This is a genomic window from Pedobacter sp. L105, assembly GCF_009765875.1.
Taxonomy (GTDB): domain Bacteria; phylum Bacteroidota; class Bacteroidia; order Sphingobacteriales; family Sphingobacteriaceae; genus Pedobacter.
The window spans coordinates 256,199-313,869 of sequence record NZ_LMUP01000007.1; the positions used below are offsets into that span (position 1 = coordinate 256,199).

General features: G+C 41.2%; 54 protein-coding genes and 1 other RNA gene (1 of these 55 cut by a window edge). 25 read left to right on the forward strand and 30 right to left on the reverse strand.

The window, feature by feature from the left end; all coding sequences use genetic code 11:
• A partial coding sequence (locus GSQ84_RS14715) for a dihydroneopterin aldolase (protein ID WP_174238665.1) occupies window positions 1–225 on the reverse strand: 225 nt, incomplete at its 3' end.
• A gap of 135 nt (window positions 226–360) precedes the next feature.
• Between GSQ84_RS14715 and GSQ84_RS14720 the strand changes: the two genes are divergently transcribed.
• The 4 genes from GSQ84_RS14720 to GSQ84_RS14735 are packed head-to-tail and all read left to right on the forward strand — an operon-like array spanning window position 361 to window position 2,699.
• Entirely contained in the window at window positions 361–1,551 is a 1,191-nt protein-coding gene (locus GSQ84_RS14720) for an acyl-CoA dehydrogenase family protein (protein WP_158798168.1), read from the forward strand.
• A gap of 56 nt (window positions 1,552–1,607) precedes the next feature.
• Window positions 1,608–1,991, forward strand: coding sequence for an SRPBCC domain-containing protein (locus GSQ84_RS14725; protein ID WP_158798031.1), 384 nt, complete (start codon window positions 1,608–1,610; stop codon window positions 1,989–1,991).
• An 18-nt stretch (window positions 1,992–2,009) separates the two neighbouring features.
• Window positions 2,010–2,222, forward strand: coding sequence for a hypothetical protein (locus tag GSQ84_RS14730; RefSeq protein ID WP_158798032.1), 213 nt, complete (start codon window positions 2,010–2,012; stop codon window positions 2,220–2,222).
• A gap of 51 nt (window positions 2,223–2,273) precedes the next feature.
• Window positions 2,274–2,699: a GNAT family N-acetyltransferase gene (locus GSQ84_RS14735; protein WP_158798033.1), complete on the forward strand. Its 426-nt coding sequence runs from the start codon at window positions 2,274–2,276 to the stop codon at window positions 2,697–2,699.
• Window positions 2,700–2,713: 14 nt separating this feature from the next.
• Here GSQ84_RS14735 and GSQ84_RS14740 read toward each other — a convergent pair whose 3' ends face one another.
• Both GSQ84_RS14740 and lysA read right to left on the reverse strand, forming a co-directional pair.
• Entirely contained in the window at window positions 2,714–3,301 is a 588-nt protein-coding gene (locus tag GSQ84_RS14740; RefSeq protein WP_158798034.1) for a hypothetical protein, read from the reverse strand.
• A 352-nt stretch (window positions 3,302–3,653) separates the two neighbouring features.
• The gene (gene lysA / locus GSQ84_RS14745; RefSeq protein ID WP_158798035.1) at window positions 3,654–4,805 is read right to left on the reverse strand and encodes a diaminopimelate decarboxylase; all 1,152 of its coding nucleotides are present in this window, start codon (window positions 4,803–4,805) and stop codon (window positions 3,654–3,656) included.
• Window position 4,806: 1 nt separating this feature from the next.
• Between lysA and GSQ84_RS14750 the strand changes: the two genes are divergently transcribed.
• A complete protein-coding gene (locus GSQ84_RS14750; RefSeq protein ID WP_158798036.1) occupies window positions 4,807–4,983 on the forward strand; it encodes a hypothetical protein in 177 nt (58 codons plus the stop codon).
• 8 nt (window positions 4,984–4,991) lie between these two features.
• Here GSQ84_RS14750 and GSQ84_RS14755 read toward each other — a convergent pair whose 3' ends face one another.
• Complete coding sequence (locus tag GSQ84_RS14755; protein ID WP_158798037.1) at window positions 4,992–6,305, reverse strand: aspartate kinase; 1,314 nt, start codon at window positions 6,303–6,305, stop codon at window positions 4,992–4,994.
• Window positions 6,306–6,551: 246 nt separating this feature from the next.
• Here GSQ84_RS14755 and GSQ84_RS14760 point away from each other — a divergent pair, with 246 nt between their 5' ends.
• On the forward strand, window positions 6,552–8,285 hold the full coding sequence (locus GSQ84_RS14760; RefSeq protein WP_158798038.1) for a phospho-sugar mutase: 1,734 nt from the start codon (window positions 6,552–6,554) through the stop codon (window positions 8,283–8,285).
• Between the two features lie 74 nt (window positions 8,286–8,359).
• Here GSQ84_RS14760 and GSQ84_RS14765 read toward each other — a convergent pair whose 3' ends face one another.
• Both GSQ84_RS14765 and GSQ84_RS14770 read right to left on the reverse strand, forming a co-directional pair.
• The gene (locus tag GSQ84_RS14765; protein ID WP_158798039.1) at window positions 8,360–9,373 is read right to left on the reverse strand and encodes a LacI family DNA-binding transcriptional regulator; all 1,014 of its coding nucleotides are present in this window, start codon (window positions 9,371–9,373) and stop codon (window positions 8,360–8,362) included.
• A 407-nt stretch (window positions 9,374–9,780) separates the two neighbouring features.
• Entirely contained in the window at window positions 9,781–10,539 is a 759-nt protein-coding gene (locus tag GSQ84_RS14770) for an SDR family NAD(P)-dependent oxidoreductase (protein WP_158798040.1), read from the reverse strand.
• Window positions 10,540–10,694: 155 nt separating this feature from the next.
• Between GSQ84_RS14770 and GSQ84_RS14775 the strand changes: the two genes are divergently transcribed.
• Both GSQ84_RS14775 and GSQ84_RS14780 read left to right on the forward strand, forming a co-directional pair.
• On the forward strand, window positions 10,695–11,621 hold the full coding sequence (locus GSQ84_RS14775; protein ID WP_158798041.1) for a DnaJ C-terminal domain-containing protein: 927 nt from the start codon (window positions 10,695–10,697) through the stop codon (window positions 11,619–11,621).
• A 25-nt stretch (window positions 11,622–11,646) separates the two neighbouring features.
• Window positions 11,647–11,946, forward strand: coding sequence for a chaperone modulator CbpM (locus GSQ84_RS14780; protein ID WP_158798042.1), 300 nt, complete (start codon window positions 11,647–11,649; stop codon window positions 11,944–11,946).
• A 312-nt stretch (window positions 11,947–12,258) separates the two neighbouring features.
• Here GSQ84_RS14780 and GSQ84_RS14785 read toward each other — a convergent pair whose 3' ends face one another.
• The 6 genes from GSQ84_RS14785 to GSQ84_RS14810 all read right to left on the reverse strand — a co-directional run bounded on the left by GSQ84_RS14785 (window position 12,259) and on the right by GSQ84_RS14810 (window position 17,188).
• A complete protein-coding gene (locus GSQ84_RS14785; protein WP_158798043.1) occupies window positions 12,259–13,230 on the reverse strand; it encodes a D-glycerate dehydrogenase in 972 nt (323 codons plus the stop codon).
• 3 nt (window positions 13,231–13,233) lie between these two features.
• On the reverse strand, window positions 13,234–14,958 hold the full coding sequence (gene poxB / locus GSQ84_RS14790) for a ubiquinone-dependent pyruvate dehydrogenase (protein ID WP_158798044.1): 1,725 nt from the start codon (window positions 14,956–14,958) through the stop codon (window positions 13,234–13,236).
• 55 nt (window positions 14,959–15,013) lie between these two features.
• Window positions 15,014–15,151, reverse strand: coding sequence for a hypothetical protein (locus GSQ84_RS14795; RefSeq protein WP_158798045.1), 138 nt, complete (start codon window positions 15,149–15,151; stop codon window positions 15,014–15,016).
• 107 nt (window positions 15,152–15,258) lie between these two features.
• Entirely contained in the window at window positions 15,259–15,693 is a 435-nt protein-coding gene (locus GSQ84_RS14800) for a hypothetical protein (protein WP_158798046.1), read from the reverse strand.
• 117 nt (window positions 15,694–15,810) lie between these two features.
• Window positions 15,811–16,182 carry a hypothetical protein gene (locus GSQ84_RS14805; RefSeq protein WP_158798047.1) on the reverse strand — a complete coding sequence of 124 codons (372 nt, stop codon included), beginning with the start codon at window positions 16,180–16,182 and terminating at the stop codon, window positions 15,811–15,813.
• A gap of 4 nt (window positions 16,183–16,186) precedes the next feature.
• Window positions 16,187–17,188 (reverse strand): beta-ketoacyl-ACP synthase III, encoded by a 1,002-nt coding sequence (locus GSQ84_RS14810; RefSeq protein ID WP_158798048.1) that lies wholly within the window; start codon window positions 17,186–17,188, stop codon window positions 16,187–16,189.
• Window positions 17,189–17,287: 99 nt separating this feature from the next.
• Between GSQ84_RS14810 and GSQ84_RS14815 the strand changes: the two genes are divergently transcribed.
• The 4 genes from GSQ84_RS14815 (at window position 17,288) to GSQ84_RS14830 (ending at window position 20,277) form a co-directional block, all read left to right on the forward strand.
• Entirely contained in the window at window positions 17,288–17,941 is a 654-nt protein-coding gene (locus GSQ84_RS14815) for an SCO family protein (RefSeq protein WP_158798049.1), read from the forward strand.
• Window positions 17,942–17,944: 3 nt separating this feature from the next.
• The gene (locus GSQ84_RS14820) at window positions 17,945–18,364 is read left to right on the forward strand and encodes a c-type cytochrome (RefSeq protein WP_158798050.1); all 420 of its coding nucleotides are present in this window, start codon (window positions 17,945–17,947) and stop codon (window positions 18,362–18,364) included.
• A 45-nt stretch (window positions 18,365–18,409) separates the two neighbouring features.
• Window positions 18,410–18,794, forward strand: an RNA gene (rnpB, locus tag GSQ84_RS14825) — RNase P RNA component class A.
• Between the two features lie 79 nt (window positions 18,795–18,873).
• The gene (locus GSQ84_RS14830) at window positions 18,874–20,277 is read left to right on the forward strand and encodes a sigma-54 dependent transcriptional regulator (protein ID WP_158798051.1); all 1,404 of its coding nucleotides are present in this window, start codon (window positions 18,874–18,876) and stop codon (window positions 20,275–20,277) included.
• 268 nt (window positions 20,278–20,545) lie between these two features.
• Here GSQ84_RS14830 and GSQ84_RS14835 read toward each other — a convergent pair whose 3' ends face one another.
• The 5 genes from GSQ84_RS14835 to gatB form a co-directional block, all read right to left on the reverse strand.
• Window positions 20,546–22,336: a chloride channel protein gene (locus tag GSQ84_RS14835; RefSeq protein WP_158798052.1), complete on the reverse strand. Its 1,791-nt coding sequence runs from the start codon at window positions 22,334–22,336 to the stop codon at window positions 20,546–20,548.
• 12 nt (window positions 22,337–22,348) lie between these two features.
• Window positions 22,349–23,071, reverse strand: coding sequence for an RluA family pseudouridine synthase (locus GSQ84_RS14840; protein ID WP_158798053.1), 723 nt, complete (start codon window positions 23,069–23,071; stop codon window positions 22,349–22,351).
• A gap of 28 nt (window positions 23,072–23,099) precedes the next feature.
• On the reverse strand, window positions 23,100–23,789 hold the full coding sequence (locus GSQ84_RS14845; protein ID WP_158798054.1) for a response regulator transcription factor: 690 nt from the start codon (window positions 23,787–23,789) through the stop codon (window positions 23,100–23,102).
• A 107-nt stretch (window positions 23,790–23,896) separates the two neighbouring features.
• Window positions 23,897–25,030: an AhpC/TSA family protein gene (locus GSQ84_RS14850; RefSeq protein WP_254070872.1), complete on the reverse strand. Its 1,134-nt coding sequence runs from the start codon at window positions 25,028–25,030 to the stop codon at window positions 23,897–23,899.
• A 27-nt stretch (window positions 25,031–25,057) separates the two neighbouring features.
• A complete protein-coding gene (gatB, locus tag GSQ84_RS14855; protein ID WP_158798055.1) occupies window positions 25,058–26,521 on the reverse strand; it encodes an Asp-tRNA(Asn)/Glu-tRNA(Gln) amidotransferase subunit GatB in 1,464 nt (487 codons plus the stop codon).
• A 142-nt stretch (window positions 26,522–26,663) separates the two neighbouring features.
• On the opposite strand from gatB, the gene GSQ84_RS14860 reads away from it, so the two are divergent.
• The 3 genes from GSQ84_RS14860 (at window position 26,664) to GSQ84_RS14870 (ending at window position 29,999) form a co-directional block, all read left to right on the forward strand.
• On the forward strand, window positions 26,664–27,377 hold the full coding sequence (locus tag GSQ84_RS14860) for a hypothetical protein (RefSeq protein ID WP_158798056.1): 714 nt from the start codon (window positions 26,664–26,666) through the stop codon (window positions 27,375–27,377).
• A gap of 131 nt (window positions 27,378–27,508) precedes the next feature.
• Window positions 27,509–27,925: a Fur family transcriptional regulator gene (locus GSQ84_RS14865; RefSeq protein WP_158798057.1), complete on the forward strand. Its 417-nt coding sequence runs from the start codon at window positions 27,509–27,511 to the stop codon at window positions 27,923–27,925.
• Between the two features lie 58 nt (window positions 27,926–27,983).
• The gene (locus tag GSQ84_RS14870) at window positions 27,984–29,999 is read left to right on the forward strand and encodes a heavy metal translocating P-type ATPase (protein ID WP_158798058.1); all 2,016 of its coding nucleotides are present in this window, start codon (window positions 27,984–27,986) and stop codon (window positions 29,997–29,999) included.
• Here the strand turns inward: GSQ84_RS14870 and GSQ84_RS14875 are convergent.
• The 4 genes from GSQ84_RS14875 to GSQ84_RS14890 form a co-directional block, all read right to left on the reverse strand.
• Window positions 29,996–31,543, reverse strand: coding sequence for a DHA2 family efflux MFS transporter permease subunit (locus tag GSQ84_RS14875; protein WP_158798059.1), 1,548 nt, complete (start codon window positions 31,541–31,543; stop codon window positions 29,996–29,998). The genes GSQ84_RS14870 and GSQ84_RS14875 overlap by 4 nt on opposite strands.
• Window positions 31,544–31,824: 281 nt before the next feature.
• The gene (locus tag GSQ84_RS14880; protein WP_158798060.1) at window positions 31,825–33,174 is read right to left on the reverse strand and encodes an OmpA family protein; all 1,350 of its coding nucleotides are present in this window, start codon (window positions 33,172–33,174) and stop codon (window positions 31,825–31,827) included.
• A gap of 349 nt (window positions 33,175–33,523) precedes the next feature.
• On the reverse strand, window positions 33,524–35,239 hold the full coding sequence (locus GSQ84_RS14885) for a S1C family serine protease (RefSeq protein ID WP_158798061.1): 1,716 nt from the start codon (window positions 35,237–35,239) through the stop codon (window positions 33,524–33,526).
• Between the two features lie 103 nt (window positions 35,240–35,342).
• Window positions 35,343–36,491: a TlpA disulfide reductase family protein gene (locus GSQ84_RS14890; protein ID WP_158798062.1), complete on the reverse strand. Its 1,149-nt coding sequence runs from the start codon at window positions 36,489–36,491 to the stop codon at window positions 35,343–35,345.
• A gap of 211 nt (window positions 36,492–36,702) precedes the next feature.
• Here GSQ84_RS14890 and GSQ84_RS14895 point away from each other — a divergent pair, with 211 nt between their 5' ends.
• Entirely contained in the window at window positions 36,703–37,191 is a 489-nt protein-coding gene (locus tag GSQ84_RS14895; protein WP_158798063.1) for a GNAT family N-acetyltransferase, read from the forward strand.
• A 9-nt stretch (window positions 37,192–37,200) separates the two neighbouring features.
• On the forward strand, window positions 37,201–37,680 hold the full coding sequence (locus GSQ84_RS14900; RefSeq protein WP_158798064.1) for a MarR family winged helix-turn-helix transcriptional regulator: 480 nt from the start codon (window positions 37,201–37,203) through the stop codon (window positions 37,678–37,680).
• A 19-nt stretch (window positions 37,681–37,699) separates the two neighbouring features.
• On the opposite strand, the gene GSQ84_RS14905 is transcribed toward GSQ84_RS14900, so the two are convergent.
• Window positions 37,700–38,716: a Gfo/Idh/MocA family oxidoreductase gene (locus GSQ84_RS14905; RefSeq protein WP_174238666.1), complete on the reverse strand. Its 1,017-nt coding sequence runs from the start codon at window positions 38,714–38,716 to the stop codon at window positions 37,700–37,702.
• A gap of 746 nt (window positions 38,717–39,462) precedes the next feature.
• Window positions 39,463–42,162, reverse strand: coding sequence for an alanine--tRNA ligase (gene alaS, locus GSQ84_RS14910; RefSeq protein ID WP_158798065.1), 2,700 nt, complete (start codon window positions 42,160–42,162; stop codon window positions 39,463–39,465).
• A gap of 113 nt (window positions 42,163–42,275) precedes the next feature.
• Between alaS and GSQ84_RS14915 the strand changes: the two genes are divergently transcribed.
• Genes GSQ84_RS14915 through GSQ84_RS14945 form a run of 7 tightly spaced genes read left to right on the forward strand, consistent with a single transcriptional unit; the run spans window position 42,276 to window position 52,506 of the window.
• Window positions 42,276–42,611 (forward strand): MerR family transcriptional regulator, encoded by a 336-nt coding sequence (locus GSQ84_RS14915; protein ID WP_158798066.1) that lies wholly within the window; start codon window positions 42,276–42,278, stop codon window positions 42,609–42,611.
• A gap of 45 nt (window positions 42,612–42,656) precedes the next feature.
• The gene (locus GSQ84_RS14920; RefSeq protein WP_254070873.1) at window positions 42,657–44,759 is read left to right on the forward strand and encodes a helix-hairpin-helix domain-containing protein; all 2,103 of its coding nucleotides are present in this window, start codon (window positions 42,657–42,659) and stop codon (window positions 44,757–44,759) included.
• Between the two features lie 54 nt (window positions 44,760–44,813).
• Entirely contained in the window at window positions 44,814–46,850 is a 2,037-nt protein-coding gene (locus GSQ84_RS14925; protein ID WP_254070877.1) for a ComEC/Rec2 family competence protein, read from the forward strand.
• A gap of 17 nt (window positions 46,851–46,867) precedes the next feature.
• The gene (locus GSQ84_RS14930; RefSeq protein ID WP_158798068.1) at window positions 46,868–47,650 is read left to right on the forward strand and encodes an enoyl-CoA hydratase/isomerase family protein; all 783 of its coding nucleotides are present in this window, start codon (window positions 46,868–46,870) and stop codon (window positions 47,648–47,650) included.
• A gap of 18 nt (window positions 47,651–47,668) precedes the next feature.
• Window positions 47,669–48,343: a hypothetical protein gene (locus GSQ84_RS14935; RefSeq protein ID WP_158798069.1), complete on the forward strand. Its 675-nt coding sequence runs from the start codon at window positions 47,669–47,671 to the stop codon at window positions 48,341–48,343.
• Window positions 48,344–48,402: 59 nt separating this feature from the next.
• The gene (locus GSQ84_RS14940; protein ID WP_158798070.1) at window positions 48,403–50,268 is read left to right on the forward strand and encodes an LTA synthase family protein; all 1,866 of its coding nucleotides are present in this window, start codon (window positions 48,403–48,405) and stop codon (window positions 50,266–50,268) included.
• Between the two features lie 60 nt (window positions 50,269–50,328).
• Window positions 50,329–52,506, forward strand: coding sequence for a S9 family peptidase (locus GSQ84_RS14945; RefSeq protein ID WP_158798071.1), 2,178 nt, complete (start codon window positions 50,329–50,331; stop codon window positions 52,504–52,506).
• A 113-nt stretch (window positions 52,507–52,619) separates the two neighbouring features.
• Here GSQ84_RS14945 and GSQ84_RS14950 read toward each other — a convergent pair whose 3' ends face one another.
• The 3 genes from GSQ84_RS14950 to GSQ84_RS14960 form a co-directional block, all read right to left on the reverse strand.
• The gene (locus GSQ84_RS14950) at window positions 52,620–54,434 is read right to left on the reverse strand and encodes a glycoside hydrolase family 15 protein (protein WP_158798072.1); all 1,815 of its coding nucleotides are present in this window, start codon (window positions 54,432–54,434) and stop codon (window positions 52,620–52,622) included.
• A 271-nt stretch (window positions 54,435–54,705) separates the two neighbouring features.
• Window positions 54,706–54,930 carry a hypothetical protein gene (locus GSQ84_RS14955; RefSeq protein WP_158798073.1) on the reverse strand — a complete coding sequence of 75 codons (225 nt, stop codon included), beginning with the start codon at window positions 54,928–54,930 and terminating at the stop codon, window positions 54,706–54,708.
• Window positions 54,931–54,946: 16 nt separating this feature from the next.
• On the reverse strand, window positions 54,947–55,294 hold the full coding sequence (locus GSQ84_RS14960) for a hypothetical protein (protein WP_158798074.1): 348 nt from the start codon (window positions 55,292–55,294) through the stop codon (window positions 54,947–54,949).
• 70 nt (window positions 55,295–55,364) lie between these two features.
• Here GSQ84_RS14960 and GSQ84_RS14965 point away from each other — a divergent pair, with 70 nt between their 5' ends.
• Complete coding sequence (locus tag GSQ84_RS14965) at window positions 55,365–55,754, forward strand: hypothetical protein (protein WP_158798075.1); 390 nt, start codon at window positions 55,365–55,367, stop codon at window positions 55,752–55,754.
• A gap of 2 nt (window positions 55,755–55,756) precedes the next feature.
• Here GSQ84_RS14965 and GSQ84_RS14970 read toward each other — a convergent pair whose 3' ends face one another.
• The 4 genes in view from GSQ84_RS14970 to GSQ84_RS14985 are tightly spaced (at most 56 nt apart) and all read right to left on the reverse strand, a layout consistent with a single transcriptional unit that may run on beyond the window.
• A complete protein-coding gene (locus tag GSQ84_RS14970; protein WP_158798076.1) occupies window positions 55,757–56,545 on the reverse strand; it encodes a hypothetical protein in 789 nt (262 codons plus the stop codon).
• Window positions 56,542–56,802 (reverse strand): hypothetical protein, encoded by a 261-nt coding sequence (locus tag GSQ84_RS14975; RefSeq protein WP_158798077.1) that lies wholly within the window; start codon window positions 56,800–56,802, stop codon window positions 56,542–56,544. Before GSQ84_RS14975 ends, GSQ84_RS14970 begins: the two co-directional genes overlap by 4 nt.
• 50 nt (window positions 56,803–56,852) lie before the next feature.
• Window positions 56,853–57,329 carry a M15 family metallopeptidase gene (locus GSQ84_RS14980; RefSeq protein ID WP_158798078.1) on the reverse strand — a complete coding sequence of 159 codons (477 nt, stop codon included), beginning with the start codon at window positions 57,327–57,329 and terminating at the stop codon, window positions 56,853–56,855.
• 56 nt (window positions 57,330–57,385) lie between these two features.
• On the reverse strand, window positions 57,386–57,671 hold the end of the coding sequence (locus tag GSQ84_RS14985) for a hypothetical protein (RefSeq protein ID WP_158798079.1). It continues 848 nt past the right edge of the window; only the last 286 of its 1,134 coding nucleotides appear in the window; the start codon falls outside the window, past its right edge; its stop codon occupies window positions 57,386–57,388.

The following is a 57,671-nucleotide window of genomic DNA, read 5'->3' on the forward strand; positions in this document are numbered from 1 at the left end:
AACCACAGATTCCAACATTTTCTTAGTGCTCCCCATTTCTTCCAGGATAATATTATTCAAAACTTCGTAATTCACCGTCCGCTGTAAGTCTTCTGTATCGCCCGAAGGGGTAAACGTCACTTCAACACTCACCAGGAATTCAGTTCCGGTGAGCTGCTCTTCCGGATAATACCCATGTAGTGCGAAACATCTGACATCATTTAAAGCAACGGTTTGTAAAAACATAAGATCTGATCTGTTTGACAAAATTAATTTTTTGATTGGTTTTAACCAGCCAATTACCCGAAATTATTACCTTTGAATACAAGCTCCGGCAATACTATCGGGCACGAGCTGATTCAACCAAATATAGTGTATACCATGAACAAATCCGGAAAGAAAGACCTTTACGAAGCACCTGATTATTACCTGCTCGACGAATTATTGTCGGAAGAACATAAAATGATCCGCTCTGCGGCGCGCGATTGGGTGAAAAAAGAACTGAGTCCTGTGATTGAAGATTATGCCCAAAAGGCAGAATTTCCCGCTCAACTGCTCAAAGGCTTAGGGGAGATCGGTGCTTTTGGCCCCACTATTCCTGTTGAATATGGAGGCGCAGGACTGGACTATATTGCTTATGGTATCCTGATGCAGGAACTGGAACGTGGCGACTCAGGAATCCGTTCTACCGCTTCTGTACAGGGCTCGCTGGTGATGTATCCGATCTATGCCTATGGGTCTGAAGAACAGCGCCGCAAGTATTTACCAAAACTGGCTACCGGGGAGCTCATGGGATGTTTCGGACTAACCGAACCTGACCACGGATCAAATCCAGGAGGAATGTCAACCAATATCAAAGATAATGGAGATCATTACCTGCTGAATGGTGCCAAAATGTGGATCTCCAACGCCCCCTTTGCAGATATTGCAGTGGTTTGGGCAAAGGACGAAACAGGAAAGATCAGAGGAATGGTAGTTGAACGTGGAATGGAGGGCTTTACCACGCCCGAAACACATAACAAATGGAGCCTTAGAGCTTCGGCCACGGGAGAACTGGTTTTCGACAATGTGAAGATACCTAAGGAAAACATATTCCCAAACGTATCTGGGTTAAAAGGCCCTTTGGGCTGCCTCAACCAGGCGCGTTACGGCATAGCCTGGGGTGCATTGGGTGCTGCAATGGACTGCTATGATACCGCTTTGCGTTATTCCAAAGAGCGTATCCAGTTTGGCAAACCCATTGGTGGTTTCCAGCTGCAACAGAAGAAACTTGCAGAGATGATCACGGAGATTACCAAAGGACAACTGCTGGTTTGGCGGTTAGGTGTACTGAAAAGTGAAAACAGGGCCAGCGCAGAGCAGATCTCCATGGCCAAAAGAAACAGTGTAGAGATTGCACTGGATATTGCCAGAAATGCCCGGCAGATGCTAGGCGGTATGGGCATAACAGGAGAATACTCCATTATGCGGCATATGATGAACCTGGAATCTGTGGTTACCTATGAAGGAACACATGATATCCACCTGCTGATTACCGGAATGGATGTAACCGGACTGAATGCTTTTAAATAAAAACAAGGGTACAGATTCATAACAATCGTACACACCAGATAAACAATTGATACAACATGAAGACCTTTAAAAAATATTACGCCTTACCTGCAAGTCCTGAAGAAGTGTACCTGGCCATGACCAAAGCACAAAGTATTCAACTCTGGACCGGTGCCGATGTAGAATTCACCGAAGAACCAGGTACTGAATTTTCCTTCTGGGACGGCGATATCGTAGGAAAGAACATCGAATTTGAGTTTGGCAAAAGAATTGTACAACAATGGTACTTCGGAGAAGAGAACGAACCATCTATTGTGACCATTAAACTGCATCCTGATAAAAAAGGTACTTCACTGGAATTTGTGCAGACCAACATTCCTGATGAAGACTATGATGACTTCACATCAGGAATTACAGAACACTACCTGGGTGGTTTAGGTGATTTCTTCGAGGAAGAATAAACCTCAAACAAACAAATTATGAACAAAAGTGTCGGACTCATTTTAATCGTTATAGGTGCCATCCTGCTGATCTGGACAGGCTTTACCTATAACAAAAAAGAAAAGATTATTGATGCAGGCCCTATACAGGTTTCTGCCGATAGACAAAAAACAGTAAACTGGCCACCCTATGCCGGAGGTATTGTATTGCTGGCTGGCGTTGTTATTTTCGTGAGTGCAAAAAAATCATAAGAACAATCCCTAAAAAAATTATGCAACTGAACATTTCCAACGTATTCAAAAATGGGAATCAGAAAAGCTAAAGAACAGGATGCTTCAGCAATCAGGACTTTACTGGAACAACTAGGTTATCCTACCCCGGATGGCTTAGTGGAAAGTAAACTGTCCCGAATGCTGGATCATCCTGATGAGCGTCTATTTGTATATGAAGAGGATAATGCGGTCATCGCTGTAATGTCCCTGCATTTTGTACCACAGCTAGCGCTTATAGGTGATTTTGCTACGATCAGCTATTTCGTTGTGGACGAAACAATAAGAAGCAAAGGTATTGGAAAAGCAATGGAAGAGCATTGTACCGCTCTTGCAATAGAAAGAGGCTGCGAAAAAATACAGGTGCATAGCAATATCCGCCGCACCAAAGCACACCAGTTTTATGAACGTCAGGGATTTCAGGAATCCAGTAAAGACTTTTTCAAAAAACTAAACTAACACTGTTTTCTAACTTAATTCATTAGTCCTGCTAAACTGCCCCTTAGATGAATAGTTCTTTTCTTTTGAAGGTTCTCTTCTGACTTGGTAGTAATATTAATGATAGTCATTTTCAGGGATGTATTTTTTAGAGAAGGTATGTCATCAGAAGTGATAACACTTATTCCTAAAATATAATTCTCATCAATTTTTCCAGGTTCACCTTCAATCATTTTATCATCTAACATGTATAGTGTAGCGGGATAAGGAGTTTTTACATACTTATCTTTTATCTCCTCTAAAGTCAGAAAATGGTAGGATTTAGTTTTAGAGCTAGTCAGATATATTCTATTAAAATCTGACCCCTTAATTACAAAAACATTTTTAAGATCACGAATATCAAGGATGGGTACAGTTTCCCCCACCTCAACGCTATCCATATATATCAATACTTTAAGGACTGGGTTCTTTTGATCACTCAATGGAGCACTCTTTTTATAAAAGACAGGTACTGTGGAAGGTGTTGACTGGACAGACTTAAACTGACCTGATAAATCAGTCTTAACTTGTCCAAAAGAACTTGTAGCCAGCAACCCTAATACAAGTGTAAATAACCCTTTCATATCATTAATAAATTATACCCGGTATACTTTCATAATACTGTTTCTAACAATTATGAGATTAATGAAAACACTAAACTAAATTAAGTAATTTGATATTATTTAACAAATTAAGATTTGAATCAAGGAGTATAAAAGGTTTTTAACCAAATACCTCAGTTATTCCTATATCCCCTCTTAATGGGCTTCGCATTAAATCACGGGAATAACTGAAGGTCGTATTTTTGCGAATAGTTAACCCCATCGCTACTCTAGAATTAAAATAAAAAAGGCCGCTATTTTCTGACATGCATTCCTTACTTCTAAGGAATGAGGAAGAAAATAGCAGCCTTTTTTATTTTAACCCGAGAAGAAACTACTCGCTAAAAACGAACCTTAATTCTTCCCTCAAATTGTAGTGCGAACTCATCACTTCGCCATAAGCACCAGTACTTCTCAAAGCAATCAGATCTCCCCTTTGCGTCTCCTGCAGCAAAACTTCCTTACCAAAACAATCTGTGCTCTCACAAATAGGCCCTACTACATCATACTTAACTGATGCAGCCGCATCCTGTTTCGTAATATTCTCTATCTGATGATAAGCCTGGTAAAGCGCCGGGCGCATTAACTCGGTCATACCCGCATCAAGGATGATAAAATTCTTTGTCTTTCCATTTTTCACATACAGCACCTTACTGATCAGTGAAGAACACTGACCTACCAAAGCCCTGCCCAATTCAAAATGGACCTCCTGATTATCGCGTTTCTCCAGAAAATCATTAAAAATCTTAAAATAAGCTGTAAAATCAGGGATTTGCTGCTCAGGATGATGATAATCAATTCCTAAACCGCCACCAACATTTAACACCTTTACCACAAACCCACGTTCTTCAAACCACTGCGAGAACTCATTCACGCGGATACAAAGGTTCTTGTACACATCCAGGTTGGTGATCTGTGAGCCGATATGAAAATGTATACCGATAAACTCAAGCTGTGCACATTGTTTCAACGTATCTGCACATGCTGGAAGATCCCATGAATTGATACCAAACTTATTCTCATCCAGACCAGTGGTAATATTATGGTGCGTATGCGCATCCACATTCGGATTGATCCGGATCGCCACTTTAGCTATTTTATTCTTCTTTGCTGCGAGTTCGTTGATTACTTCCAGCTCCTGGATAGACTCTACATTAAAGCAGAAAATATCCTGGTCCAGGGATTCATTGATCTCTTTATCCGACTTCCCAACCCCGGCAAAAACTACTTTACCAGCATCAAAACCCATCTCTAAAGCCTTCTTCACCTCATTGCCACTTACACAGTCAGCACCTAATCCGGCCAGTCTGATCTTTTTTAATAAAGTAGTATTAAAATTTGCTTTCATCGCATAATGCACATGAAAATCATAAACCTTTGCTGCTTCAGTACAAGAATTTAGAGTTTCCTGTAATAAATTGAGGTCATAATAATAAAAAGGTGTTTCTAAATCTGCAAATTGCGATCTATCTTTGTTGGAAAACATAATGTTTAAATATCTTATTGTATTTTGTTTAATTGGATTGTTGTTAATTTACCTGGGCAACTACTTCGATCTTCAGCGTGAAAAAATCAGCAGGAAAGAATATGACCGGAGGATCAGGTTTTTCATCCTGCTCATCTTTATCATTATAGCCGCCCTCGCCTACATGCGCAGGAGGTAACCGTTCTTCTATTCGAAGATCCGGTTATGTAAACTTCTTAATGCTTCCATTTTATCTTCAGTATTCACCAGCAGGGAAATGTTATAGTGACTTCCACCATAAGAGATCATGCGGATAGGGATATGTTTTACCGAATCCAGCACCCTTGCTGCATAACCATGTTTCTCTGCACCGAAATCACCTACCACACACACAATCGTCTGGTCCCTGTCCAGTTCTACAGAACCAAAAGCATGAAGCTCTTCTACAATCTGATCCAGGTTATCCGTAAAATCTATTGTTAATGAAACAGCAACTTCAGAAGTCGTGATCATATCAATAGGTGTTTTATAACGCTCAAAGATTTCGAATATCCTTCTCAGGAAACCATAAGCCAAAAGCATACGGCTTGACTGTATCTTAATAGCAGTAATTCCATCCTTTGCAGCGATAGACTTGATCTTTCCCTTTTCACTTTCTGAAGAGATCAGCGTGCCCGCAGCCGAAGGTTCCATGGTATTCAGCAAACGTACCGGGATCTTATACTTAGCAGCCGGAAATACCGATTGTGGATGAAGGATCTTTGCACCAAAATAAGCCAGCTCGGCAGCCTCATCAAAAGAAAGATGAGAAATCGGCTTCGTGCCCTTCACAATCCGCGGATCGTTATTGTGCATACCGTCGATATCTGTCCAGATCTGTACTTCCTCGGCCAGGATAGCTGCACCAATCAAAGAAGCCGTGTAATCACTGCCACCGCGGCGCAGGTTATCCACTTCGCCAAAACTGTTGCGACAAATGAAACCCTGGGTAATAAACAACTTGTTCCCTTTATTTTTCTCCAGTAAAGGTGTTAAATTGGCTGTGGCGAAGGGTATATCAGGTTCATTGTCTTCATCAATTTTCATGAAATCCAGTGCCGGCAGCAATACTGAAGAGATGCCAATAGATTTTAAATAGATATGATAAAGAGTGGTCGACAACAACTCGCCCATGGCCAATACCACTTTCTCTTCCGCTGGGGTGAAAATATCGTTTGCCAGGGTGGTTAAAAACTGAAAATGATAATCGGCCACTTCCTGTCCCTGCTCACGAAACTCCGCTGCAGGAAGCAGTTCAGCTACAAATTCATTATATTTTTGACATAGGGCGTTAATTAAAATTAACGCCCCCTGTTTATCTTCCTTTAAAAGTTTGCCTGAAATTTCAACTAAACTATTGGTTGTACCAGACACTGCTGATAAAACTACAATCTGTTCTTCCGCCGGATTAATAATATCCAGCAACTTCGTCATACGCTCGGGGCTTCCGACAGAAGTTCCGCCAAACTTTAATATTTTCATTTCTTTTAGTGGTTTTAATTATAAACTGAAAAATACAGCTGCTATTATTTTTTTGAGGCAGATATTTTTAATTCAATTTATTTGGTATATAATTGCATTGGGGCGTGAAATTAATAAAACGTGCTTAATAATCATGCTATAAATCAAACAAATTGGGAGAATAGTCCATTTTTATGCATTAGCAAAAACAGACTGCTTCCTTTTTTCGTTTATAGATCAAGAAGAATCTAATAATTAACTGACAATATGCAACTAGAAGCAGCTACACAGAGTACCATTAATGAATGGCTTAATGGTAATTATGACCAACAAACAAAAGAAGAAATCCAGCAACTGATCGATAAAGAAGCCTCCACAGAATTAACGGATGCTTTTTACAGGAGTCTGGAATTTGGTACTGGCGGTCTGCGTGGTATTATGGGTGCCGGATCAAACCGGATTAATAAATACACTATTGGTACAGCTACTCAGGGATTAAGCAATTACCTGCTTAAAAAATATCCCGGACAAAAAGTTAAAGTTGCGATAGCACATGACAGCAGGAACAACTCAGATTACTTTGCTAAAATAGCGGCTGACGTATTTTCAGCTAACGGTATCATTGTTTATTTCTTTTCTGCATTGCGTCCTACACCAGAACTTTCTTTTGCCATCAGGGAACTGGGCTGCCGCAGCGGAGTGATGCTTACTGCTTCACATAACCCTAAAGAATATAACGGATATAAAGCTTATGGTGCCGACGGAGGCCAGTTTACTTCTCCTGATGATACCATGGTCATGGACGAAGTTGCTGCGATCAAAAGCATTGATGAGGTTAAATTTAACCGCGACAGCAGTCATGTAGAAATCATTGGTGAAGAAATTGACAGGTTATACCTGGAGCGCATCACAGCACTTTCTGTATCTCCTGAAGCAATCTCCCGTCAGAAAGACCTGAAAATTGTTTATTCTCCTATCCATGGTACAGGTATCACTTTGGTACCTCAGGCCCTGCACAGGTTTGGTTTCAGAAACCTTACCCTGGTAGAAGAACAAAGCACACCTGATGGAAACTTTCCTACAGTAGTTTATCCTAATCCCGAAGAAAAAGAAGCCTTAACACTGGCTTTGAATAAAGCCAAAGAAATTGATGCCGACTTAGTGCTGGCTACAGATCCGGATGCGGACAGAGTAGGTATTGCCGTAAAAAATAACGATGGTGAATTCGTACTATTAAACGGTAACCAGACCGGAAGTTTACTGATCAACTACCTGCTTACTGCATGGCAGGAAAAAGGAAAACTAGACGGAGATCAGTATATCGTAAAAACGATCGTGACCACTAACCTGATCGATGCAATTGCGAAAGCTAAAAATGTAACCTGCTACAATACCTTAACAGGATTTAAATTTATTGGCCAGCTGATCACCAGCCTGCAGGGAAAGAAAACCTTTATAGGTGGTGGAGAAGAAAGTTATGGTTACCTGATCGGTGAATTGGTTAGGGATAAAGATGCTGTGATTTCTTGTGCGTTTATCGCTGAAATGACAGCTTTTTACAAAGATAAAGGCAGTAGCCTGTATGACGCTTTACTGGACATGTATGTAGAATATGGCCTGTATAAAGAAGAACTGGTGTCACTTACTAAAAAAGGAAAAACAGGTGCAGAGGAAATTAAGGCCATGATGGAAAAATTCAGAAGCAACCCTCCCCTAACCCTTGGCGGATCTAAAGTAAGCCTGTTGAAAGATTACGAGCTGGGTGTAGAAACTGATCTGGCAACCGGTGAAAAAACGAAACTGGATTTCCCTAAGTCTGATGTACTTCAATTCATCACGGCTGACGGAAGTATCATTTCTGCCCGCCCATCTGGCACAGAACCTAAAATCAAGTTCTATTGCAGTGTGAACGGCCCTTTGGCAGATAAATCTCAGTTCGCAGCAGCGGATGCAGCTTTAGGAGCTAAAATAAAATCATTAATGGACGATTTGCAGGCTTAGTTTACCCAAGCCTGATATAACAAAAAAGGAAGATCAATTGATCTTCCTTTTTTTATGTTTTGTATTCCAGAAATCTATCGCTCTATCAATCTGGAAGATAGTACTACCTTATTCAATTGCTGTTCTTCAAAAGATTCTGATATCGTTAAGCCCTTTAAGATCAATGATATCACCTGGTCGGCAATTTCTTCTGTCGGTTGTTCTACCGCACTGATGCTGGGTGAATGTAACTGGAAGATATCATGATCATCATAGGCGATTACCTTAAAGTCCTTATCAATCTTTTTATTCATCTCTTTAAAGCAGAATAACCCCCTTACCGCAAGATAGTTTGTACCGAATAGTACCGCATCGATCTGCGGATTTGCTGTAAAAAAATCAATCAGGTCGTTAGTGGTCTCTTCTGCGGTATTCGAAAAAGGAATTAATTTACAGATATTTGGATCTGCCTTAATCTTACTCGCTTTTAATGCTTTTTCATAACCAGTAAAACGATCTTTGATTTGTTTTACTTCTACATCAACGTTGACAAAGGCTATATTTTTCTTTCCCTTCTGAATAAGAAATTGGGTGGCTAAAAAGGCTCCTTCCACGTTATCAATCAAAACAGAGCTAACCTCCAGGCCTGGCAAATTACGGTCAAATACCACCACTGGTGTACGGTCTGTAAGCAGCTCCCTGATATCTTCTTCCATACCCACCATAGGTGCGATAATGTAACCGTCAACCTGTCGTGATTTAAACATTTTTATCAGGCCCCTGGCTTTGTCAAGGTTATTCTCCGTACTGGAATAAATGATCTTATATCCATGTTTGTAGGCCTTATCTTCAATTAACCTGGCTATGGATGCGAAAAAAGGATTAGAAATATCTTCTACAATCAGTCCGATGGTTTTGGTGTTTCCAGTACGCAAACTTCTTGCTACCTGGTTTGGCTTAAAGCCTAACTCCTTAATTATTTTCTCCACCTTGGCAATCATCTCCTGGCTGATCCGCATTTTCTCTGCTTTGCCATTCAAGATGAATGATACTGTGGTAATAGATACATTTGCCTTCTTGGCAATATCCTTTATGGAAAGGGGTTTCATCGCGTTATTTTGGTTAAGGTGAGCAAGCTAAAAAAATATATTCTAATTAAAAAACAGTCTCAACTGTCTCATGAAATTTTCTTTTTGCTTTTTATTAAACGGTTACATTAATGATTGAGATTGTAAAGAGTAAAATCAAAAAATAATTTAACGCGGCGAGGCCCGAACGAATGTAAAGATGGAAGATTTGACTGTAACTATTGGAGAGCATCTATTCATAAAATTAAGTAATTAGCTGTAATAAAACCTTTACTAGCAATCTATGAAAAAAAATTAACGCTGAGCCATTAAAAACACATTTTGTAACCGCAATAATACTCCTTTTAGTGCTAAAACAAAATACCCCGGCCATAAGATTACGACCGGGATGCTCTGGTATATGAATTCTTTTATGTTTTACTGATCTGCTAAACGCTTAATCCGCCATCAATCACCTGTGTGGTACCGGTAATAAACTGGCTGTTATCAGACGCCAGAAATAGAGCGAGCTGGGCAATTTCTATCGGTTTTGCATATCTTCCCAAAGGAATGGTCTGCTCTAAACCTTTTTTAGCTTCTTCACCTTTGCCGGGAGCAAAACCATCTTCCAAAGAGCGCATCATCCGGTTATCAACCGGAGAAGGGTGGATAGAGTTTACCCTGATCTTTCTTGGCGCCAGCTCTACCGTCTGGTTTCGCATTAAACCTATCACTGCGTGTTTACTAATTGTATAGGCACTTACATCCGGTGTACCGGAAATACCAGCTACAGATGAAGTGATAATTACACTTCCTCCGTCATTCATTGCAGGCACTACATATTTACAGCCTAACCACATTCCTTTTACATTTACGGCGATCACCTTATCAAAAATATCTTCAGGATATTCTGGAAGTGGTTTCACCACACCTTCAATACCAGCGTTATTAAAGAACACATCGATTTTCCCAAATTTAGCCAGCGTTTCTTCGGTGTAACGCTCCACATCAGCTGATTTGGTAACGTCTGCAACACTGAAGATCACATTATCACTGTTCAGTTCGGCTACTGCTTTTTCCAATGCCTCCTGACCCATGTCTACTAACACCACTTTTGCACCTTCTGCCAAAAATAATTTTGCAGTGGTTAAACCTATACTTCCGGCACCGCCGGTAATAATTGCGACTTTATTTTCTAAAATATTCATAGTTGTATGATTATACATGTCATAACATCTAAACATATCTAATGTTTTATTCCCGTTTCATCATTATGTCATAATTATATTCCGTTTCAATTAAAACTCCGGGAGGGATTATTAGTTATATAATCAGTAAATTTGTGTACTGATATTGAATACATATGGCATACATTGATTATTATAAAGTTCTGGGTGTAGATAAAAAAGCATCCCAGGATGATATTAAAAAAGCATACAGAAAATTAGCGCGGAAGTATCACCCGGATTTAAATCCTGATGATAAAGAGGCGAATAAAATGTTTCAGCAGATAAACGAGGCAAATGAAGTATTGAACGACGTTGAGAAGCGTAAGAAATATGATGAATACGGGGAGAACTGGAAACATGCCGATCAGTTTGACCAGTCTAAACAATCCGGAGGAGGCAATCCTTTTGGCGCCGGCGGACGTGGCGGCTTTGGAGGCGGCGGTGGTTCAGGAGGTTTTGGTGGTGGATTTGGAGGAGGCGACTTCTCAGATTTCTTTGAATCGATGTTCGGTGGTGGCGGTGCCCGATCAGAAAGAAATTCTGCTCGGTTTAAAGGTCAGGATCTGCAGGCGGAATTGAAAATCTCTTTCAGGGAAGCTTCGCAGGATCATAAACCTACGATCACCGTAAATGGTAAAAACCTAAGGATTACTATTCCTGCCGGAATTGCAAACGGACAAGTGATAAAACTGAAAGGACAAGGAAGCCCGGGTGTAAATAATGGCCCCAACGGAGATCTGTTCCTGACCATTACTGTAGCAGAAGACCCTTTGTTTAAAAGATTGAATGATGATCTTTACCTGAATAAGGAGATAGATCTTTATACCGCTATACTGGGCGGTGATGTTACTGTAGACACACTGGATGGAAAAGTAAAACTTAAAGTACCCGCAGGTACACAGAGCGACACTAAAATAAGGTTAAAAGGTAAAGGCTTCCCGCTTTACAAAAAAGCCGGCGAGTCTGGAAACCTTTTTGTAACTTATATCGTTAAAATACCTGTAAACCTGACCACAAAACAGACTGAATTATTTAAAGAATTGCAGGAGCTGTCAAAGTAAACAGCTTCATTAATTTGATTATCCTATGGAAAAAGAATTGCTAACAATAAGTGAATACTGCATCAATTATACTGTAGACCCTTCTTTTATTGATGCACTTGAAGAATCAGGATTAATTGTTCTCACCGTAATTGACGACCGCAAGTTTGTACATTTTGAGCAGCTGCAGGAACTGGACCGTTATATCCATTTCCATTATGATCTGGAGATCAATATAGAAGGTATTGATGCGATCATGAACCTGCTCCAAAAGGTTAAACATATGCAGCATGAAATTAAACTGCTCAAAAATCATATTCACCTGCATGAACCAAACAGCTTATAGTTTTTAAAAAGAAAAGGGCCGGAAAATTTTCCAGCCCTTTTCTTTTTAAGGTCTAATCTTAATGATGTCCTTTATGCGCATGATGTCCATGGTGACCATGGTGTTTAGGATGAGCATTTACCGCTGTGAAGCTGAATGTAGCCAAAGCCACAACCAATAGTACTTTTAAAGTTTTCATAATATCTTTTTATAGTTCAGCATTTGACAACCTCTGTACAGCTTAGTTTAATTGTAAAAAGTTAAAAAAACCTGGCTTTAAGTAACAAAATAAGTGATGAACTAAAGATCATCTACAGGATGAACAACCTACTTTTACTGATAAATCTCAGGATTTACCAAATGAGGAATTTTTTTACCGTTTAATCCGGCAATAATATTTTCCGCAGCCAGCTTAACCATGGCATCCCTGGTTTCTACGGTGGCAGATCCGATATGCGGCAGTACCGCCACATTGGGCAGGCGCAGCAATACGTTGTCTGCATGCATAGGTTCCGGGTTGGTTACATCTAATCCCGCTCCCCAGATGATCTTCTCCTGTAAGGCTTTAATCAGGTCCGTTTCGTTATGGATCGCCCCTCTTGCCGTATTGACAAAGATCGCCCCCGGTTTCATTTTTTTAAAAGCCTCCAGGTTAAACTTCCCTTCCGTATCTGGCGTAAGTGCAGTGTGTACGCTGATCACATCGCTTTGTTGCAGCAGTTCATCAAATGACACCAGTTTAGCTCCCAGCTCTTCCTCTGCTTCAATGTTTTTACTTCGGTTATGATAAATGATCTTCATTTTAAAAGCCGCGGCACTGCGCCTGGCCATTTCCATTCCTATCTTGCCCAAACCGAAAACACCCAGCGTATTACCAGTCAGCGCCCTGCCCAGATTAGCTGTCGGCTCATGGAAATTCCACTTTCCTTCGGTGATGGTCCGGTTTAAAAAGAATGCATTTCTGGAAGAGGCCAGCATCAGCAAAAAAGCAGTATCAGCGGTAGCTTCACTTAGCACTCCCGGGGTATTCCCTATTGGAATTTTAAGTCGTGTTGCAGTTTCTATATCTACATTATCGTATCCTACAGAATTTAGCGCTATAATTTTAAGGTGGGCGCTGGCTTCAAGAAATTCACGGTTTAGCTGTTGCCCGCTATTGAGCAGGGCATCCGCCCAACGGCATTCTTCAATCAGTTCTTCGTTGGTCAGCTTTCTTTTCTCTGTCCACTGTTTTACTTTAAAACCTGCAGCTTCTAAAAGCTGCAGGCCTGCTTCAGGAATGATCCTGGTCACAAATACGTTCATCTGTTATTTATTCAAAAAATTTGAGCTTAGGGTATCCCATACTTCTTTACCATCCCCTAAAAGGGTTTGTTTCAGCATATAAATTCCAAATCCTTTGGCTTGTTCAAAATCTATTTTGGGCGGCATAGAAAGCTCTGCCTGATTCACCACTACATCCACCAGAACAGGTCCGGGGTGTGCCAGTGCTTCAGCGATGGCAGCTTCTACATCTTCAGACTCTTCCACCCTGATTCCCTTGATGCCTATAGCTTCGGCCATTTTAGCAAAATTAGGGTTCTTCAGGTCGGTTGCATAAGGTGGCATGCCTACTACTTTCATTTCCATGGCCACAAACCCCAGTGAACTGTTGTTATAGATCACAATTTTTACTGGCAGGTCATATTGGAAAATAGTTAAAAAATCTCCCATCAACATGGCAAATCCACCATCACCTGATAAAGAAATTACCTGTCTGTCTGGATAAGCAAGTTTTGCCCCTATCGCCTGCGGCATTGCACTGGCCATAGATCCATGATTAAATGAACCTACCAGTCTTCTGCCGGCTTTCATATCGATGTAACGCGCTGCCCAAACACTTGGCGTACCCACATCAACAGTAAATATCGCGTCGGCAGCGGCCTGCTCACTGATAATTCTTGTCAGGTATTCCGGATGAATTGCTTTTCCTTTAACAGGTTTGGCATGTTCCATCAGGTTTTTTCTGTTATCTTGATAACGTTCCTGGCATTTCTCCAAAAATGAAGTATTGGTAACTTCTTCTACAAAAGGAAGTACCGCTTTAAGGGTTTCCTTCACATCACCAGTCAGCCCAAGGTCAATCCTGCATCTCCTGCCCAACCGCTCAGGACGAATGTCAAGCTGTACCACTTTGGACTTCGCTGGATAAAATTCTTTATAAGGGAAATCTGTTCCCAGCATGATCAGCAGGTCGCTTTCTTCAATGGCATGGTAACCTGAAGAGATACCAATTAATCCGGTCATCCCTACATCGTAAGGATTATCATATTGTACATGTTCTTTTCCGCGCAGGGCATGCACAATCGGCGATTTGATCTTTCCGGCAAAGGCCAGTAAAGCGTCATGTGCACCGGCACAGCCAGCACCGCACAACAAGGTTACTTTTTTTGCTTCATTGATCAGCTGTGCCAGTTTCTGCAACTCCTCATCCCCCGGACGAACCGCAGGACGGGTAGTGAAAATGGTATGTTCCAGTTCTTCATTTTCTGTCTTCAGATTCGCGATATCGCCGGATAAGCTGATCACTGCCACACCACTCTGGCCAATTGCAGTCTGCATGGCAATCTGCAATATCCGCGGCATTTGTTTTGGCGAGGCGATAGTTTCGCAATAATAACTGCATTCCCTGAATAAAGACTCGGGACGGGTTTCCTGGAAGTAGGATGTACCGATCTGCTCACTTGGAATCTGTGCTGCAATAGCCAATACCGGGGCATTACTTTTATGCGCATCATATAAACCATTGATCAGGTGCATATTTCCCGGTCCGCAGCTGCCTGCGCATACCGCCAATTTACCTGTAAGCTGTGCTTCTGCACCCGCAGCAAATGCTGCTGCCTCTTCATGGCGGTAATGTATCCACTTAATTGTTTTTGAATTTTTGATTTCGTCTACGATCCCATTCAGGGAATCGCCTACTACTCCGTGTACATGCTTAACACCAGCATGTTCTAATATTTCCACTAAGCTGGCCGCTACTGTTTTTGCCATAATTTTACTAAAAAAGGAAAGCTGCCTTTGCGGGCAGCTTTCTTATTGTTATTGATTATCTTTTGTTTGAACTTCTGCACCAGGCAGGCTGCCTGTTTTCTACCGGTATAGGAGAAACTTTTAACTGTGTTCCCAATAATGGCTTTCCTGTTAACAGGCGCAATAAGGGCAAAAAGAATTGAGCTACTTTCATAATTGAACGATTTACTTAGGGAAAACCAATATATATAGAATTTGTTTGATAAACCGTTTTTTAATGACAAATATTCTACTATTTGGCTTTAAATGACAAAAAGACCATTACTTCTTGAATTTACTGAGGTAAACATCAGAAGATTTCACTTCAATTTTATAGATGCTGTCTATCCGGCCAATTTTTACACGCTCCCCTTTAAAATACTTTACGGCATCCTCGTTGGATTTCCCTGTAACATCAGGCTCAAATTTATGCATCCAATCGTTCATCAGGTCTTCTGTATGGTTTAAACTTGTCAGCACGTTCTTTATTGCCTCTTTCTCTTTCAGCGTATCTATCGCAGGGAACTGCTGTTTTAGAACTTTCAGATGTTTGAGCATCTCATCCAGCTTAATCTGGTTATTCACCAGTTTGGTATGGTCTTCCATTACAATATCATGGAACTTCATTACTTCGTCTCTTTCAGTTTTATAATTTACCTGCTGCGTACAGGCAGTTACCCCGATAAACAGGGTAAATAGATATAATGATTTCTTCATTTGATTAAAATTTAAAGTTAAGAATCCGCCAAAAACCGGCTGCATCTAAGATACTGCATAAAAAAGCAGCTCATGGCTAAACCCGGCTATTAACAGCAACAGGTATAGAGAAAATGATCAGGCGGACTGTGGAGGTTGAAAGATAGTATTGACCTGAGCTACAGGCATTCCCGTATTATAAGGAACGCGCAGCTGTATGATCTGGATAAGATATTGTCTGAATATAAAAGGCTGCGAAACAATGGCTTGCTGCAGCTGTATTTTTTGAAATTGGTGATCTTGCTTCTGCTCTTTTTCCTGCGCCTGTCTAAGTTTCCTCATCAGGTAACAGTTACCATTACAATGGAGCTGAGGTTTATTCCTGTTTACACACAATTCCTTTGCCACATAAGTTCTGTTCATTTCAAATCCTGCGAAGACAAATAATCCCGACAGGCTCACTGAAACTGAACATAACAACAGCAAAAGGACAGTGAGACGTGTAAACATAACGTTACTTCCTTAATTTACCCCATTTCAGATAAGTAGCTCCCCAGGAGAAACCAGCACCAAAAGCGGTGAGCAGCAGGTTATCATTTTCTTTAAAATCTTCTTTAAACTCCCACATGCACAAAGGAATAGTTGCCGCAGTTGTATTACCATAACGCTGGATATTCACTTTAACCTGGTTTTCTTTCAGGCCTAATTTATCCCCTACAGCCTGAATAATCCTTAGATTAGCCTGATGCGGGATCAGCCAGTTGATATCCTGGGTGGCGAGTTCATTTCTTTCCATGATCTCTGAGCAGGTTTGACTCATACCTTCTATAGCAGCTTTGAAAACTACCCTGCCATTCTGAGAAATATAATTTAGTTTTTTATCTATGGTTTCACACGACGATGGGTTCAGTGAACCACCGGCAGTAACAATCAGATGTTCTTTACCTACACCATCAGTTTTGAAAACATTGTCTACCAACCCAACTTCTTCTTCCGTTTGCTCCAATAATACAGCGCCGGCGCCGTCACCAAAAAGAATACAGGTATTTCTATCCTCGTAATTTACAATGGTGCTATTGGCATCTGCACCGATCACAATTACATTTTTATAGCGGTTACTTTCAATTAAACTTGCACCAAGGGTCAACGCATATAAAAAACCACTGCAGGCCGCATTGGAATCAACACCCCATGCATTTTTTAACCCTGCTTTTTCACATACGATACTTGCTGTAGATACCATGATGTAATCTGGTGTTGCAGTAGCTACAATTACACATTCGATTTCATCAGGATTTATATGACTATCTTCAAGCAATCTTTTTACTGCCATAGTAGCTAAATCGGATGTAGCAAGGGAATCATCATTTAAAATTCTTCTTTCATGAATGCCTGTTCTTGAAATTATCCAGTCGCTATTTGTATCCACCATTTTTTCCAGGTCATGGTTGGTTAAAATAGTGTCCGGTACATATCCTCCCAAAGCTGTTATGGCAGCATTATATCTCTTTCTCATTAAGTATTACAATTCTTGGGGCAAAACTAATAAATATTTACAGCTACGTTACACTTTATTTTCATAGTAATGTACCTTTGGCTGCACAATCGTTATATTATGAAATTCAGACAACCATTCCTTTACACCTTCCTGCTGATATCAATATTATTTGCTTCTTCCTGCAAACCGCATAAAAGCCTTCCTATATATGGTATGAGAGATACTAAAGCAATTAAAAACAGTGATGGTTCTGCCGGTGTGGATACGGTTTATCAAACAATTCCAGCATTTAAACTCCTGAACCAGGATAGCGTATACATTACAAACGAGCATTTTAAGAATAAAATATATATTGCTGATTTCTTTTTCACTTCCTGCAATACCATTTGCCCCATCATGCACAGGAACCTTAAAAAGATCTATGGGAAATTCGCAGACAACCCTGATGTGATGTTTCTATCCCACACCATCGATTTTAAATATGACACTCCTTCCAGACTCAAAACATACGCACGCAAATTAGGAGTAGACGGCCCGAAATGGCAATTTGTTTACGGCCCTAAAGATACAGTCTATGGGCTGGCAACAAAAAGTTACCTGGTTTCTGTTGAAGCAGACAGTACCGACAAACAGGGATATGTACACCAGGGTTATCTGGTGCTGATCGATAAAGACAGAAGGATCCGCGGCGCTTATGACGGAACCAATCCGGAGCAGGTAGCTCAGCTGGAAAAAGATATTCCCGTTCTGTTAGCCGAAGACAAGAAATAGAAGATGCGAAAATTATTGATATTCAGCACCGTATTGCTTACCCTGATCAGTATGCTCTACTCCTGCCAGACTGCCGAAAAGGTAGAGCAGGACGCCTATTATGTTAACGGACGTGATATTTACATTGCCCAGTGCCAGAATTGCCATGGTGAAAAGGGCGAAGGACTGGCAGAACTCAGTCCCCCGATAACAGATACGGTATGGATGAAGAAAAACAGATCGTTATTGGCCTGTATCATTAAACATGGTTATGCTACCCCTGTCACTATTCATGGCAAAGTATATGAAGGCAAAATGCCTGATTTTAATATGGCCGATATAGACCTTACTCAGATCATTGTTTATGTGACCAATACTTTTGGCCATAAACAGGGCAAATACACTACTGAGCAGGTAGCCAAAGACCTTCAAAATTGTAAATAACAAATGGTAGCCGTATTCTTGGTCAGGTTTCCTATCTTTGCGCAAAATGCAAGCTGTTCTATCGCTGTAAGCTGCTTTGCAACTTAAAGAGGAAAGTCCGGGCAACACAGAGCATCCCGCTTCCTAACGGGAAGAGGTTTAGGAATGAATACCTGAATTATGGAAAGTGCCGCAGAAAGTATACCGCCGATGGCTTTTAAGCACAGGTAAGGTTGAAAACGTGAGGTAAGAGCTCACGAATTTTCCGGGCGACCGGAGGAGCTGGTAAACCCCGGGAGTTGAAAGACCAAATAGGCTGACGCATGTAGGGCTGCTCGTCCGATGTCAGTGGGTAGGTCGTTAGAGATAAATGGCAACATTTATAGTAGATTAATGATAGAAGCCTTAATTCATTAAGGTACAGAACCCGGCTTATAGGCTTGCATTTTTTTTATTTTATCAGTATTTATATATATTGATAATTAGTAAATATATTCGTGTCCAGTAAAAAAGAGATTTAGTTGATATCTATGGCAAAATTATTAATAATTGATGATGAACGTGCAATAAGGAGCACATTACGTGAGATCTTAGAGTATGAGAATTACGAAGTAGATGATATTGATAATGGCATTGACGGTCTGGATCTAATTAAAAAAAAGAAATACGACCTCGTTTTATGTGATATTAAAATGAATAAAATGGACGGTATGGAAGTGCTTGAACTGGCACTGGCCTATAGCCCCGACCTTCCTTTTATCATGATCTCCGGTCATGGTACCGTAGAAACTGCCATCGAAGCCAGCAAAAAAGGAGCCTTTGATTTCATCAGCAAACCACCCGATCTGAATCGTTTACTGATCACGGTAAGGAACGCGCTCGACAGAGGCAACCTCGTTACCGAGACCAAAGTATTAAAAAGAAGAGTAAGTAAAACCAGGGATATCCTCGGTAGCTCTGAAAACATCAATAAAATTAAGGAAACCATTGAACGTGTTGCCCCTACCGAAGCCCGCGTACTGATCACAGGCGCCAATGGAAGTGGAAAGGAACTCGTTGCCCGCTGGCTGCATGAAAAATCACACCGCTCAGAAAGCCCGCTCATCGAAGTAAACTGTGCGGCAATTCCATCAGAGCTAATCGAAAGTGAATTATTTGGTCATGAGAAAGGATCATTTACTTCAGCAGTAAAACAACGCATCGGTAAATTTGAACTGGCCAATGGCGGAACCCTATTCCTGGATGAAATTGGCGACATGAGCCTTTCTGCCCAGGCAAAAGTACTCCGTGCCCTGCAGGAACATAAAATTACCCGTGTAGGCGGAGAAAAAGAATTAGAGGTCAATGTACGTGTGCTTGCCGCAACAAATAAAGACCTGATGAAAGAAATTGAAGACGGTAACTTCAGGATGGATTTATACCACCGTCTAAATGTGATCAACATCCACGTACCGCACCTTACTGAACGTCGCGAAGACATTCCTGAAATCGCCATGAACTTCCTGGAAGAGATCTGTAAAGATTACGGTATGCCCGTTAAAAAGATCAGTGAAGCCGGTATGATCGCCCTCCAGAACCTACCCTGGACAGGAAACGTGCGTGAACTGCACAACATGATTGAGCGTCTGATCATCCTAAGTGACAAAGTAATCACCGACCACGATGTAACTGCTTTTGCCAATCCCGGAGGAGGAACTAACATCGGAGCAGCAGGCAGTAGCAATGGAAGCAGCAGCGCAGCTGTTCTTTCTACCAACTACGATAAATTCACCAACTTCCAGGACTATAAAGATTACGCTGAAAGGGAATTCATCAAATTCAAACTGGAAAAAAACAATTGGAACGTCTCCAAAACCGCCGATGATATCGACATTCAACGCAGTCACCTGTACAGCAAAATCGAGAAATTCGGCCTGAAAAGAGTAACGGAATAAATAAAAGTATTTAATAAAAAAAATCCCTTCAAGTATGCTGAAGGGATTTTTTTATGCCAAAATCAATCCAATAAGTCAGTTTAGGCATCAATCAATAAGTCCAGTATAAGCGTCATCAAAGTATGCTCCCTGCAGCCGGACTCCCCCCAGCGGATAGACTTGAAAAAAATAAGGGAGAGGTGTTTTACAGGCATTCGAACGTTCTTCGCGCTCGGCAGCCTGTAAAACACCTCTCCCTTATTTTTCCTTCAGGAAATCGCCCCCACCACTACTCCATGTAATCCGCCTGCCTGCTCAGCAAAGCCCTATATTTATTAAACACCGCAGTCTTGGAAACAATCCCCAAATACTCTTCCTGTTCATTAATCACCGGCAGCAGCCACGCATTCTCCTTCTCCATTTTCTGCAACACCGTTTTCAGCGAATCCGTAATAAAAACCACTTCCGGAGAATTCTGTGTCAGATCATGAACGGTTAACTCGCTACCAGAAGGGTTGTTAATCGCCTTTTTCAGCACATCCTCTGTATAAATCAATCCTTTAAAAGTTTTATCTTCAGCAATCACAGGAAACAGGTTCCTTTTAGATTGTAAAATCTCAGGCAATCGTTCCGCAATGGTTTCATCATCATGCAGGATGAGGTAATCATTTTCCACCAGGTACTTCAGTTTCATCATCTGAAGCACTGTCGAATCCTTATCTTCATAAGACATCAGGTCGCCACTTTCTGCCAGTGGTTTGGTGTAAATAGAATATTTATTCTGGCTTCGGCTGATCAGATAAGCAATAGCCGAAGTGATCATTAGAGGTACCATCAAAACGTAACCACCTGTAATTTCAGCAATCAGGAAAATCCCTGTTAGCGGGGCATGCATGATAGCACTTAATGATGCCGCCATTCCGGCCACAATAAAATTGGATACATTCAAATGGGCAATGCCCAGCGTATTAACGGTAAAAGCCAGAATAAAGCCCATTAAGCCACCCATAATCAAACTCGGTGCAAATATCCCCCCATTACCGCCAGCCCCAAGCGTAACCAGCGTTGCGGCCGATTTGGCAAAAAGGGTAACGGCAGTGAACAAAATAATTGCCCATGGCAAATTGCTGTATGATGAAAAAATACTATTATTGATCACCGTGCTATAATTACCTCCCAGCAGGTTCTTGATCGTTACATAACCCTCTCCATATAAAGTAGGGAATAAAAAGACCATTGCTCCCAATACCAGCCCCCCTACTAATACCCGGTGATAAGGCCCTTTGATATCATGAAAGATATGTTTGATAAAATAATATACCTTATTGAAATAAAGTGAGAAAAGGCCGATCAAAATAGCCAGTACCACATACCAGATGAGTGCGCTAAATTGCCATCCTTCTGTAACCAGGAAAAATAGCTGTTCTTTATAAAACACCCTTGCTACTACTGCTGCCGTGGCAGAGGAAAGCAGTAAAGGGATAAAAGCAGGAATACTAAACTCAGGCAGCAGAATCTCTACTGCAAAAACTATCCCTGCTATAGGACTGTTAAATGCCCCTGCAATACCAGAAGCGGCACCGCAGGCTAGCAGCATAGTTGTTTCCCTGTAAGACAAACCTAAAAAACGCCCGATCACGGAACCAATGCCCGCACCACTCTGAACGATTGGTGCTTCCAGACCTGTAGAACCACCAAACCCTACGGTTAAAGCGGCAGTAATGATCTGCGAATAAATATTATGCGGTTCAACGCGGCTCGACTTCTTAGAGATGGTATACAATATGGGTGTAAGACCCGTTTCAAACTTTCCCTTACGGATAAAGCGCCTTACATACAGGACAGAAAGCAGGATACCTATTAAAGGAAATACCAGGAACAGATAATACTTATATTGCCAGTGAAAGCCATCCTGAAGGAAATCCTCGATACGGTGGGTAATAGATTTTAACAATGACGCTGCCAGTCCGGCTAAAATGCCGACGATAAGGGCTGCAAAAACAAGAAAATTCCGGTTAGAAATCTTTGTCCTTCGGTATTGGTTTAATGTGTCAAGATAGGTTACCAATCTTACATACATCTCTCTTTTGTTTTAACAATCAAATTTATCTAACAACTTTATCAGGGTAGCAAAATCTTTTGGATAAGGGGCTTCGATCTCAATATCTTTATCGTCAAGGCCTTTAAACACCAGGTGTTTGGCGTGAAGTGCAAAACGTTTCATGATAGGCTGTTCTTCATCATCCTTTGCGATACGGTAGCCCTTCTTGATACTGGACAGATAAACAGGTTTACCTTTATATAAGGTATCGCCGCAAATGGCAGCCCGTTGTGTGGCCAGGTGAATCCTGATCTGGTGCATACGGCCGGTAATCGGCTTACACTCCATCAGCGTATAATGCCTGTAAAATTTTATAGAATTAAAAATTGTTTCTGCGCGTTTCCCTTCCTTACGGTCGATCGTTACGCTTCTGTTACCATCATTTAAAATGGGAAGGTCTATAAACAACTCATTAAAAGTATACTGTCCGTCAACCACAGCGTGATAAGTTTTCTGGACCTTGCGTTTTTCAAATTGCATGGCTACAGAACGGTAAGCTTCAGGATTTTTAGCAATGATAATTGCGCCGGAGGTTTCTTTGTCCAGACGGTGACAAACCTGGGCATCATCAGAATACTGCCTGGCAAGGCGGAGAATGTTTACTTCTCCCGAGCCGCCACGCTCGTCTAAGGAAGCTACAAATGGCGGCTTATTAACAACGATATGATTATCGTCTTCGAATAGGATGAGATCTTTAAATAAAGGATATTTCAAGGTGTGTTTTTTCTAAAACACAAAAGTACTAAGAAAGTTCGAACTTATACCCTACACCTTTAACTGTTGCCACATAAGTTTCACCTAATTTCTCTCTCAGTTTACGGATATGCACATCAATGGTGCGGTTGGTTACTACCACAGAATCTTCCCATATATTTTTCAGGATAGACTCCCTGGTGTATACTTTACCCGGTTTTGAAGCCAGCAGGTACAACAACTCAAACTCTTTTTTAGCCAGTACTACCTTCTGTCCGCCCTGATAAACCAGGTAAGCTTCCCTGTCAATTACCAGATCGCCTATTTCAACTTTATTATCAGAAACCTCGTCATTACTTACATTTCTTCTCAGAATAGCATTGATACGGCTCACTAAAGCTCTTGGTTTAATAGGTTTAGCGATATAATCGTCGGCACCCACGTTAAATCCGGCAATCTCAGAATACTCTTCACTCCTGGCGGTGAGGAATACCATAAAAGTATTTTTAAACTCAGGGATAGCACGCATTAAGCGGCAGGCTTCAATTCCATCCATCTTAGGCATCATGATATCCAGGATGATCAAATCAGGGTGTACCTTTTTTGCAACCGAAATACCATCTTGTCCATTGCTGGCCAGGTAAACCTGATAGCCTTCTTTTTTAAGGTTATATTCAATTAACTCTAAAATATCCGGCTCATCATCAATGATTAATATCTTTTGTTTTACGGCGCTCATATTCTTTTAAATATTTGTTACGAAATTAAGTAATCAATTGCATTATAAAGTTAAAGCTACGTTAACAAATTGTTAACACCCTTCCTTAGTTTAACATGGATTTAGGGTTAACGTAAAGTCTTCCCTAAAAATACGTCCAGATCTTCTCCACGAAGGTTTTTCGCAATGATCTTTCCGCTAGGATCCAATATGAAAGATGCAGGAATGGCTTCTACCTGGTACATTCTTACCGTAGGACTTTCAAAATCCTGCAATTCGCTGGCATGTGTCCAGGTTAAACCATCGGCAATAACAGCCTGTTTCCATGCTGCTGCATCTTTATCCAGGGAAATACTTAAGATCGTAAAATTCTTCCCTTTATACTTATTAAACATCTTTACTACATTGGGATTCTCCTGTCTGCAGGGCTGGCACCAGGATGCCCAGAAATCCAGCATCACATATTTACCTCTCAGGCTGGATAATTTGATAGTTTTACTATCAATCGTATTCATCGTAAAATCAGGTGCAGTCTGACCTACCTGTACGGCTTTTAATTTGGCCATTCTTACCAGGAAGCTAGTTACTGCCTGGTTTTTATTAAAATTGTTTTTGATCTTATCCGCATAAGTGATCATCTCCTGCTCATAATCACTAGGATTTAAAGAGCTGATCGCGTAAAAACCAGCCAGTGAACCAGTATTGTCCATAGCAAATTTCAACACATAATTTACCAGGCTGTCATTTACTTTTATCAATTCAGGTTTCATCTGATTGACAATCGCATCCCTGTTTTGAGGCTGACTTGCAACGTTTTGTTCAAAAGTCGCTTCTAAAGCAGCTTGTTTAGCCAGAAACTGGTTTTTGGTTTTATTTAATTCTTCCAGTTTATCAGCTTCTGCAGCTCCAGATAATTTGTAAGACAGCGATTTGTCTGCCAGATCTGCTTCCAGTTTAATGGCATCGCCATTTTTGGCGATCAGGATGTACTCACTTTTATCAATTTTGATCTTATAAAAATCTACATCAGGCGTACTGTTGGTAAATTTAAACTCTCCTTTATCAGACAATACAGTCGAATCGATGACAGTCTGGTTTGCATTATCTATGGAATACAGATAAACCTGTGATTTTGGAGTAGCGTTTTCAAACTTTCCGCTGATGACAAACTTGGTTTTGTCACTACAGGCTGCAAATGCAATGGAAACCACTACAAGCAGCATTACTATTTTCTTCATAGGTGAAGCGATGATGATATTCATTTCTCTTTGTGTTTACGCTGTCGAACGTTATTTTAATTTGTCCTGCAGCAGTTCATTAATTTTTTGCGGGTCGGCTTTTCCCTGTGCCAGTTTCATGATCTCCCCAACAAAAAGCCCTAAAACCCCCTTTTTTCCTTTTTTATAAGCCTCTACCTGAGGTTTAAACTTTGCCAGCACCTGGTCGGCAAATTCCGAAAGTTCGTCTTTATTTTCTACAATCAGCAGGTTCATTTCTTCAGCAAGTGTGATGATATCTTTTTCCGGGTTCAGTTGAATTGCCGGTAAAAGCTGTTGTAAAGCAATATGCTGAGTAATTTTCTTTTCATCTACCAGGTTAATGATCTCAGCGAGCTGTTTAGGCTCAATTTTTAACGCATCGATAGTTAACTGCTGCTCATTTAACAATGCCCTTACAGGTCCGGCAAGCCAATTGATCAGGCTTTTAGGATGTCTAACTTCTAATAAAGCCAGGTTGAGGTAGTTCAGCAATTCTGTATCTTCAGCAAAGATCGATGCTTCGGCATTACTGATCCCAAAATCAGCTACCAGTTTTGCGGTAATCTCTTTTGGCAAAACAGGCATTGCTGCTTTCAGCTGATTAAGCCATTCATCAGATATATATATAGGAGGAAGATCAGGATCAGGAAAATAGCGGTAATCATTAGCCATTTCTTTTGTCCGCATCGGTGCTGTAGTACCTTTATCTGCATCAAACGTTAAAGTGCTCTGGATGATCACCCCGCCTGCAGTTACTACTTCCTGCTGACGAAAAAATTCAAATTCCATCGCCCTGCGTACATTCCGGATAGAATTGAGGTTTTTCACCTCACATCGTGTACCAAATTCGGTGTCGCCCAACTCACGTATAGATATATTCGCATCACAGCGCAAACTGCCTTCTTCCATATTCCCGTCACTCACATCCAGATGCCTGACTAGTTTCCTGATCTCTGAAAGTAGCACTGAGGCTTCTTCGGCAGAACGGATATCCGGTTCGGTTACAATTTCTATGAGCGGCACCCCTGCCCTGTTCAGGTCCACAAATGAGTAGGCATCATTCTGATCATGAATGCTTTTTCCGGCATCCTCTTCCATGTGGATACGGTTTATACCGATCCTTTTTTCAGTTCCATCACTCAGTACCAGGTCGATATATCCATTCTGACAAACAGGTTTTTTATCCTGCGTGATCTGGTATCCTTTTGGCAGATCGGCATAGAAGTAATTCTTTCTGTCAAAAAAGTTAGTCTGATTTATAGTACAATTGAGGGCTAAACCCATTCTGATGGCTTTGGCAGTCACTTCTTTATTCAGTTTTGGCAGTGCACCCGGCAAGGCAAGCGATACCGGGGAGATATGTTCATTTGGTTTCGCGCCAAATGCCGCACTATCTGAAGAAAATATTTTTGAAGCTGTATTGAGCTGAACGTGAATCTCTAATCCCGATACCAATTCAAATATTGTGGGAGAAGTGTCAGTTTTAGTATTCATTAAAGGTAATATATTAAACTAATGTCGTGATTTGCTGTCTCACAAATATAACCAAATAAGTTTATGCAGGTGCTGTAACAAAATTATAAATCATTGGCATAGACTTTGAATAACAATGGTTAAACACGCAAACTAAATTGACATGAAAAAATTATTTTTAATAGCGGCAATCGGAATCGCTTCCATTGCAACAATACCCGCAGCAAAGGCTCAGGTAAGTTTAAGCGTAGGTCTTAATCTGGGTGCAAGACCTGATTGGGGACCTGTAGGATATGATCGCGCTGCATATTATTATATGCCAGACATTGGCGCTTATTATGATGTACCAAGTGAAGAATTTATTTATCTGGACGGCGGTATCTGGAGACGCAGCCATGGTCTTCCTGATATATATGCCGGATATGACTATCGTCATGGCAGAACGATCGTAGTGAACTCTGCATATCCATGGAGACATAATAATATTTATGTTGGAAGATACGGCAGACCTAGCTTTGCTCGTGGCGGATACGGTGGACGAGGTTTCGGTGGTCGTGGTTATGCAGGCCGCGGATATGGCGGTCGTGGATATGGTGGTCGCGGTTTTGGCGGTGGTCCAAGAGGTGGATTTCACGGTAATCCAGGCGGTGGTTTCCATGGCAACCCAGGTGGTGGATTCCACGGTAACCCAGGTGGTGGTTTCCACGGTGGCGGTAATCACGGTGGTGGTCCAGGCGGCGGATTCCATGGTAACCCAGGTGGTGGAAATCATGGTGGCGGTCAGCCAGGTGGTGGTAACCATGGCGGTGGCGGTGGTGGAAATCACGGTGGTGGCGGTGGCAACCATGGCGGCGGCAACGAACATCATGGTCACTAGGATAACCCCAGTCATTTAAGACAGTATTAATCCCTATAGCGTTGCGAAGTATATCACCATAAAGGCATATACTTCGCAACTTTTTTTTATTTTTACATTTTATATCAACAGCAGAAATCAATCAATTAACCATGATCAAAGATCTTGAAGTAGTTCTGACAAAAAAAGAGATCAATCCTACGGCAATGCGTTTATTGGTATTGGAATTTATGCTGAAACAATCTTCCGCAATTAGTCTCAGGGATCTGGAAAAAGGCCTGGAGCCATCAGACAGGATCACACTTTACCGCGTTTTAAAAAAGTTTGAAGAAAACGGCCTGGTTCATAGTATTGACGACGGATCAGGAGCGGCAAAATATGCCATCTGCAAAGAAGATTGCGGAGCGGGACATCACCATGATCTACATGTCCATTTCTTCTGTAACAGCTGTAAAGAAACTTCCTGCCTCCCCAAATCCCTTATCCCGCAAGTAGTCCTGCCCGAAGGATTTGCTTCTGAAGAGGTGAGCCTGATGGTCAAAGGGACCTGCAATAAGTGTATACGGTAGATTTTTGCAATACCATTGCATGCCTTTATGCCTTACTTTTACGGCATATAGATCATACATGAAATCAGTAACTTCTGACGACTGCTGCTCTGCTGCACCAGCTCATCAACACCATAAAGAACATAACCATAGTCATGATCACCATGATCATGGGCACCATCACCACAACCACGATCATGATCACGACCACGGCGATCACGACCATGATCATGGAGGTTCCGGCTGGAAAAGTCAACTTCCCCTGATCACCGCGCTAATTATTTTAGCAGTGATGCTGACTTTAGACTTTGGATTTGGCATCCATTTAAACAACTATCTACAGCTTGGCATCTTTGGATTTGCTTATTTACTGGCAGGTTATGATGTACTCAAAGTTGCTTTCAAAAAAGCATTAAAACTTGATTTCTTAAATGAATTTTCCCTGATGTGCGTAGCCACCATTGGTGCTTTCTGCATTGGTTCTTATAGTGAAGGTGTTGCCGTAATGGTTTTTTATTCTCTCGGAGAATGGTTTCAGCATGCAGCGGTAGACAATGCTAAAAAAAGCATCAAAGCATTACTTGATATCCGCTCGGAAACCGCCATGGTGCTCCGTAACGGAAGCCTGCAACTCGTTAAACCTGCAGAGATCTCCATTGGTGAGCTTATACAGGTTAAAGCCGGAGAAAAAGTGGCGCTGGACGGTGAGCTGGTATCTGAAAAAGGAACCTTTAATACTGCTGCAATGACCGGCGAAAGTAAACCGGATTCAAAAGCTAAAGGCGATATTGTATTAGCAGGTATGATTAACCTGAATACAGTAATAGAGGTGAAAGTTACAGCCTTATTTAAAGATAGTAAACTGAGCAAAATACTGGATATGGTGCAGGATGCAACCGCCCGTAAATCAAAAACCCAACTGTTCATCTCACGTTTTGCCAGGGTATATACACCTATCGTATTCGGTCTGGCAGTACTGGTAGTGGGTTTACCTTATTTTTTTTCCGCACACTATGTTTTTACCGACTGGTTTTACCGCGGATTGGTATTCCTGGTGATCAGCTGTCCCTGCGCATTGGTGATCTCCATCCCTCTGGGCTATTTTGGCGGAATCGGACTGGCGTCTAAAAACGGTATCCTGTTTAAAGGATCAAACTTCCTGGATGTGATGACCAAAATTAATACCGTGGTCATGGACAAAACCGGAACACTGACCAAAGGGGTATTTAAGGTGCAAAAAGTAACTGCTGCTAATGGCGATGAAAAAGAATTGATGCGGTTAACTGCCGCTATAGAGAGCAAATCTACCCACCCCATTGCGGCGGCCATTGGTTTGTATGCAGGTGATGTTTTCAAAGATTTGAAGATTGGCCAGGTTGAGGAAGTAGCCGGAAAAGGATTAAAAGGACTGATCGGTGAAAAAGAAGTACTGGCAGGAAACACCAAATTGCTGGATCAGTTCAGCATCACTTATCCGCAGGAAATCACCCGGGAAGAAGATACTGTAGTAGTAGTTGCTGTTGACGGATTGTATGCAGGTTATATCACCATTGCAGATGAATTAAAAGAAGATGCAGTGGAAGCTATTCGTGCCATGCACAAAGCAGGACTTCAAACAGTAATGCTGAGCGGAGATAAACAGGCTGTAGTGAACAAGGTTAGCAAAGTATTGGGTATTGACCAGGCTTATGGCGACCTCCTGCCGGAAGATAAAGTAGCAAAAGTTCAGGCATTAAAAGATGCCGGAAGGCATATTGCCTTTGTTGGCGATGGCATTAATGATGCGCCTGTAGTGGCATTGGCCGATGCAGGTATAGCGATGGGCGGTTTAGGAAGTGATGCCACGATCGAAACCGCAGATATCGTGATCCAAAATGATCAGCCCTCCAGAATTGTAACCGCTATTCAAATTGGAAAAGTAACCAAAACCATTGTATGGCAGAATATCAGCCTGGCCATAGGCGTAAAAGTAGTGGTACTGATATTAGGCGCCGGCGGCGTAGCAACCCTTTGGGAAGCTGTAGTAGCAGACGTTGGGGTTGCTTTCCTGGCGATCTTAAATGCAATAAGGGTTCAGCGGACAAAATTCAATTAATGATCTGAAGACGGGATAACCAGTGGTCTTTTTTTATCCCTTTTCGCAACAAAAAATAACAGAGGTAAAACCACGGCAAAAAACAGCCCTATCAGGAAATAACCATCCAGGTAACTCGAAAAGGAAGATTGTTTGACAACTAATTTTTCCATCAGCTGCATAGCCTGCTGCCTGGCATCGAATATATTAAAGCCCTTCTGCTGAAAAGCAGAAGTATATGCTTTTATCCGGCTAACGGAAATAGGGTTCTCTTCATTGATATGCGTAATCAGGTCCATGCGGTGAGAAGCGATCCTTCTTGCCACATAAGTATTGATAATAGAAATGCCAAAAGATCCGCCCAACTGGCGCATCATATTGTTAAAAGCTGTACCCTGCGGCATATCTTTGGCCTCCAGTGAAGAAACGGCCAGGGTACCCAAAGGAACGGTTAGCAATGCCATACCGATTGCTCTGAATACCAAGTTCAGCGTGATATCTATCGCCGGGGTTTCCAGGTTGATCCTGGACATCGACCAGTTAAAATAGATAAAACTCAGGAAACCGAAAAGAACGATCAAAGCTGGTGACACGCCTTTTTGTAATAATTTGCCGGTAAGGATCAGTGCCAGCACAGCCACAATGGAACCAGGTAAAAGCAGTAAGCCCGACTGTGTAGGTGTAAAGCCTAATAAGCGCTGGGCAACAACAGGGGTCAGATAGATCGAAGTATACATCCCCATCCCGGTGATAAAAGTGAGCACTGCCGCGATGCTGAGCGACCTGAACCGAAGGATACTCAGATTCACCACCGGGTTTTCTGTAGTCAGTTCCCATAAAACAAAAGCCGTGAGTGATACAATGGCAGTAATGGTAAGCACGACAATGTATCCGGCAGCAAACCAATCGTCAGTTTCACCTCTTTCTAAAACAACCTGAAGAGATCCAATACCAATGATCAGCAGGATAATTCCCGCCCAGTCTATCTGCCTGATCTGTTTGATCAAAGGCTCATACAGAAAAAACATACAAGAGATCGCTGCAGTGATACCTATAGGAATATTGATGTAAAAGATCCAGGGCCATGAATAGTTTTCTGTAATATAACCGCCTAAAGTTGGCCCTATAGTTGGGCCAATAAAGATGCCTATTCCAAACAATGCACTGGCTGTTGCCTGTTTCTCCTTTGGAAATAACTCATATACTACCACTGCCGAAACAGAAAGCAGGGCACCACCGCCCAACCCCTGCATAAACCGGAAGGCTACCAATTCCCAGATACTGGTAGCATTACCGCACATGAAAGAACAAAAGGTAAATAATATGATCGATCCGATATAGTAATTTCTGCGCCCCAGGTTATTCACCAAAAAGCTGGTCATGGGAATAATAATCACATTGGCTATGGCATAGGAGGTAATTACCCATGATACGTCTTCGAGCGTCGCACCAAGGTTACCACTCATATAGTTCAATGCTACATTAACAATTGAAGTATCAATTAATTCCATGATGGCTGCTGCGATCACAGTGACTAAAAGTATTTGTCTTTTTAAAGGGCTCATCTTCTGAAAAATAAAGTCATTTCTCAAATACCATTCGGTATTCGACAGGATAAAAAAATAGAATCTTTAGCTTTTTGGCATTCGATTCTAAAATTAATCCCCGCACAAATATACCGATTGGTATCAGAAAGAGGAGGGTTATTTATTTTATTGCCCTGCGATGTCAATTCCAATGAGTGAAACCGGCCTCCTCAATAGTAATTATAGTTATTCTTTAAGGAACAGGTATAAAAAAAGGCCGGTCACTTTCATGACCAGCCTTATTATTAATAATAGATAGATTAATATAAAGTAAATTCAACTCTTCTGTTTTTCTGACGTCCAGCTGCAGTTTTGTTTGTTGCAATAGGTTGGTTCGGACCATATCCTGTTGCTTCAATACGTGATGCATTAGCGCCCTGAGAAACCAAGTAAGCCTTAATAGCTTCTGCTCTGTCTTTAGATAAACTTAGGTTTAAAGCCATTGAACCTGTGTTATCAGTATGGCCGGCTAATTTCAGGCTAAAGTTTTTAGCGACTAACAGTGCTGCAACTTTATTCAAAGTTGGGAATGAATGGTCACGGATCGTTGATTTACCTAAATCAAATTCTAAATCCCTGATGGCATCAGCAACAACTCTTTTATCTTCTGCTGTAACATAGATTTTTTCAGTTACTTTAGTTACTGGTGCAGTTACTACTAATGGACAACCTGAACCATCAACTACTGTATTTGCAGGAGTTCCTGCACATTTGTCAAACTTGTTGGCAACACCGTCCATATCATCATCACCCATATCTTTAGCATATTGTTCCTGATCTCTCATTCTGTTTTGCTCTGATGTAGATAATGCAGCTCTTAACTCAGCACTTTCAGCTTTGCTTTCTTCACGAATGGCAGCAACCGGGCTGTAGTTTTGTAATTGAGAAGTTCCTCTTTTGCCCAACGCAATTTCAACACCTGCGTGTGCATAAGAGAATTTATCATTGTTCTGGGTAGCTGCACCATCGAAGTTATTGGTTTTCATAAAGTAAATTGTATAACCCAGATCAATGTTTACGCCTTTAGAAACACCTAATTTGAAACCAGCTCCAACCGGTACAAACCAGTGCTCGCCATAACCTGTACTTCCTGCATTCGGTACAACTGCACCTGTATTGCTGTATACATTAGCGCTGGATGACATATAGCCAGCACCAGCTGTTACATAAGGCGAAAGGAAATTACGTTTTTGATTGATGCTTAAGTTAGCCACTGTAAAGTTTGCGCTTACTGCTGCAGACCAGTCGATTTTACTTTCAAATCCGCTTCCGTCCTGAGCTGCTGAAGGTGAAGGAAGATCGTTATCTCTTAAACCTTTTACTTTACCAGCAAGGAAATCTGCCTGTATACCAAATCCAGGAAGGATTTGTTTTTTCACATAACCTCCGTAACCCCAGCTCTCCTGCGGAGTTTTGAAATCGCCATTAGTCCTATTATTGAAAGGGGTAAAGCTGGTTAACATTCCACCGTTTAAACCTATTGACCAGGTACGAAGGTCTTTTTTCTCGAAACGTTTTGTTGAGTCAGACGGCATCGTCTGAGCGAACAAAGAGGTTGATAACCCTACCAGGGATAACAACATTGCAGATTTAGTAATTTTTGAGCTCATTTAATTTGATATTATTTACAATTAATTGGTTAGTTAATTACGATAATATCAAATACTCCTCCCATACAACTTTCAGTTTTACTTGTAGTATTAAATCACTGACAAATAACAATATAAATCAAAAAAACAATTTATCTCTCCAAATAGACCATTGGCAAATAACGTAGGCTATTTACTACATGTGACACATTAAATTTATTGAAATAAATAAAAATATTTTGAACAAATACCAGCTACTACAGCTATAATCTGCGTTTTTAGGCCAAAATCGATGTTTTGTATTTTATTTAGATCATCTTTCCCCTCAAATTATTAGGATAAATAGTCAGGAATAACCTATTCATCGGTATTATTCCACCCATTGTTTAATAAACCTGCTGATCACATCAGCAGGAATAACTATACTACTGACCCTGCTGAACCTGGAGATATTGATGCCATAGAAGTGGCCTGCAGTATCAAATACCGGTCCACCGCACTGCTCAGGCAGCAACCGTGTATCATCGCTGAACACCCTTTCAAAACCATCTCTTCGTATACTTTTCCCGCCTTCAAACAACTCTGCCGGATGATTAAAATGCATTGGAGGCCGGGTAGCTAAAACAACTTCTTTTAAAAGTGTAACGTCCTTACCGCCGGCGCTGTCTGCTCTTAACAATTTAATGGTGATCTGATCATCAGGCCAATGCCGCTGCAATGCCCGCGTATAGTCAAGCTGACTATCTATTGGTAATCCATCAATAGCCAACACCTGGTCTCCCGTTTTTAATTTACTGTCACTGGCAGGAGAATTAGGCTTTAAACCTGTTATCGTTACCCATCCCTGCTTTAATTCTACATCCGCACCGAGATAAGCTGAACTTGTTATTTTTTGTAAACTGAACTCCAGACTTCCTAGTACCCCAATTTTATAGGTCTGATCTGATAAAGGTGAGATCAGGAATTTACCCAGTTGTTTGAATGACAAGGTATCTGCATTTAAAACACCCGGGCTGATACCGCCTTCCATCTTTACTGTAGTATATAACAACACCAGATCATTCTCTTTATCCCTCGCTACCACTGTTGCAGCGATTTGATGACCATCCAGTTCTAAAACAGGCATCTCGCCTACCATAGAATTTTTACTGATTAAAATACTGTTGTTTTTAAACCTGCCTTTTAAAGAAATCCCTTCCATGGAAAACAGGGTTCCCTGTACATTTTGTATGGTACCTTTAACCTGGCTTTTGATCTGGAAACTATTTCCTCTGCACTGCGCAGCTAATTCCTTAAAATTGGATTCTATTTTTTCCAGTCCGTGAATGACGGGTATATCTCCGGTAAAGGGATCACTTTCTAGCCGATCTTCTGTGGCCGGAAGCGAGGTGTAAGTTTCAGGAGTATTTAATGCAGTCCAGTATTTTCGATAGAGATCAACCGGAATTTCAAAATTATCACTTTCAGGAACATCAATTGCGCTGTGGAGCCCGATTACGCGTCCAGACACATCAAAAAGAGGCCCTCCGGAATCTCCGGGTTCCATAATACAGGTAGATTGTATAAAACCGAGTTTGTTTTTTAAATCCGCAATATGACCAAATCTTACGGTTGGAAGTGATTGGTTCAGACTTTCAGGATAAGCAATACTGATACATGGTTCATCTTTTTTAAGTGCTGATGAGTATCCCATTTCTGCGTAAGGCCACTTACCACGCCCACTTATCTTCATCATGGCCACATCAGGGATGGTTTTATTGTCCGCAAATTCTATCTTCCCCAACCCTCTTGCAATACAGGTTGTTCCATCAGGAAACATTACTTTATAGGTCTTATTGGGTACGCTTACATGTGCAGCTGTTAAAATATGTCCTTCTGCACTTACCACAACGCCACTAAACTGACCGCTGGTCTGCATTTGTCGCGTTACATCATATCCCCAGATCCTTACTGATGCAGGATATGCCTTTTCGATAGCTCTGGATAATGTTTCCTCCAGTTTTTTCTGATCAAACCGCTGACTATATAATTTATACGGACAGCCAAAAAGAAGTAGAAGAAGGATTGGTCTTAGAATTTGTTTCATTAGAATGTATTGTCTTTTTGCGGTGATTAAGCTTTTTTAAGATCATGTGTTAATTTTATAAGATGTGATCTTAAACAAGCTTCATTTAGAATATATTGTTTACCTATTGAGTAGCCAGCAGTTCTGCCAGTTTTTTATTTAACTTTTCACCTATTAAGTTGCTTGCAACGATCTTTCCTTCAGGGCTGATTAAGAAGTTTCCGGGCACACCGTTCAGTCCGTATAATTTCCTTGCCTCATTATCCCACCCTTTAAGGTCAGACACTTGTATCCAGGTAAGGCCATCTTTTGCAATGGCTTCCAGCCACCTGCTTTTGTCGCTATCTACGGATACCGACAGGATTTCAAAACCTTTGTTTTTATAAAGCTGGTATTGCTTTAAAAGATTTGGACTTTCAGCGCGACATGGATGGCACCAGCTGGCCCAAAATTCCAATAACACATATTTACCTCTTAAATCAGACAATGAAACAGGTTTGCCATTTGCATCGTTCTGCGTAAATCCAGGGGCTTTAGCGCCAATACCGGTGATGCTCCCTGCGTTCAGCAACTTACTTAAACTAATCCCGGCATAAGATGTACGCAATCCTTCATTAAGGGTATTGAAGATCGGCTCAACTTCTGATACCGGTACCCTATAACCACCCAGGGCTTCCGTTAATGCCTGTACTGAAAAATAAGAATCCGGATGATTTTTAGCAAATTTCAACAATCCCGCTTTTCGTTCAGCATTTTTCCTTTTCACAACTACATCTATTGATTTTATAAAGGCAGGGTCCTTTTGCTGCTCTTCTGTGCCTTTTTGAATTTCCAGGTTAGCGGTCCTGTTAATTTTCATGACGGTCTCTCCTGCTTCCTGATCAAAGGCCAGCATTTCATCATATACCTTCGACCCGCTAAACTTTGCATTGTACAGGGAATCTGCAGAGTTGATCTGAATATTCTCTTTACCAAAAAAGAAATAGATCACATCTCCTGCCCCATTTACATAAATCTCCTGGTTTTTACCTGCCCCGTCATGAGACAGCGTCATACGGCTGTAAGCTGTCCCGGAGATATAACCCGAGAATTGAAAAGTTCCATTCACTACCTCAGCCGAGTCTACACGACCGCTGCCTTCACTTGTATAATCGATATACACTTTTGCGGGTTTATCCAAATGGCCGATTTTACCAGAAATGGTAAAGTTAGGTGCCTGTGCAGCTGCCAATAGCGGGGTCATAGCAGCGAATACTAAAAATATTTTTTTCATGTTTGATTGGTTAATAAGCATTTTAAGCCCTTTGATATATTCATGAGTCGAAAAAATGAAAACAGCCCACGCGAGCCTTAAATTTATCTTTTGGATGGATAGAAAAGTTCCCGTCCCGAAGGTGGATGAATTGACCAATCTGAAAATATATGGGTTCAAATTTGCATTTACGTAATCAACTACGTAGTTTTACATATACAAATATGTCATCATGGAAATACAAGTGGAACAAATTGGAAACGACTATGCAGAGGAAGTCATTGATATCATCCTGCCTATTCAGCAACTGGAGTTTAATGTAGCAATCACCTTAGCCGACCAGCCTGATCTGCTGGACATAGAAAGTAATTATTATCTGACCGGCGGAGGATTCTGGGGTATTAAAATAGATGGTGAATTAGTCGGTACTATAGCGTTGATTAAATTTGACGAACATGCAGCTGCAATCCGGAAAATGTTTGTTAAAAAAGAATTCAGGGGTAAAATTTACGGTGTAGCACAATTGCTTTTAGAAACTTTAATTACTTATTGCCAGCAAAATGACATTAACAATTTATATTTGGGAACGGTAGACATCTTAAAAGCAGCCATTCGCTTCTATGAAAAGAATGGTTTTGAAGCTATCGCAAAAGCCAATCTTCCTGTTTTATTTCCCAGGATGAATGCTGATAATGTTTTTTATCAATTGAACCTGGTTTAAAAAGAGTATATGAGTGTTATTGATGAGCTGGGTATCCTGGCTATTTCTACAAGGTTACAGCGTTTAAGTGAGCAATTTAGAAAAGACGGCGCGCTGTTGTATAAGGTATATGATATTGATTTTGAACCCAAGTGGTTCCCCGTGATTTATGCCCTGACCAAGAAAAAATCATTGAGCATTGTTGAACTTGCCGCAGAGATTGGCTACACGCATCCTTCTACGATTAGTCTGTTAAAAGAGCTGGAAAAGCAAAAGCTGATCAGTTCTAAAAAGGATAAAAAGGATGAACGTAAACGATTTGTCCAGCTAACCGCTAAAGGTGATGAGCTGATTGCGCAGATGGAACCGGTATGGGAGGTAATGACGACGGTACTCAATGAAATAACAAAAACCGAGCATAATCTCCTTAAAGCAATGACGGAAATTGAAGAAAATCTAAAACAGCAGACTTTTTTACAACGTGCTTTAAGCCTCAAAAAACTATCTTAATTCTTACTGCATTTCATTTTTAGCTTTCCAGCATTTCCAGTTGCCACAAGATTTGCTCTTCACTTACAGGAAATGACGAATGATTGCGGATAGATTGATTTACTTCATCGAATAGTTGATTATAGGCTCCTTTGGGTGATAACAGCCATTCCACAGTTTTTTGGTTATCGTGGCCTATTAATACTAGCTTGCCTGCGCTTTCTGCCTCCTCTATGCCAAAACCGGCATCTAAAGGCATCACATTCGCAGCCAGTTGCGCTTCCTGAACATCAGCCCTCATTTTCACGAAACTGCCTGATGTACCGTGAACAACAAATCCATATTCCGGTTCTGCAATCAGCAAACTTCCTGTTAAATACACATTTAACTGATTGGGGTATTTTAAATGAAATTGAAAATAGTCATCTACCTGTGAGCCCGGCCGGTGTGATGCAGTAGTTTTGATATAACTTAAAGGCTTTCCTAAAATACTGATGGCACCATCAATCAAATGAGAACCCAAATCATACATCAGGCCATTTCCAGGGATTTCTTTACTCTCCTTAAATTGCTTATTTCCGATAGCCATACGGTACCGGTCTATTCTGAAGTGTACTTCAATTAAATTCCCCAGTCGCCCACTTTCAATTACCTCTTTCACCGCCAGGAAATCGCTGTTATACCTGCGGTTTTGATAGATCATGACCTGCAAATTGAGCAGTCTCCCCAATTCAAACAGTATTTTAACCTCACTGCCCGTCACGGCTGCAGGCTTTTCTATCAAAACATGTTTGCCAGCCTGAAGTGCCCGTTTAGCAAAATCAAAATGGGTAAAATTTGGCGTATTCACTACAATCAATTCGATTTCATCATCATTCAACAGTTCATCGATACTGTTGTAGCTCAATAACCCCGGGTATTTTAAACTTGCGCTTTTTTCATGGCGCTCTACCACGGCTTTAAATATAAAACCCGGATTTGTGGCCAAAAAAGGGGCGTGAAACACTCTTCCGGACATTCCGTAAGACATCAGACCGGTGATGATAGGTTTAGACATGATCATTTTATTGGAACTGTTAAAGTAGGATTTAATTGTTATGTCATCATCATCATCGGGTATTCTATTTGAAAATAAGATTAAAAACAGGTGCGTTCAACTATCGCCAAATCTCTCCAAAGAGACCTGATCTGCTTTGACCGGCACTCTCCGCCACATAAAAAGAATATACGTCCGGTTTTAGCCTGGGTTTAACAAAAGTTTAACCTGAATTTGTAGCGTCTTCAGGACGGCATTGGAACGGGTCCGGAACGACTTTTACCCGTTCCGAACCCGTCGAAGACCCGTTCCAAACCCGTTCCAAACCCGTCCCAAACTCAGGCTAAACTCAGGCTAAACTCAGGTTAAACTTTTGTTAAAGGTTTTTCAATACATATGTCTTATCCTCCTCTCTTATGATGAGGTTACTAGAAGACGATAATAGAGGCAGACAAAAATTCATTTGATGCGATAGGCTTTAACCATTGCGCGTTTAGAGCTGATCGTATGGCCAGCATATATTTTGGAGATTTCCTTAAAGGTATAATCCACTGTTGGGTGTTTCTAATCTCCGCAGATGGTAAAAAAACATCTAACAGCAAATATTTAGGGCAGCTTATCCTGGGTGATTTTTCAATGGATGATCCAAAAAAAATAAGAACTGTTGTAATGGCCTCGAAATTTTGTGAGCATAGCGAACAAAGGTTTCAGCCATTACAACAGTTCTTATTTTTTCAGCGAAGCCAGAATTACCCGGATCCGAAATCTTAAGGTATCAGCGTAGCAACCTTCGCCAGTACCGCCGGTAAACCATCCTTGTTCTTTCCTCCGGCAGTAGCATAGAACGGCTGACCGCCTCCACCACCCTGAATGTCCTTAGCCAGTTCCCTCACGATATTAGAGGCATTTAATCCCTTCTCCTGAACCAGATTCTCTGATAACATCACCGTAATACCGGGTTTATCATCAATTAAAGTAGTAAACACAAGAAACAGATTATCAACTAAATCCTTAACGGCAAAAGCAAGATTCTTTACGGCATCCGCATTGGGCAGATCAACCTGCACTGCAATCAGGTTAATACCGTTTATTGTTTTCATATGATGCACAATTTCATGCTTCAAATCCCCGGAACGGGCAGTTACTGCCTTTTCTGCGTCTTTTTTCAGCCTGGAGTTCTCTTCGATCAATGCAGCAACGGCATTCGTTAAGTCTTTGTTCCCTTTAAGTAGCGACCTTAACTGGCTGATTTCCTGATTCTGCTCAATGATATAAGCTTCAGCAGCATCTGCCGTAATGGCTTCAATACGACGAACACCGGCAGCAACAGCACTCTCCGATAAGATCTTAAAATACCCAATCTGACCGGTTGCCTGTACATGAGTGCCTCCGCACAATTCTTTCGAATAGTTGTCGTCAAAAGTGATGATCCGAACAAAATCGCCATACTTCTCCCCGAACAAAGCAGTCACCCCACTTGACAAAGCCTCGGCATAAGGCACCATACGCTGCTCCTTCAAAGGAATATTTTCCCTTACTTTTTTATTCACGATATGTTCGATCTGTGCCAGTTCGTTATCGGTGATCTTTGCGAAGTGGGAAAAATCAAAACGAAGGTAATCCGGATTAACCAGTGAACCTTTCTGATTCACATGATCGCCCAGGACGCTTTTTAGTGCCGCATGCAGTAAATGTGTCGCCGAGTGATTATTATTCGTCTGAGCGCGCTTATTTTCATCCACAACAGCCCAGAACTGTCCATCTACATCCTCCGGCAAAGTATCAGTGAAGTGAACAATTACTCCGTTCTCTTTTTTGGTATCTGTGATATCTACAGAAAACATTCGGCTATGGTCTTCCAGACGACCTGTATCACCTACCTGTCCACCGCTCTCTCCGTAAAAAGGTGTTTTCTGCAGAACGATCTGGTATTGCTCTTTTCCTTTTGCAGTGACCTGTCTGTATTTTAAAATCTTGGTTTCTATCTCCAGGAAATCGTAACCTACAAACTCCGTTTCCGGATCTTCGTGAACCGTGATCCAGTCGCCCGTATCAATTGCTGTCGCAGCCCTTGAGCGCGACTTCTGTTTCTGCAGGCTCTTTTGATACTCTTCCATATCTACCTGCCATCTTTTCTCCCTGGCCATTAGTTCGGTCAGGTCAATTGGAAATCCATAGGTATCCTGCAACTCAAAAGCAAACTCACCGGAGATCACCATCTGGTCTTTCAGGATGCTGTATACCCAGGCATCTTCAAAAGGTTTTTCCAGATCGATTGCATTCTCAGACATCAGGAAGTCGGCCTGCTTTTTCGTATAATTTTCAAAACGCTGAATACCTGTAGCCAGCGTTCTCAGGAAAGAAACCTCTTCTTCCAGCACTACCTTCTGTACAAAATCCTGCTGTAAAACCAGCTCTTCAAAAACCCCTTTAAACTGTTCTGCCAGAACAGGCACCAGCTGGTTCAGGAAAGGTCCTTTCAGATCAAGGAAGGTATAGGCATAACGAACTGCCCTTCTCAGGATCCTGCGGATCACGTAGCCAGCTTTGTTGTTTGCAGGCAGCTGCCCGTCGGCAATAACAAAAGCAATCGCCCGGATATGATCTGCCATCACACGCATGGCGATATCTGTTTTTTCATCTGCTCCATAAACGATTCCTGCTTTCCTGGCAATGAACTGGATCAGCGGTTGAAATACATCAGTATCGTAGTTGGAAGCTTTGTTTTGCAATACCCGGACCAAACGTTCGAAGCCCATTCCGGTATCAACATGTCGTGCAGGTAAAGACTGTAAAGAACCATCTTTCAATCGGTTAAACTGCATAAAAACGTTATTCCAAATCTCAATTACCTGCGGATGGTCTGCATTAACCAGTTCCTTCCCGGAGACCGCTGCGCGCTCTTCGTCAGGACGGCAATCCACATGGATTTCGGAACACGGACCGCATGGACCGGTATCACCCATCTCCCAGAAATTGTCTTTTTTATTCCCCAGGATGATCCTTTCTTCAGGAACATATTGTTTCCATAACTCGTAAGCTTCGGTATCTCTTGGCAGCCCTTCTTTCTCATCCCCTTCAAAAATGGAAACATAAAGTTTGTCTTTCGGTATGCCATAAACTTCCGTTAGCAGCTCCCAGCTCCAGGCGATAGCCTCTTTTTTGAAGTAGTCCCCAAAACTCCAGTTACCCAGCATCTCGAACATAGTATGGTGATAGGTGTCAATCCCCACCTCTTCCAGGTCGTTGTGTTTACCGGAAACCCTTAAACAACGTTGTGTATCGGTTACTCGTGGGTACCGTGCAGGCGCCTCACCTAAAAATATATCTTTGAACTGGTTCATACCAGCATTGGTAAACATAAGTGTTGGATCGTTCTTTACCACGATCGGTGCAGAGGAAACAATGTGGTGTTGTTTCGATTCAAAAAATGCTAAATATGCCTGTCTGATTTCTTTTGCTGTCATTCTTGAAATTTATTCAACAAAATTAAAATTTTATTGCGGTATTCTACTAAAATCCCTTTACATTTGAAAGCTTTACATAAAAGCCATAAAACACTAATTATCAACACTGAAGTATGCCTTACAAGGAACGGGAAATTAATAAAATGTATTACACGATGGGTGAGGTAACGGAAATGTTTGGCGTAAATGCTTCGCAGATCCGGTTTTATGAAAAGGAATTTGATGTCCTTCAGCCCAAGAAAAACAAAAAAGGAAACCGCCTTTTTACTCCTGAGGATATTGAAAACCTGAAGATCATCTTTCACCTGGTGGACGATAAAGGCTTTACCCTTAAAGGGGCAAAAGAACATTTGAAGAACAATAGCGGTGATGTGAAAGAAAACCAGAAGATCATCGCCTCCCTGGAAAAGCTTAAAGACTTCTTATTAAAATTAAACGAAGAAATTTAACCAATAAATTAACTTGTTTAAGTAAAACTGGATTACATTGGCATCATGATGCCAAAACCAATCCAACTTTTCGCCCTGCCGGCAGCGTGCAAAACCTGCCTCTCCCGCTGCCTGTTATGCGGCATACTTACACCGCTTACGGTTTGCCTAAGCATAGATAAAGCCATCTGCCAGGAAGATTCAGTGATCACAGAGATCACCGCCCATATTGCAGAAAGCCTGCCGCAGGCTGAAGACCTCTCTGAGTTAACCCAACGCCTCTCTTTTTACCAGCAGCATCCGATAGATCTCAATCATACCACGGCTGCACAGCTGAACGAATTGGCTTTCCTGTCGGAATTACAGATCAGCAACCTTTTCAGCTATATCCAAACCAGCGGAAAGCTGAAGGACCTCCTGGAGCTCCAATCCATTGCAGAGTTCGACCTGGAAACCATTCGTCGCTTAATGCCTTTTGTTACCCTCAAAGCTGAGTCTCTTTACAGCAGCCTGAAATCAGGAAAACCGCTAAGTGGAGGTAACCATGAACTCCTATTACGTTATGCACAGACACTCGAAAAACAAAAGGGTTTCAATCCCCTTCCCGGAAGCAGGTATCTGGGAAGCCCGGAAAAGTTGCTCTTGAAATACCGGTACAACTTTAACCAATTACTGACGGTTTCTGTTACTGCTTCAAAAGATGCAGGCGAAACCTTCTTCAGGGGCAGTAGCAAAACAGGGTTCGACTTCCTATCGGGAAGTATTTCAGTCACACCTAAAGGACGGCTAAAGGAACTGGTCATCGGAGATTACAGTCTCCAGCTAGGGCAGGGGCTAAGCTTATGGACAGGTTTGTCTTTAGGAAAAGGACCCGATGTTTCAGCAGTGGCTAAGAAGGATACCGGTTTAAAACCCTACACCTCTACCAATCAATATTCCTTTTTCAGAGGAGTATCTGGCCAAGTTAATCTCATAAAAAACATTGATTTAACTACATTTATCTCTTTAAGAAGTTTAGATGCAAGCTTAAGCAAAGGCACCGATGGAAATTCCACTTTATCTGCGATTGGGATCAGCGGATTACACCGTACCACCTCCGAAATCAGGAACAAAGGAGATCTTGGACTGCTGCTTTACGGAACTACTTTGACATGGAACCAGCCTGGTTTGGACATCGGCATTACAGCCTATCATTCGAGTTATGATCATGACTTTATTACCGGCACCCCGCTTTACAAAACCTATGCTTTTACCGGAAAGGAGCTTACTAATTTCAGCAGCTGGTACAATTATACGTTTAGAAACAGCTACTTTTTTGGGGAAGCCGCGCATAGCTATCCTGGTGGAACAGCTATGCTCAACGGTGTAATGGCAAGCTTGTCCGCGCACTTGTCAGCGGTACTACTCTACAGGAATTACAGCAAGCGGTACCTTAGTTTTTACACCCAGGCACTGGGTGAAGGATCAGATGCAGCCAATGAAAAAGGACTATATGCGGGACTTCATCTTATCCCCAGCAGGAAATGGGACCTGTCAATATATGGCGATGTGTTTAGTTTCCCCTGGGCAAAATATAGAGTGGATACGGCTTCGTCCGGTTATGAGGTGATGGGACAGGTTAGCTATAGCCCAATCAAAACCTTTAAAGTGACATTAAAGATCAGCACAAAGAAAAACGAACAGAATGTAAGTTCGGGATTACCCGTTAACCCGGTTGTTAGGGTTGTCCTGAACAATTACCGATTAGGAGTTCAATGGAAACTGAAGAACAAATTCAGCATGCAAAACCGACTGGAAGTAACCCAATACAAAAAGGGGGAATCGGCGGAAACGTATGGTTATATGGTCTATCAGGATGTTGCCTACCATCCCCTGTCTTCCCGGTTGAATACCAATATGCGGCTGGCTTTTTTTAACGCACCCGTTTATGAAAACAGGGTATATGCTTATGAAGATGACGTGCTTTATGGGTCCGGATCAGGACTCTATTATGGTAAGGGTGTCAGGTCATTTTTAAACCTGAATTACAGGTTATCTAAACAGCTCCGGATATGGGCAAGGTATGCGATATTTCTGTATCCCGGCAGGGAGAGTATCGGTTCTGGCCTGGACGAAATCAGGGGTAACAGGAAGTCGGAAATCAAGGTTCAGCTACGCTATCAATTCTAGTAGAAGATGGAACAGACTCCCCCTGTGTTTATCCGTATTTTACTTCCATTTTGCATGGGAATTTGGGTTTTGCGCGACGTTAGATTTACCAAATTAAATTTGCTACTGCTATCTTCCACTATTTTCATATTTACCTTATTGTTAATAATCAATTATTTATACGTATCACTTAAAGTTTACCATTATAAGAGAATTATAGCTATTTTAGTGTACCTGCTATTTTTCAGCCTCGGCGGCTTGTGGTGTTTCCGGCATACGACAACTCAAAATCCCAGCTGCTTTTCGCATACCAAAGCTGCATTTCTGAAAATATCGGTGGCTGATGAACCGCAGCAGCATGGCACAGTTTTAAGGTTTAAGGCAAAGGTTTGGTACAATTACGGAACAATGAAAAAGCGACCTTCTACCGGATTTTTATTGGTCACCATACGACTCAATTCCCTGCATCGGGACAACCCAAAATATGGAGAAGTTTACCTCATACCTGCACACTACACTCCTATTGACCCGCCCTGCAATCCCGGAGAATTTGACTTTAGGTTTTGGCTGGCAAACCAGCATGTTGAACATCAAATATTCCTTCAGCCTGAAGAGCTGGTACCCGATGGAGAATACAAAGGATCATCCCTGATCGCCTTTGCCCTGAAACTTCGCCAACAGCAAACCGAGGTCTACAGAAAGCTGATAAAAAACGATGCTGCTTTTGCTGTTGCATCCGCACTGATTCTGGGTTACCGTGCAGAGCTCGATGCGGAAACACTGAGTGCTTATTCAAGCACTGGAACTATACATGCACTCTCGGTTTCAGGGATGCATGTGGGGATTGTTTATCTGGTGCTCCAGGCTGCGTTAAGCTGGATGAACAGGAAAAGGATGTTGAAAGTGGCAAAGCTGCTGCTGCTGCTTGTAACAATTTGGTTCTATACCCTGCTGACAGGTTATTCCGCTTCAGTGTTACGTTCTGCGATCATGCTTTCTTTGTTTATTATAGCTAAACACATGGGCAAAAATGCAGGAGGTGATCACGTCCTGTATATTTCGGCATTCTGCCTTTTGCTGTATGACCCTTTCCTTTTATGGGATGCGGGCTTCCAGCTTTCCTATATGGCGGTATTGGGACTAATCTGGCTGGAACCAAAAATCAGGACACTAATGTCTTTTAAATGGCGCTGGCTTCAAAAGCTCTGGAGCCTGATTGCTGTTTCCATTGCAGCTCAAATCCTCACTTTTCCGCTGAGCAGTTATTACTTTCATCAGTTTCCTGTTTATTTTATACTCAGCAACTTGTTTATTACCCTGCCGGTTGCCATCCTGATGTACAGCGGACTGGCTATCCTGCTCTTCCACCTATACTGGCTTACACCAGCTTTTGAATGGCTTATTCTATTTATGAATAAAGGTCTGGCAGCAATCGCCCTTCTCCCCTATTCCAGTATTGGCGGAATAGAGTTGAATAAAACAGAACTGGTTTTGCTCTATCTTTTCCTGTTGTTATGCTGCCACGGACTTTTACATCGAAGGAAAGCTTTTGTTTTCACGGCTTTGGTGCTATTGACTTGCTTACAAGGGCTTCGGGCCAGAGATAAAATTATCTCCCTAAAGCAAAAAGAGATCATCCTGTTTAGCTTAAAAAAGAACTATGCAGTTGCTTTTGTTTGTGCCCGGACAGCTATTTTGGTTACAGACCTGAAGCCGGCCGACCGTGATTTTAAAGTCCATCTGCAACCTGCATTGGATGAACGAAAGATCAGCACAGTAACCTGCCTTCCCTGGAACAGCAGTCACAGGTTCCGATACTTTAACATCCAAAACCATCAGCTTTATTTCAGGAATTTTAGAATATTACTGATCGATAGCAGCTTTAACCGGAAAAAACTTAACCGTAAACTAGTGGTTGATGCAGTCTGGCTGCATGGCAGTCCGAAAGTTAAACCCAGCGAACTCAAACAGGAAATTAGTTTCAGGGAGCTATGGATAGATGCCTCCAATAAAAACTATGTGTTAAAAGCGTATGAAAGGGATAGCATTAATTTTAGCTGCCCAACTATTGTATTAAAAAATAAAAAAGCATCTTTGATTAACCTGAAATAAATAACAGCCTGTTTTAAATGATAACATCACCTTTAGTACTTTATTCTGTTAACGACCGTATTGCTACGATCTGTTTAAACCGTCCTGAAAAACGTAATGCTTTTAATCCGGAACTGGTGACTTCACTCACTGAGGCTTTGTTAAAAGCATCCGATGATGAAGAAGTAAAAGTGATTGTTTTAAAAGCTGCCGGCAATATATTTAGTGCGGGAGCAGATCTGGCCTATTTACAGCAGCTGCAGTACAATACACACGAAGAGAACGTTAAGGATAGTGAAAACCTGAAAACATTGTTCACCACTATCTATTACTTACCTAAAGTGGTTATTGCGCAAGTAGAAGGACACGCCATTGCGGGCGGATGCGGACTTGCTACAATATGCGATATTACATTTGCAGTACCTGAAGCTAGTTTTGGTTATACAGAAGTTAAACTCGGTTTTGTTCCGGCTATTGTTTCCTGCTTCCTGATGCGTAAAACAGGAGAAACCGTCGCCAAAAAATTGCTGTTAACGGGAGATTTATTCTCAGCAACCGAAGCGCTGGCCTATAATTTGATTACTTATGTAACAAATAAAGAAGAAATTAATCAAACAGTACGTAATTTTGCGTTAAAGCTTTGTGAAGAGGCTTCAGGTAACTCTTTAATGATCACTAAACAGCTAATCGGCCAAACGACCAATCCGGGATTGGAAAATAGCCTTAACTTAGCTGTACAGATCAATGCAAGGGTAAGAGAGAGTGAAGACTTTAAAAAAGGGATAGCCGCTTTTATTGCCAAAGAAAAAATTAAATGGTAAATTACTAAATTGAAATATATGTTAAAATCGATCAAAACGAGTGTCATTGCTGCAATACTCATCAGCACGGCTGTAATTGCTCATGCTCAAAAGAAAGTGAATGAAGGCGTACTCACTTATGGACTTACTTATGAATTGACACCGGAACAGCAGTCGATGGCGTCACAATTACCTGCAGAAACAAAATTCAAGTTTAACAATAACTTGTTCAAAATTGAAATGGAGCAGGGACCTGCTAAAATCACTATCATCTCTGATGGTATTGCAAGAACAAGCCTGGTGCTGGTTGATGTGCCTATTGCACAGAAACAGTTTGCAGTAAAATCTTCTAAAGAAGAAACTGAACAAATGATGGGCGCAAGACCGGTATTAAGTGATTTCAAAGCAACTGGTGAAAAATTGAAGATTGGTAACTACAATACAGAAAAATACACCTATAAAGATGATAAAGGTGCTTCTTTCGAATTGTGGGCAACGAATGATATACAATTGCCTGAAGGAATAGTGGGTTCAGAATTTAAAGCACTGAATGCTACTCCTGTAAAATTCACCCGTGCACAAAATGGTGTAAAAGCGGTAGTTACGATTAAGGACCTGACAGATGAAAAAGTTGGCGCACTATCTTTAGATGTCCCTTCAGGATATGAAGTAACAACGATGGAAGCCTTAAAAGCAATGGGCGGCGGTCAATAGATTAAACAATTTTACAAAATCAGGATTTTTAACTTCTCAAATTTTACCAATTTGCGGGAATGTTAAGAATTCTGATTTTTTTTGTCCGGTTTTTTATCTTCTGGCTGCTGTTCTTCCTGCTAGACCGCCTTTTATTTCTTTCTGTTTTTCTCCGCAGCCTGCCTGAAAACAAGTTTCAGGAAACTACCGCAGCCTTTTATCATGGATTACGCCTTGATCTGGCAATGTCAGCCTACCTGATTATTGTTCCGCTTATTTATTTTACATACACTGATCTCAGATCAGAACATCAGCCAAACTTTCAGTGGCTTAAGGTTTACAATAAAGTACTGGTTATTCTATTCAGCCTCATCGGCATCATCAATTTTAATATTTACCGGGAATGGGGAAGTAAAATCAATGCCAAGGCAGTGGATTTTGCGGTTACCGCACCAAATGAAGCCATTGCCTCCAGCGCCTCTTCACCCATAGTTTTTAGCCTCGCCCTTCTGGCCGTTCTAATCGCGTGCGGGCTCTTATTGAATAACTATATCATTAAAACAAATACAGTGGCACAGCGCACTCCATTATGGGCTAAAATCAGTAATAGCCTTTTTATGGCTGCCCTAACTTTTCTCCTGATCCGCGGAGGATGGGGCGTTGCACCTAATAACCAAAGCATGGCTTATTACAGCGAAGACCAGTTGTTAAATAATGCTGCTGTAAACACAGAGTGGAACTTCATATCCAGTTTGCTGAAGTCCTATAAATCCAATAAAAACCTTTACCAGTTTTATCCCGAAATAGAGGCTGTGAGGCAGGTAAATCAGCTGTATGCAGCTAAAAAGGATTCTACCATTCATATCCTGAACACACAAAAACCCAATGTAGTGGTGATCATTATGGAAAGCTTTACGGCCGACCTGACCAAAACCCTGGGACACGAAACAGGTATTACACCCGGATTTGATACACTTGCCCGGCATGGGGTACTATTCAGCCAGATTTATGCTACCGGCAACAGGACAGATAAAGGTATTATTGGAACACTGGCCGGTTACCCCAGTCTTGCAGCAGAGAATATGGTACAGTGGCCAGAAAAGATGGAAAAGATCCCGGCCTTGTCGCAAACCTTTTTGAAACAGGGTTACCACACTTCCTTTTTTTATGGCGGCCAGTCGGAATTTGACAATTTTAAAGCCTTTATCTTAAGTCACGGTTATCAGTCGCTCACCGATAAAAAGAATTTCAAAGCCAGGGATATGAACTCCAAATGGGGTGCTTACGACGGCGTGGTGTTCAACAGACAGCTGCACGACCTGAACCAGTCCAGACAGCCATTTTTCAGCACCCATATGACGCTGACCAATCATGAGCCCTTCGAAGTACCCGGAGCTTATAAATTTGGTAAGGCAGACAACACACAAAAATTTAAAAGTACCGCCTTTTACACAGACTCCTGCTTAAACGATTTTTTAACCAGGGCAAAAAAACAACCCTGGTATAAAAACACGCTGTTCGTTATTGTTGCCGATCATGGACATATTCTGCCCAAAGGACGTGAGGAAATCTATATCCCTCAGCGGTACCATATTCCTTTGCTTTTTTTCGGGGAAGTGATCAAACCAGCCTATCGCGGAAAAATATTTAAACAGGTAGGCAGCCAAATAGACATTGCATCTACCCTGCTCCATCAGCTGGATATGAATGCCAAAGCCTTTGTATGGAGCAAAAATATGCTCAGCCCCGCAACAAAATCTTTTGCTTATTTTAGCTGGGATAACGGAATTGGTTTTATCGATAACAAACAATGTGTTACATTTGACAACGTAGGAAGGATGTGTTTATATAATAACCATCCAGGAGACGCCGAAAACACCAGGCAACTGCTTAAACAAGAGAAATCTTATCTGCAGATCGCTTATCATCAATTTTCGGCCCTCTAGCCAGAAAACCAGCATAGCCCCCGGGGCCTGAACCAAAAAAAGAAAAATTTATTTAAGCAAATGAAGCAAAAACTCATTATTTTAAAAGTGACTGCTGTTCTACTGATCAGCTTTTTCTGTACCTCAGCAGAGGCACAGGGTAAAAGAGGTATCAACTGGACAAAAGACGGAAACGGTTATTATCAAAATTCCAATGGAGAGATCACCATTGTTACCCTGCCTAAAAACGAAGTAAAAACTTTAATCAGCAGAAGCCTGCTCACACCTGCCGGAAGAAGTTATCCTCTGGACATTAAAAGTTTTGTACTTTCTGCAGATGGTACCAGGGCTTTGATCTATACCAACAGTAAAAAAGTATGGCGTTATGAAACCAGAGGTGATTACTGGCTGGCCGACCTTACTGCCAATAAATTGGTACAGATTGGAAAAGATAAACCGGCATCTTCACTGATGTTTGCCAAATTTTCGCCGGATGCCAGTAAGGTTGCTTATGTAAGCGGTCATAATTTATATGTGGAAGATCTTACTTCAGGAATCAGCAAAGCGCTGACTACCGATGGTACCGACAGGATCATCAATGGTACGTTCGACTGGGTGTATGAGGAAGAGTTCGATTGCAGGGATGGCTTTAAGTGGAGTCCTGATGGTACATCTATCGCCTACTGGCAGATCGACGCCCGGAAGATCAAAAACTTTCTGATGATCAACAACACAGATTCGATCTATCCGCATACTGTTCCTGTTGAATATCCAGTGGTAGGTGAAAACCCATCAGCCTGCAAGGTAGGTGTGGTAAATATCAGCACTGCACAAACATCGTGGTTAAACATCCCTGGTGATAATATCCAGAATTACATCCCAAGAATGGACTGGGTCCCTAAAACCAGCGACATCATTTTGCAGCAGATCAACAGGGAACAGAATACAACAAATTTATTTGTAGCCAATACACAAACTGGTGCGGTGAAAAGTATCCTTACGGAAACAGATAAAGCATGGGTTGACGCAGCACCTGAATGGGAATGGATTAACAATGGAAAAGAATTTCTTTGGATCAGTGAAAAAGATGGCTGGCGTCACCTTTACCGCGTAAGTAAAGATGGTAAAAAACAAACGCTGATCACCAAAGGTAATTATGATGTGATTGAAAGCAGCCTGATCGATGAGAAAAGCGGTACTTTCTATTTCATTGCTTCCCCGGATAATGCTACCCAAAAATACCTGTATAAAACAAAACTGGATGGAAAAGGATCTTTAGAACTGGTTACCCCTTCTATTTTCCCGGGAACACATAGTTATGATATTTCCCCTAATGGGATTTTTGCTAAACATGTTTATCAAAGTGCCAATATTTTCCCGATTACAGAGTGGATGCGTCTGGATACAGGCAATCCTTTTACGATGGAAGGCAGTTTAACCAATCAGCTGGCCAAGGTTCAGGTACCTAAAAATAAAGTGGAATTTTTTAAGGTAAAGGCTGAGGATGGAACTGAATTGGACGGTTGGATGAAAAAACCGGATAATTTTGACCAGACAAAAAAATACCCGGTTGTATTTTATGTGTATGGCGAACCTGCTTCACAAACTGTAACGGATACTTATGGTGTAGGCCGCAATTTCCTTTATACCGGCGATATGGCTAAAGATGGTTATGTTTATATTTCTATTGAAAACCGTGGTGCCCCTGCTCCTAAAGGACGCGAGTTCCGCAAAAGTATTTTCAAGAATATTGGTTTGCTGAATATCAATGACCAGGCATCTGCAGCTAAGAAAATCCTGGAATGGCCGTTCATTGATAAGGATAGGGTTGCTGTATGGGGATGGAGCGGCGGTGGTTCTTCTACACTAAACCTGATGTTCCAGCATCCTGAAATTTATAAAACTGGAATCGCTATTGCTGCTGTAGGCAATCAGCTGACTTATGATAATGTTTACCAGGAACGCTACATGGGCTCTCCGCTGGTTTCAAAAGAAACTTATATCAAAGGCTCTCCTATTACCTATGCCAAAAACCTGCAGGGTAATTTACTGTACATTCATGGTACGGGAGACGACAATGTGCATTATCAAAATGCGGAAATGCTGATCAACGAGCTGATCAAATATGGTAAAGTATTCCAAATGATGTCTTATCCTAACCGTACCCACGCCATCAGTGAGGGAGCCGGCACAAGGGAACATCTGGCGAAAACTTACACCAAATTCCTTCAGCAGAACTGCCCTCCCGGAGGGAAGTAAGAGGATTCGATATACTTCCAAAATATAAAAGCCCCCAAAATCATCTTAATTTTGGGGGCTTCTTTATGGTTAAGAAAATGAAGACGTTACCTTTTAAAATCTTTCAAATAGTATTATAACCTATCTATTTGTTTGTCTAGTTCCAGCGCAGCGCTGATGAGTGCCAGATGTGTAAAAGCCTGAGGGAAATTCCCAAGGTGCTCCCCTCTTTTTCCAATCTGCTCACTAAACAAACCCAGATGGTTGGCATAACCTGCCATTTTCTCAAAATATTCCAGTGCCTTACTCACTTCCTTATTCTTGGCCAGGGCTTCAATGAACCAGAAAGAACACATGTTAAACGTACCTTCCTCTCCTGCTATGCCATCAGCATCTCCGGTATTGTTGTAACGGTAGATCAGCACGTCGGTGCTTAACCTTTCTTCAATAACTTTCATGGTAGATAACCAGCGCGGTTCATCCGGAGTAATAAAATGCACCAAAGGCATGAGCAATGCTGATGCATCAACTCCTTCAGCACCTTTATATTGCACCCATGCCCCTACATTTTCATTCCAGAAACCATCATAGATATCAAGGTAAATTTTATCGCGGATGTCTTTCCACTCTATTTCCGGGTATGGAAAAGACCTGTCTTCTGCAATTTTGATGGCCCTGTCCATTGCTACCCAACACATCAACCGGGTATGCAGGTAATGTTTTGTCCCATTTCTAAACTCCCAAATCCCATGATCGGGTTTTGCCCAGTTCTTTACTACATATAGAATATGCTTTTGGACCGTCTTCCATAACTCAAAATTAATTTTAGTATGGTTTTTATTGTAGAGATAAATAGTATCGATCAATTCGCCGTAAATATCCAGCTGCAGCTGCGTTTTAGCAGCATTACCAATTCTAACCGGTCTGGATTTCATGTAACCTTCCATATGTTGAAGTTCTTCCTCCTCCATCACTGGAGAACCGTCAATGGAATACATCAGGTGTAATGCCTTGTCGTCTGAGCGTCCCTCTATCCAATGAAGAAAGCTGGAGGCTTCTTCCCAGTATCCCAAACGAAGAAAAGCATACATGGTAAAGGCTGCATCCCTGATCCAGGTAAAGCGGTAATCCCAGTTGCGGCTTCCACCCAGCGACTCCGGAAGACTAAAGGTAGGCGCTGCAACCATAGATCCATAAGTAGTGGAGGTAAGCAGTTTCAAAGTAATGGCCGATCGGGATACCAGGTCGTTCCACCGACCTTTATACGTAGACTTATTGATCCATTTTCTCCAGAAGGTCACTGTTTCCTGGTAAGTGGAATTCTTATAAAAGTCAATACTCCTTAAATTTTCTGTTTCTCCCTTTTTGACAGATTCCAGTACGATCCATGCCTCTTCGCCCTGATTCAACGTAATTTCAGCATAACCATCCTGGCCTTTAAAACGCAGAGGGAAATCTGATATCAGCCGCACCATGCTGTCCCCATCATGAATGGCCAGAAATGTCAATTCGTTTTTGCCCGTTTTATCAATTTGATGCTGTGCTTTGGCATAATCAAAACGTGGTGCACAATTTACCTTATAGGTGATCTTTCCACGTACAGTTTTTATCTTTCTGACGATGGAGCAGATACTGCTGGGATTATCAAAGTCTTCAATCGGCATGTAGTCGGTTAACTCAGAGATTCCTTCTTCAGAAAAAAACCTGGTGAGGAGAACGGCCGTGCCCGGCATGTACAATTGTTTGGTTTTGGTGGAGCTTAGCTGCGGCACTACAGAAAAAGTACCACCATTCTCCTTATCCAGCAAACTGGCAAAGACAGTAGGTGAATCAAAGTTAGGAAAACACATGAAGTCCACATCCCCATACAAAGAAACAAGGGCCACCGTTTTCATGTTGCCAATAATCCCGTAGTTTTCAATCGGTAAATATTCAGTATTTTTAGACATAATTTATTTCTTAATTAGGGATATTTAAGGGTTTTCATACCCTAACTAAGGGTGAAATGTGGAAAACTATTTGAAATTTATTTTTAATTTTCTCCTTTTTTTCTCCTTTTCATATGTAATTTATAGCTGTTATCATAAGTAAAAACCCTTATCAGGGTTGAATCTGATAAGGGAGTGAAAGGTAAAATAGGACATCCACCCTATTAAAAAAATATTCTCGCAACTCATTAACAGCACGTATTGAGAAAGGTTTAAAAATAATCTTGTATTATCATAAATTTGAATGTTCAATAAAGTTTGTTATCTCATTCAAATACACATCTAATAAATCGATTGATGAAGCCCATGCGGGAGTAGCACTTGAAATTTCAATTCTTTCGCAATAAACATAACCTAATAAAATCCCATCCCACTGTACAAACCATTTACCAGCCTCATCATCTGGATAGTAAATTACTATCTCCCTATCATCTATAAAAGTCTTAATTGATTCCATCTACTTGATATTGCGGTTAGTTCACTTCTACCCTTTTCAAACCTTTTACATAAAATTCTTTAGTGGTCGTACCATTTAAATAGAATTTAAAAGTGAAACTATAATCTTCAATTTCGTTATCAATTAAAAATTGACTCAATTGAGGCTGTATAACGATTAGGAAGGAATTGCAGTAATTACCAGGAGTTGATAATATATGCTTTTGCTGATAACCATCACTGAATAGGCGTAAATCAACTATTACTTTCCCTTCCATGTCAACAGTTAAAAAGTTACCACCTGTAAGTGACCAGCTAATAGACTGGTTATTTTTAACCCACTGGTTTAAGTGAGCGTTGAGCTTTGTTACGAATGTGTTTTCCATAGTAACACAAAATAATGCTAATATTTTTAGTATTCCAAATGTTGTTGAAAATTTTTATTAACATTGAAACATGAAGAAATTGGGAGCTGTAGTGGGGTACTTGTACTTTTTAGTTATTAACCTAACGTTCGGTTTTATAATTCCAATATTCGTATTAAAATCTTTCCATCATTTTGAAGATGTTTGGTATTCTGCACTAAGTTGGACAACAATTAAAACTTTTCTATATAGTATGTTTGCATTGTTAGGTGCAGGACTTATGGGTTTCAGCACTTATGCGCTTCTTATAACAATAGATAAAGGCACTTTAACCAGGTCAACGACCAGAATTATAAATTTATCCTGCCTTACTTTAGCACTAATATGCTTTTTTTACACACAAATCGTAGGCAAAAATATTATAACAGTAGCATTCATCATCCTATTTGCGGTATTTGGTAATGTATTAAGCAAGAAATAATCCTAGTAACTGAAAAAGTTATACTCTAATCCCAGAACAGGTAGCCAATGTTGGCTTTGTGGAAAGTATAATTCGCTACCTGTTCCTGTAACTTTACCCCACTTCACACGTAATTGTGCACCAGCACCCACATGCCCATTTTGAGGAAGATAAACAGTTCTGGCTGCTAGTTTGATACCAAAATCTTTTTCAGATGCTGGTACAGTTAGCTTTTTTACACCGTTAACCGTTGAATTAGGGTCATCACTGGCAACATCAATATATTTATGGTCTTCACCCAGAAACCACTTTTTTCTATTGTACTGGATTACATTTAAGTTTTGATTGTACTTGTAACTAAAGAAACCCGTTTTTGCGGTATCTATATCAGGCGTGTAACTTACGTACAGGTTTTTATCTGTATAAGTATACATTCTCCTTTTCAATGAATCGTTGGTTTGAACAGCTTGCAGATTCTTCCCCTGAATGGTTTGATTGATTTGGGTTAATGAAACAATTTCTTTCTTTTGAATGTCTGTCATTCTTATCAATGAATCTACAAATGCGGTATCATAACCGACATTAGAAGTCATTAAATCTTTAGGAAGAACATTATTTGTCTCTTCCAAAATCGTATGTTCTACCCCGTTCTTATCAATCTTTTTAGTGATTAATTTAGCTTCAGCGTTTATAGTATTTTTAACTGTGTTATCTATAGCTGCAACCTTATGGCTGTGCTGGTATACCGCATATCCAACGGCAACGGCTGCAATAAGTATACATACAGCGGTTATTATCTTGTGAATCGTCATTTATTGTTATTATTTAAACTATCTGCCTTGTTGGATAACTGCACGATAACCCCATTTTTAACCAGTATTGCATTTACCAGATTATCATTACGCTTCCTCTCACTATTTAATTCAATCCTTAATTCGGTTTTTTCCTCACTACAGGAAGTATCATTATTTTTGGTCACACCTACCCACTGGTACAGCGCAAACCAAACCAGGGCAATCAAAAAGGAACCTATAGTTATCAGAATGTAGGTTAAAGGACTTTTAACCACATCAGCAAAAGTTATCTAAATCTGGTTATTATCCTGTGTATTGTTATCCATTAAATTTCTATTGTGACATATTTTATATCGTTGTCAACGAATGTGTTACCTGCTTTATAATTAGCTAAAAGTGCTTTCCAATTATGACCAAAAGTCATTTCAAAATGTGGCTGGTCTAAAATTGAATGAAAGTCACCACCCCAAACAAAACCATGTTTTTTGAACACACTTACTACTTTCATCCAATTACTATCAACTTTCCAGGATTCAACACCATTAACCAGGTTAACAAAATCCAGGGCTAACCCGTAATTATGATAAGAAGAACCGCCTGGAGCATTTGTAACTTTTGCGCCTGGTGCCGTTCTGCCTTGTGCATAAAGTGCATCAGATTCTGCAAAGGTTCGTAAAGTCTGGGTAACTAGTGGATGCACACCAGCAGGTGTTGATGCAACAGCTTCTGCATAGGCATTTAATGCTTTTTGTCTGATTAGTGGGTGCAGTTGGTTTAGTTTTTCTATGCTTTTAGTCTCCATAAGGAGGTATTGAGCATTGGAATAAAATAGGGGTGCAGCGCTGCACCCCTTATGTCTTAACTTGCGTTTGTTAAAGGTGTATCTTTTGTTGCACTTCTAATTTCATCATAACCTGGTATTCTAGCAGTATAAAAAACTGCTTGTACTGTTGTACCTGTATCGGGTAATTCAGAAATATTTGCAATTTGGTTTGTACTAAATTTGGTTTGTATAGAGAATGCCCCAGCTTCATCACCAGTATGTTTAGTTCTATACCACCACTCTATTTCAACTGCTGCTGCTTGTGCTGTTGTACAATTAGCAAAACTAAATGTAGGTGTCATATCACCAGTTGTTTGATTA

Coding starts and splice junctions, on each gene's coding strand:
- GSQ84_RS14785 (WP_158798043.1), bottom strand. CDS start 13,230: ATGAACGTATTTGTGACCAGGATCATTCCTGAAGCAGGCCTGCAGCTT.
- GSQ84_RS14775 (WP_158798041.1), top strand. CDS start 10,695: ATGGCATACATTGATTATTATAAAGTTCTGGGTGTAGATAAAAAAGCA.
- GSQ84_RS14880 (WP_158798060.1), bottom strand. CDS start 33,174: ATGAGCTCAAAAATTACTAAATCTGCAATGTTGTTATCCCTGGTAGGG.
- GSQ84_RS14920 (WP_254070873.1), top strand. CDS start 42,657: ATGATGCCAAAACCAATCCAACTTTTCGCCCTGCCGGCAGCGTGCAAA.
- GSQ84_RS14815 (WP_158798049.1), top strand. CDS start 17,288: ATGAAATTCAGACAACCATTCCTTTACACCTTCCTGCTGATATCAATA.
- GSQ84_RS14950 (WP_158798072.1), bottom strand. CDS start 54,434: ATGTCTAAAAATACTGAATATTTACCGATTGAAAACTACGGGATTATT.
- GSQ84_RS14885 (WP_158798061.1), bottom strand. CDS start 35,239: ATGAAACAAATTCTAAGACCAATCCTTCTTCTACTTCTTTTTGGCTGT.
- GSQ84_RS14960 (WP_158798074.1), bottom strand. CDS start 55,294: ATGGAAAACACATTCGTAACAAAGCTCAACGCTCACTTAAACCAGTGG.
- GSQ84_RS14835 (WP_158798052.1), bottom strand. CDS start 22,336: ATGTATGTAAGATTGGTAACCTATCTTGACACATTAAACCAATACCGA.
- GSQ84_RS14925 (WP_254070877.1), top strand. CDS start 44,814: ATGGGAATTTGGGTTTTGCGCGACGTTAGATTTACCAAATTAAATTTG.
- GSQ84_RS14935 (WP_158798069.1), top strand. CDS start 47,669: ATGTTAAAATCGATCAAAACGAGTGTCATTGCTGCAATACTCATCAGC.
- GSQ84_RS14980 (WP_158798078.1), bottom strand. CDS start 57,329: ATGGAGACTAAAAGCATAGAAAAACTAAACCAACTGCACCCACTAATC.
- GSQ84_RS14905 (WP_174238666.1), bottom strand. CDS start 38,716: ATGTCTAAACCTATCATCACCGGTCTGATGTCTTACGGAATGTCCGGA.
- GSQ84_RS14810 (WP_158798048.1), bottom strand. CDS start 17,188: ATGAGAAAGAGATATAATGCTGCCATAACAGCTTTGGGAGGATATGTA.
- alaS (WP_158798065.1), bottom strand. CDS start 42,162: ATGACAGCAAAAGAAATCAGACAGGCATATTTAGCATTTTTTGAATCG.
- GSQ84_RS14760 (WP_158798038.1), top strand. CDS start 6,552: ATGCAACTAGAAGCAGCTACACAGAGTACCATTAATGAATGGCTTAAT.
- GSQ84_RS14730 (WP_158798032.1), top strand. CDS start 2,010: ATGAACAAAAGTGTCGGACTCATTTTAATCGTTATAGGTGCCATCCTG.
- GSQ84_RS14725 (WP_158798031.1), top strand. CDS start 1,608: ATGAAGACCTTTAAAAAATATTACGCCTTACCTGCAAGTCCTGAAGAA.
- GSQ84_RS14770 (WP_158798040.1), bottom strand. CDS start 10,539: ATGAATATTTTAGAAAATAAAGTCGCAATTATTACCGGCGGTGCCGGA.
- GSQ84_RS14930 (WP_158798068.1), top strand. CDS start 46,868: ATGATAACATCACCTTTAGTACTTTATTCTGTTAACGACCGTATTGCT.
- GSQ84_RS14795 (WP_158798045.1), bottom strand. CDS start 15,151: ATGAAAGTAGCTCAATTCTTTTTGCCCTTATTGCGCCTGTTAACAGGA.
- gatB (WP_158798055.1), bottom strand. CDS start 26,521: ATGAATACTAAAACTGACACTTCTCCCACAATATTTGAATTGGTATCG.
- GSQ84_RS14970 (WP_158798076.1), bottom strand. CDS start 56,545: ATGACGATTCACAAGATAATAACCGCTGTATGTATACTTATTGCAGCC.
- GSQ84_RS14755 (WP_158798037.1), bottom strand. CDS start 6,305: ATGAAAATATTAAAGTTTGGCGGAACTTCTGTCGGAAGCCCCGAGCGT.
- GSQ84_RS14765 (WP_158798039.1), bottom strand. CDS start 9,373: ATGAAACCCCTTTCCATAAAGGATATTGCCAAGAAGGCAAATGTATCT.
- GSQ84_RS14915 (WP_158798066.1), top strand. CDS start 42,276: ATGCCTTACAAGGAACGGGAAATTAATAAAATGTATTACACGATGGGT.
- lysA (WP_158798035.1), bottom strand. CDS start 4,805: ATGTTTTCCAACAAAGATAGATCGCAATTTGCAGATTTAGAAACACCT.
- GSQ84_RS14860 (WP_158798056.1), top strand. CDS start 26,664: ATGAAAAAATTATTTTTAATAGCGGCAATCGGAATCGCTTCCATTGCA.
- GSQ84_RS14740 (WP_158798034.1), bottom strand. CDS start 3,301: ATGAAAGGGTTATTTACACTTGTATTAGGGTTGCTGGCTACAAGTTCT.
- GSQ84_RS14830 (WP_158798051.1), top strand. CDS start 18,874: ATGGCAAAATTATTAATAATTGATGATGAACGTGCAATAAGGAGCACA.
- GSQ84_RS14965 (WP_158798075.1), top strand. CDS start 55,365: ATGAAGAAATTGGGAGCTGTAGTGGGGTACTTGTACTTTTTAGTTATT.
- GSQ84_RS14890 (WP_158798062.1), bottom strand. CDS start 36,491: ATGAAAAAAATATTTTTAGTATTCGCTGCTATGACCCCGCTATTGGCA.
- GSQ84_RS14945 (WP_158798071.1), top strand. CDS start 50,329: ATGAAGCAAAAACTCATTATTTTAAAAGTGACTGCTGTTCTACTGATC.
- GSQ84_RS14940 (WP_158798070.1), top strand. CDS start 48,403: ATGTTAAGAATTCTGATTTTTTTTGTCCGGTTTTTTATCTTCTGGCTG.
- GSQ84_RS14780 (WP_158798042.1), top strand. CDS start 11,647: ATGGAAAAAGAATTGCTAACAATAAGTGAATACTGCATCAATTATACT.
- GSQ84_RS14805 (WP_158798047.1), bottom strand. CDS start 16,182: ATGTTTACACGTCTCACTGTCCTTTTGCTGTTGTTATGTTCAGTTTCA.
- GSQ84_RS14865 (WP_158798057.1), top strand. CDS start 27,509: ATGATCAAAGATCTTGAAGTAGTTCTGACAAAAAAAGAGATCAATCCT.
- GSQ84_RS14720 (WP_158798168.1), top strand. CDS start 361: ATGAACAAATCCGGAAAGAAAGACCTTTACGAAGCACCTGATTATTAC.
- GSQ84_RS14735 (WP_158798033.1), top strand. CDS start 2,274: ATGGGAATCAGAAAAGCTAAAGAACAGGATGCTTCAGCAATCAGGACT.
- GSQ84_RS14955 (WP_158798073.1), bottom strand. CDS start 54,930: ATGGAATCAATTAAGACTTTTATAGATGATAGGGAGATAGTAATTTAC.
- GSQ84_RS14850 (WP_254070872.1), bottom strand. CDS start 25,030: ATGAATATCATCATCGCTTCACCTATGAAGAAAATAGTAATGCTGCTT.
- GSQ84_RS14895 (WP_158798063.1), top strand. CDS start 36,703: ATGGAAATACAAGTGGAACAAATTGGAAACGACTATGCAGAGGAAGTC.
- GSQ84_RS14845 (WP_158798054.1), bottom strand. CDS start 23,789: ATGAGCGCCGTAAAACAAAAGATATTAATCATTGATGATGAGCCGGAT.
- GSQ84_RS14800 (WP_158798046.1), bottom strand. CDS start 15,693: ATGAAGAAATCATTATATCTATTTACCCTGTTTATCGGGGTAACTGCC.
- GSQ84_RS14870 (WP_158798058.1), top strand. CDS start 27,984: ATGAAATCAGTAACTTCTGACGACTGCTGCTCTGCTGCACCAGCTCAT.
- poxB (WP_158798044.1), bottom strand. CDS start 14,958: ATGGCAAAAACAGTAGCGGCCAGCTTAGTGGAAATATTAGAACATGCT.
- GSQ84_RS14875 (WP_158798059.1), bottom strand. CDS start 31,543: ATGAGCCCTTTAAAAAGACAAATACTTTTAGTCACTGTGATCGCAGCA.
- GSQ84_RS14900 (WP_158798064.1), top strand. CDS start 37,201: ATGAGTGTTATTGATGAGCTGGGTATCCTGGCTATTTCTACAAGGTTA.
- GSQ84_RS14750 (WP_158798036.1), top strand. CDS start 4,807: ATGTTTAAATATCTTATTGTATTTTGTTTAATTGGATTGTTGTTAATT.
- GSQ84_RS14820 (WP_158798050.1), top strand. CDS start 17,945: ATGCGAAAATTATTGATATTCAGCACCGTATTGCTTACCCTGATCAGT.